Origin of the sequence: Mycobacterium pinniadriaticum, from assembly GCF_026242045.1 — a bacterium.
GTDB classification, from domain to species: Bacteria; Actinomycetota; Actinomycetes; order Mycobacteriales; family Mycobacteriaceae; genus Mycobacterium; species Mycobacterium pinniadriaticum.
Genome location: NZ_JAPJDO010000017.1, coordinates 57,506 through 113,784 on the forward strand (window position 1 = coordinate 57,506; position 56,279 = coordinate 113,784).

General features: G+C 65.8%; 57 protein-coding genes and 1 pseudogene (2 of these 58 running past the window's edge). 12 read left to right on the forward strand and 46 right to left on the reverse strand.

Annotated features, from left to right (window positions below):
- A protein-coding gene (locus ORI27_RS18915) for an NDMA-dependent alcohol dehydrogenase (RefSeq protein ID WP_265998543.1) crosses the window boundary here: on the forward strand, positions 1-434 show its end. The gene continues 673 nt to the left of window position 1, outside the view; only the last 434 of its 1,107 coding nucleotides appear in the window; its start codon lies off the left edge, out of view; it ends in the stop codon at positions 432-434.
- 22 nt (positions 435-456) lie between these two features.
- On the opposite strand, the gene ORI27_RS18920 is transcribed toward ORI27_RS18915, so the two are convergent.
- From ORI27_RS18920 to ORI27_RS19000, 17 genes are all read right to left on the reverse strand, one after another.
- Positions 457-1,605 (reverse strand): LuxR C-terminal-related transcriptional regulator, encoded by a 1,149-nt coding sequence (locus ORI27_RS18920; protein ID WP_265998542.1) that lies wholly within the window; start codon positions 1,603-1,605, stop codon positions 457-459.
- 11 nt (positions 1,606-1,616) lie between these two features.
- A complete protein-coding gene (locus ORI27_RS18925) occupies positions 1,617-3,068 on the reverse strand; it encodes an aldehyde dehydrogenase (RefSeq protein WP_265998541.1) in 1,452 nt (483 codons plus the stop codon).
- Positions 3,069-3,166: 98 nt separating this feature from the next.
- The gene (locus ORI27_RS18930; RefSeq protein ID WP_265998540.1) at positions 3,167-4,201 is read right to left on the reverse strand and encodes a Rieske 2Fe-2S domain-containing protein; all 1,035 of its coding nucleotides are present in this window, start codon (positions 4,199-4,201) and stop codon (positions 3,167-3,169) included.
- On the reverse strand, positions 4,198-5,172 hold the full coding sequence (locus ORI27_RS18935) for a PDR/VanB family oxidoreductase (RefSeq protein ID WP_265998539.1): 975 nt from the start codon (positions 5,170-5,172) through the stop codon (positions 4,198-4,200). The genes ORI27_RS18930 and ORI27_RS18935 overlap by 4 nt, the downstream gene beginning before the upstream one ends.
- Before the next feature lie 9 nt (positions 5,173-5,181).
- Positions 5,182-6,519, reverse strand: a complete 1,338-nt coding sequence (locus ORI27_RS18940; RefSeq protein ID WP_265998538.1) for a cytochrome P450 — start codon at positions 6,517-6,519, stop codon at positions 5,182-5,184.
- A 127-nt stretch (positions 6,520-6,646) separates the two neighbouring features.
- Positions 6,647-6,976, reverse strand: coding sequence for a hypothetical protein (locus ORI27_RS18945; protein WP_265998537.1), 330 nt, complete (start codon positions 6,974-6,976; stop codon positions 6,647-6,649).
- 26 nt (positions 6,977-7,002) lie between these two features.
- Positions 7,003-7,797, reverse strand: coding sequence for an SDR family NAD(P)-dependent oxidoreductase (locus ORI27_RS18950; RefSeq protein WP_265998536.1), 795 nt, complete (start codon positions 7,795-7,797; stop codon positions 7,003-7,005).
- An 11-nt stretch (positions 7,798-7,808) separates the two neighbouring features.
- Entirely contained in the window at positions 7,809-8,609 is an 801-nt protein-coding gene (locus tag ORI27_RS18955) for an enoyl-CoA hydratase/isomerase family protein (RefSeq protein WP_265998535.1), read from the reverse strand.
- 3 nt (positions 8,610-8,612) lie between these two features.
- Positions 8,613-9,419 (reverse strand): enoyl-CoA hydratase/isomerase family protein, encoded by an 807-nt coding sequence (locus tag ORI27_RS18960; RefSeq protein WP_265998534.1) that lies wholly within the window; start codon positions 9,417-9,419, stop codon positions 8,613-8,615.
- Between the two features lie 16 nt (positions 9,420-9,435).
- Positions 9,436-10,203, reverse strand: coding sequence for an enoyl-CoA hydratase/isomerase family protein (locus ORI27_RS18965; protein ID WP_265998533.1), 768 nt, complete (start codon positions 10,201-10,203; stop codon positions 9,436-9,438).
- Positions 10,204-10,317: 114 nt separating this feature from the next.
- Entirely contained in the window at positions 10,318-11,076 is a 759-nt protein-coding gene (locus tag ORI27_RS18970; protein ID WP_265998532.1) for an SDR family NAD(P)-dependent oxidoreductase, read from the reverse strand.
- 34 nt (positions 11,077-11,110) lie between these two features.
- Entirely contained in the window at positions 11,111-12,055 is a 945-nt protein-coding gene (locus tag ORI27_RS18975; protein WP_265998531.1) for a hydroxymethylglutaryl-CoA lyase, read from the reverse strand.
- On the reverse strand, positions 12,052-13,278 hold the full coding sequence (locus tag ORI27_RS18980; protein ID WP_265998530.1) for an acetyl-CoA hydrolase/transferase family protein: 1,227 nt from the start codon (positions 13,276-13,278) through the stop codon (positions 12,052-12,054). The genes ORI27_RS18975 and ORI27_RS18980 overlap by 4 nt, the downstream gene beginning before the upstream one ends.
- Positions 13,275-14,477, reverse strand: a complete 1,203-nt coding sequence (locus ORI27_RS18985) for a thiolase family protein (RefSeq protein WP_265998529.1) — start codon at positions 14,475-14,477, stop codon at positions 13,275-13,277. The genes ORI27_RS18980 and ORI27_RS18985 overlap by 4 nt, the downstream gene beginning before the upstream one ends.
- Before the next feature lies 1 nt (position 14,478).
- On the reverse strand, positions 14,479-15,252 hold the full coding sequence (locus tag ORI27_RS18990; RefSeq protein WP_265998528.1) for an SDR family NAD(P)-dependent oxidoreductase: 774 nt from the start codon (positions 15,250-15,252) through the stop codon (positions 14,479-14,481).
- On the reverse strand, positions 15,252-16,418 hold the full coding sequence (locus ORI27_RS18995; RefSeq protein WP_265998527.1) for an acyl-CoA dehydrogenase family protein: 1,167 nt from the start codon (positions 16,416-16,418) through the stop codon (positions 15,252-15,254). Before ORI27_RS18995 ends, ORI27_RS18990 begins: the two co-directional genes overlap by 1 nt.
- Before the next feature lie 73 nt (positions 16,419-16,491).
- Entirely contained in the window at positions 16,492-17,574 is a 1,083-nt protein-coding gene (locus ORI27_RS19000; protein ID WP_265998526.1) for an acyl-CoA dehydrogenase family protein, read from the reverse strand.
- Positions 17,575-17,644: 70 nt separating this feature from the next.
- Between ORI27_RS19000 and ORI27_RS19005 the strand changes: the two genes are divergently transcribed.
- Positions 17,645-18,403 carry a FadR/GntR family transcriptional regulator gene (locus ORI27_RS19005; RefSeq protein WP_265998525.1) on the forward strand — a complete coding sequence of 253 codons (759 nt, stop codon included), beginning with the start codon at positions 17,645-17,647 and terminating at the stop codon, positions 18,401-18,403.
- Here the strand turns inward: ORI27_RS19005 and ORI27_RS19010 are convergent.
- The 7 genes from ORI27_RS19010 to ORI27_RS19040 all read right to left on the reverse strand — a co-directional run bounded on the left by ORI27_RS19010 (position 18,373) and on the right by ORI27_RS19040 (position 26,397).
- A complete protein-coding gene (locus tag ORI27_RS19010) occupies positions 18,373-20,337 on the reverse strand; it encodes an AMP-binding protein (protein WP_265998524.1) in 1,965 nt (654 codons plus the stop codon). The two genes, ORI27_RS19005 and ORI27_RS19010, sit on opposite strands and share 31 nt — an antisense overlap.
- Before the next feature lie 5 nt (positions 20,338-20,342).
- Entirely contained in the window at positions 20,343-21,533 is a 1,191-nt protein-coding gene (locus ORI27_RS19015) for an acyl-CoA dehydrogenase family protein (RefSeq protein ID WP_265998523.1), read from the reverse strand.
- A 10-nt stretch (positions 21,534-21,543) separates the two neighbouring features.
- Positions 21,544-23,214, reverse strand: coding sequence for an AMP-binding protein (locus tag ORI27_RS19020; protein ID WP_265998522.1), 1,671 nt, complete (start codon positions 23,212-23,214; stop codon positions 21,544-21,546).
- A 69-nt stretch (positions 23,215-23,283) separates the two neighbouring features.
- A complete protein-coding gene (locus ORI27_RS19025) occupies positions 23,284-24,090 on the reverse strand; it encodes an enoyl-CoA hydratase/isomerase family protein (protein ID WP_265998521.1) in 807 nt (268 codons plus the stop codon).
- Entirely contained in the window at positions 24,087-25,067 is a 981-nt protein-coding gene (locus ORI27_RS19030; RefSeq protein ID WP_265998520.1) for a quinone oxidoreductase family protein, read from the reverse strand. Before ORI27_RS19030 ends, ORI27_RS19025 begins: the two co-directional genes overlap by 4 nt.
- Positions 25,068-25,076: 9 nt before the next feature.
- Positions 25,077-25,511 carry an ester cyclase gene (locus ORI27_RS19035; RefSeq protein WP_265998519.1) on the reverse strand — a complete coding sequence of 145 codons (435 nt, stop codon included), beginning with the start codon at positions 25,509-25,511 and terminating at the stop codon, positions 25,077-25,079.
- Positions 25,512-25,608: 97 nt separating this feature from the next.
- Entirely contained in the window at positions 25,609-26,397 is a 789-nt protein-coding gene (locus ORI27_RS19040) for an IclR family transcriptional regulator (protein ID WP_265998518.1), read from the reverse strand.
- A 64-nt stretch (positions 26,398-26,461) separates the two neighbouring features.
- Here ORI27_RS19040 and ORI27_RS19045 point away from each other — a divergent pair, with 64 nt between their 5' ends.
- The gene (locus ORI27_RS19045; RefSeq protein ID WP_265998517.1) at positions 26,462-27,385 is read left to right on the forward strand and encodes an acetaldehyde dehydrogenase (acetylating); all 924 of its coding nucleotides are present in this window, start codon (positions 26,462-26,464) and stop codon (positions 27,383-27,385) included.
- A gap of 12 nt (positions 27,386-27,397) precedes the next feature.
- A complete protein-coding gene (gene dmpG / locus ORI27_RS19050; RefSeq protein ID WP_265998516.1) occupies positions 27,398-28,456 on the forward strand; it encodes a 4-hydroxy-2-oxovalerate aldolase in 1,059 nt (352 codons plus the stop codon).
- A 17-nt stretch (positions 28,457-28,473) separates the two neighbouring features.
- On the opposite strand, the gene ORI27_RS19055 is transcribed toward dmpG, so the two are convergent.
- The 8 genes from ORI27_RS19055 to ORI27_RS19090 all read right to left on the reverse strand — a co-directional run bounded on the left by ORI27_RS19055 (position 28,474) and on the right by ORI27_RS19090 (position 35,637).
- Positions 28,474-29,277, reverse strand: a complete 804-nt coding sequence (locus ORI27_RS19055) for a 2-keto-4-pentenoate hydratase (protein WP_265998515.1) — start codon at positions 29,275-29,277, stop codon at positions 28,474-28,476.
- A gap of 5 nt (positions 29,278-29,282) precedes the next feature.
- Positions 29,283-30,047 (reverse strand): SDR family NAD(P)-dependent oxidoreductase, encoded by a 765-nt coding sequence (locus ORI27_RS19060; RefSeq protein WP_265998514.1) that lies wholly within the window; start codon positions 30,045-30,047, stop codon positions 29,283-29,285.
- Entirely contained in the window at positions 30,044-30,541 is a 498-nt protein-coding gene (locus ORI27_RS19065; RefSeq protein ID WP_265998513.1) for an aromatic-ring-hydroxylating dioxygenase subunit beta, read from the reverse strand. The genes ORI27_RS19060 and ORI27_RS19065 overlap by 4 nt, the downstream gene beginning before the upstream one ends.
- Positions 30,538-31,845, reverse strand: coding sequence for an aromatic ring-hydroxylating oxygenase subunit alpha (locus ORI27_RS19070; protein ID WP_265998511.1), 1,308 nt, complete (start codon positions 31,843-31,845; stop codon positions 30,538-30,540). The genes ORI27_RS19065 and ORI27_RS19070 overlap by 4 nt, the downstream gene beginning before the upstream one ends.
- On the reverse strand, positions 31,842-32,666 hold the full coding sequence (locus ORI27_RS19075; RefSeq protein WP_265998510.1) for an alpha/beta fold hydrolase: 825 nt from the start codon (positions 32,664-32,666) through the stop codon (positions 31,842-31,844). The genes ORI27_RS19070 and ORI27_RS19075 overlap by 4 nt, the downstream gene beginning before the upstream one ends.
- On the reverse strand, positions 32,663-33,739 hold the full coding sequence (locus tag ORI27_RS19080; protein ID WP_265998509.1) for a DODA-type extradiol aromatic ring-opening family dioxygenase: 1,077 nt from the start codon (positions 33,737-33,739) through the stop codon (positions 32,663-32,665). The genes ORI27_RS19075 and ORI27_RS19080 overlap by 4 nt, the downstream gene beginning before the upstream one ends.
- Complete coding sequence (locus ORI27_RS19085) at positions 33,681-34,751, reverse strand: amidohydrolase family protein (protein WP_323055630.1); 1,071 nt, start codon at positions 34,749-34,751, stop codon at positions 33,681-33,683. The genes ORI27_RS19080 and ORI27_RS19085 overlap by 59 nt, the downstream gene beginning before the upstream one ends.
- A gap of 154 nt (positions 34,752-34,905) precedes the next feature.
- A complete protein-coding gene (locus ORI27_RS19090; RefSeq protein WP_265998508.1) occupies positions 34,906-35,637 on the reverse strand; it encodes a FadR/GntR family transcriptional regulator in 732 nt (243 codons plus the stop codon).
- A 61-nt stretch (positions 35,638-35,698) separates the two neighbouring features.
- Between ORI27_RS19090 and ORI27_RS19095 the strand changes: the two genes are divergently transcribed.
- The 6 genes from ORI27_RS19095 (at position 35,699) to ORI27_RS19120 (ending at position 41,024) form a co-directional block, all read left to right on the forward strand.
- Positions 35,699-37,387, forward strand: a complete 1,689-nt coding sequence (locus tag ORI27_RS19095) for an AMP-binding protein (protein ID WP_265998507.1) — start codon at positions 35,699-35,701, stop codon at positions 37,385-37,387.
- Between the two features lie 129 nt (positions 37,388-37,516).
- Complete coding sequence (locus ORI27_RS19100) at positions 37,517-38,311, forward strand: enoyl-CoA hydratase-related protein (protein WP_265998506.1); 795 nt, start codon at positions 37,517-37,519, stop codon at positions 38,309-38,311.
- 5 nt (positions 38,312-38,316) lie between these two features.
- Positions 38,317-39,450 carry an acyl-CoA dehydrogenase family protein gene (locus ORI27_RS19105; RefSeq protein ID WP_265998505.1) on the forward strand — a complete coding sequence of 378 codons (1,134 nt, stop codon included), beginning with the start codon at positions 38,317-38,319 and terminating at the stop codon, positions 39,448-39,450.
- The gene (locus tag ORI27_RS19110; RefSeq protein ID WP_265998504.1) at positions 39,447-40,343 is read left to right on the forward strand and encodes an SDR family oxidoreductase; all 897 of its coding nucleotides are present in this window, start codon (positions 39,447-39,449) and stop codon (positions 40,341-40,343) included. Before ORI27_RS19105 ends, ORI27_RS19110 begins: the two co-directional genes overlap by 4 nt.
- 22 nt (positions 40,344-40,365) lie before the next feature.
- Positions 40,366-40,824, forward strand: a complete 459-nt coding sequence (locus ORI27_RS19115; RefSeq protein WP_265998503.1) for a MaoC family dehydratase — start codon at positions 40,366-40,368, stop codon at positions 40,822-40,824.
- On the forward strand, positions 40,824-41,024 hold the full coding sequence (locus tag ORI27_RS19120; RefSeq protein WP_265998502.1) for a hypothetical protein: 201 nt from the start codon (positions 40,824-40,826) through the stop codon (positions 41,022-41,024). The genes ORI27_RS19115 and ORI27_RS19120 overlap by 1 nt, the downstream gene beginning before the upstream one ends.
- A 1-nt stretch (position 41,025) precedes the next feature.
- Here the strand turns inward: ORI27_RS19120 and ORI27_RS19125 are convergent, their stop codons facing one another.
- The 14 genes and pseudogenes from ORI27_RS19125 to ORI27_RS19190 all read right to left on the reverse strand — a co-directional run bounded on the left by ORI27_RS19125 (position 41,026) and on the right by ORI27_RS19190 (position 55,529).
- On the reverse strand, positions 41,026-41,514 hold the full coding sequence (locus ORI27_RS19125) for a CAP domain-containing protein (RefSeq protein ID WP_265998501.1): 489 nt from the start codon (positions 41,512-41,514) through the stop codon (positions 41,026-41,028).
- Positions 41,515-41,525: 11 nt separating this feature from the next.
- A pseudogene (locus tag ORI27_RS19130) lies at positions 41,526-41,892 on the reverse strand (DUF732 domain-containing protein).
- Positions 41,859-43,328 (reverse strand): MCE family protein, encoded by a 1,470-nt coding sequence (locus tag ORI27_RS19135; protein ID WP_265998500.1) that lies wholly within the window; start codon positions 43,326-43,328, stop codon positions 41,859-41,861. The pseudogene ORI27_RS19130 and the gene ORI27_RS19135 overlap by 34 nt, the downstream one beginning before the upstream one ends.
- A gap of 1 nt (position 43,329) precedes the next feature.
- Entirely contained in the window at positions 43,330-44,481 is a 1,152-nt protein-coding gene (locus ORI27_RS19140; RefSeq protein ID WP_265998499.1) for a virulence factor Mce family protein, read from the reverse strand.
- The gene (locus tag ORI27_RS19145; RefSeq protein ID WP_265998498.1) at positions 44,478-45,797 is read right to left on the reverse strand and encodes an MCE family protein; all 1,320 of its coding nucleotides are present in this window, start codon (positions 45,795-45,797) and stop codon (positions 44,478-44,480) included. The genes ORI27_RS19140 and ORI27_RS19145 overlap by 4 nt, the downstream gene beginning before the upstream one ends.
- Entirely contained in the window at positions 45,794-47,152 is a 1,359-nt protein-coding gene (locus ORI27_RS19150) for an MCE family protein (protein ID WP_265998497.1), read from the reverse strand. The genes ORI27_RS19145 and ORI27_RS19150 overlap by 4 nt, the downstream gene beginning before the upstream one ends.
- Positions 47,149-48,177 (reverse strand): MCE family protein, encoded by a 1,029-nt coding sequence (locus ORI27_RS19155; RefSeq protein ID WP_265998496.1) that lies wholly within the window; start codon positions 48,175-48,177, stop codon positions 47,149-47,151. The genes ORI27_RS19150 and ORI27_RS19155 overlap by 4 nt, the downstream gene beginning before the upstream one ends.
- Before the next feature lie 28 nt (positions 48,178-48,205).
- The gene (locus tag ORI27_RS19160; protein ID WP_265998495.1) at positions 48,206-49,567 is read right to left on the reverse strand and encodes an MCE family protein; all 1,362 of its coding nucleotides are present in this window, start codon (positions 49,565-49,567) and stop codon (positions 48,206-48,208) included.
- A 2-nt stretch (positions 49,568-49,569) separates the two neighbouring features.
- Positions 49,570-50,424, reverse strand: coding sequence for an ABC transporter permease (locus tag ORI27_RS19165; protein ID WP_407666359.1), 855 nt, complete (start codon positions 50,422-50,424; stop codon positions 49,570-49,572).
- Positions 50,425-50,431: 7 nt separating this feature from the next.
- Positions 50,432-51,145, reverse strand: a complete 714-nt coding sequence (locus ORI27_RS19170; RefSeq protein ID WP_265998591.1) for an MlaE family ABC transporter permease — start codon at positions 51,143-51,145, stop codon at positions 50,432-50,434.
- 526 nt (positions 51,146-51,671) lie between these two features.
- Positions 51,672-52,124 (reverse strand): response regulator, encoded by a 453-nt coding sequence (locus tag ORI27_RS19175; protein ID WP_265998494.1) that lies wholly within the window; start codon positions 52,122-52,124, stop codon positions 51,672-51,674.
- Positions 52,121-53,710 carry a sensor histidine kinase gene (locus tag ORI27_RS19180; protein ID WP_265998493.1) on the reverse strand — a complete coding sequence of 530 codons (1,590 nt, stop codon included), beginning with the start codon at positions 53,708-53,710 and terminating at the stop codon, positions 52,121-52,123. The genes ORI27_RS19175 and ORI27_RS19180 overlap by 4 nt, the downstream gene beginning before the upstream one ends.
- Complete coding sequence (locus ORI27_RS19185; RefSeq protein ID WP_265998492.1) at positions 53,707-54,918, reverse strand: PP2C family protein-serine/threonine phosphatase; 1,212 nt, start codon at positions 54,916-54,918, stop codon at positions 53,707-53,709. The genes ORI27_RS19180 and ORI27_RS19185 overlap by 4 nt, the downstream gene beginning before the upstream one ends.
- Positions 54,919-55,034: 116 nt before the next feature.
- Complete coding sequence (locus ORI27_RS19190) at positions 55,035-55,529, reverse strand: hypothetical protein (protein WP_265998491.1); 495 nt, start codon at positions 55,527-55,529, stop codon at positions 55,035-55,037.
- Between the two features lie 60 nt (positions 55,530-55,589).
- Here ORI27_RS19190 and ORI27_RS19195 point away from each other — a divergent pair, with 60 nt between their 5' ends.
- A complete protein-coding gene (locus ORI27_RS19195) occupies positions 55,590-55,721 on the forward strand; it encodes a hypothetical protein (protein ID WP_265998490.1) in 132 nt (43 codons plus the stop codon).
- A 234-nt stretch (positions 55,722-55,955) separates the two neighbouring features.
- Positions 55,956-56,279 carry the 5' portion of a hypothetical protein gene (locus tag ORI27_RS19200; RefSeq protein WP_407666361.1) on the forward strand. 60 nt of this gene lie beyond the right edge of the window, so only the first 324 of its 384 coding nucleotides appear in the window; it begins with the start codon at positions 55,956-55,958; its stop codon lies off the right edge, out of view.

Here is a 56,279-nt window from a genome sequence, read left to right on the forward strand (position 1 = left end):
CCAAGATCTTCGGCGCCACCCATGCGGTGTCCGATGTTCCCGAGGCGTTGGCGCTCATCACTGATCTGACCCGCGGAACAATGGCAGACGCCTGTATCATCACCACAGACGTTGCCGAAAGCGCCTATGTGGCTGAGGGTTTGAGCCTCGTCGGTAAACGCGGAAGGGTGGTCGTCACCGCTATCGGCCATCCCACCGACCTGACCATGGGCGGGTCGTTGTTCGAGCTGACCCTGTACGAGAAGTCCGTCCACGGTTCGCTGTTCGGCTCGTCGAACCCGCGCCACGACATCCCACGTTACCTCGAGATGTATAACCTCGGGGAGCTCAAGCTCGACGAACTGGTCACCCGGGAGTACACGCTGGAGGACATCAACAAGGGGTATACCGACATGCTCGAGGGCCGAAACATCCGCGGTCTCATCCGGTACTAACCTGGAATGCGGGAGTGTGGGCTCAGCCCGCGTTCGCTCCGGAAGTCGAGATCATCCGGTGGTAGCGGGCTACCGCCTCGGTGCGGTTGGTGGCGCCGAGTTTGCGAAGGATGTGCTTGACGTGTGACTTGACCGTGCCTTCGGTGACGAACAGCCCGGTCGCGATCTGGGCATTTGTCTTGCCGGATGCCAAGTTTCGTAACACGTCCCACTCGCGCGCCGTCAGATGCTCGCCACGCTCGTCGATCAATGCCGCCAACCGCACTGGCTCACCGGCGGGCTCGAGACCCAACGCGGCGGTGTCCACTACGTCAACTGTGAAGTCGTCGGCGATCGCCCGCACGCCGGCCATATAGTCTGACGTGACCCGTCGAACCGCCTGCAACCGCTCCATCAACTGCGCACGCTCGATGGCCAGACCCAGGCCTTCGGCATAGGTACCCAGAATGCAGCGGTCGAACTCGTCGACCTCGCTGTCGACGTCGCGGTCGGCGTGGATCATCGCGACCGGCTCGCCCCAGGCGAGGACCGGGGCCGCGACATAGCTTGTGGTACCGGTGAATCTGATGAACTCGGCGTGCACACGCGGGTTCGTCTGCGCATCGGAGATCACCATCGGCGAACCCCGGCGAACCATCTCGCTTTCCAGTAGCGGCCCGTTGAGCCGCCGGGGATGGGCCCGTCCGACTTCGACCAGCGCTCCGCCGAACTCCGGATCGTCGATCGCGAAACCGGAACGGGCCAGCCAGGTCCCCTGCTCGATGCGGGAGAACAACGCCCGGTGGAAGCCGATGCGTCGCACCTCGATGGGCGCGCGTTCGGCCAGCGCGCTGGCCGAGGGTGCGTTTCGCAGGGCGGAGACGGCCTCCCTGGCGCCTGTCGCGACATCGGCCCGCCGCTGGAGCAGGGCGTCTTTGACATTCGCCTGTGCTGCCACCGAGTCGAGCATCAATGCGGCCCCGCGGGTCTCGGCGGGCTGACCCGGATGGTCTGCCAGCCATCCGGCCAAAGCTGCGCGTGCGAATGCCAGCGCGCTGTCGCCGGCGTCCAGATCCGCGTCGGCCGGTACCGCCAGGTTGTCGTCACTGAGCAGGGCCGCTGCGGCGCTGACAACCTCGCGGGTTCGTTCGAGACATTCCCGGTCATCCGTCTGCCGTTGCTTGACAGCCATCATGAGCTTCCTTACTGGGCCGGCGGCAGGTAGATCGTCTTGTAGACCTGGAAGGCGTCCAGGCCTTCGGGACCCAGCTCGCGTCCCATGCCGCTGTCCTTGATGCCGCCGAACGGAGCCACCGGTTCGTTGACGTAGTGGTTCACCCCGACCGTTCCCGACCGGACTCTGCGCGCGACGTTCGCGGCGCGATCGGTGTCCGATGACCAGACCGTGCCACCCAGTCCGTAGGCGCTGTCGTTGGCGATCGTGATGGCCTCGTTCTCGTCGGTATAGGGGATGACCGACAGTACCGGCCCGAAAATCTCCTCGCGGGAAATTACGGCGTTGTTGTCGACGTCGGCGAAGACCGTCGGTTCGACGAACCAGCCACGGCTTTGGTTCGCCGGCCGTGAGCCTCCGGTGGTCAGCCTGCCCTCCTGCTTGCCCTTGGCGATGTAGCCTTCGACCCGGTCACGCTGGCGGCTGGAAACCAGCGGCCCGATCTTGGTCTCCGGGTCGAGCGGGTCGCCGATGGTCAGCGCCCCGGCCAAACCGGTGATGGTGTCGACGATCTCGGCGTAGCGGCTGCGCGGCGCCAGAACACGGGTGTTCAGCCAGCAGATCTGGCCGTTGTTGAGCAGCGTCGCGCCGAAGAACGACTCGATCGATCCGGCGATGTCAGCATCGTCGAGCACGATCGCGGCCGACTTGCCGCCCAACTCCAGGGTCACCGGGCGCAGCAGGCGTCCGCACGTCTCGGCGATGGCGCGGCCGGCGGCGGTGGATCCCGTGAAGGACACCTTGTCGACGCCGGGGTGCTCCACCAGGTATGCGCCGAGATCGCGGCCGCCGGGAACAACGTTGAGCACCCCGGGTGGCAGGCCTGCGGCGGCAGCGGCCTCGGCCATCAGAAACGCGTCTAGCACGGTCTCCTCCGCCGGCTTGAGCACTACGGAGCATCCGGCTGCCAACGCTGGGGCGAGCTTGAGAAATGAGATGCCCTGCGGGACGTTCCACGGCACGATCGCCGCGACGACGCCCACCGGCTGCCGCGAGACCAGCGAGACGCCACCGAGCATGCCCTGCCGCTCCTCCTCGACCTGGATACCGTTCATCACGTCGCTGTAGTAGCGAAGCAGCAAGGGGGGGAACCCCGCCTCGAACTGTTGGGCAAGCCAGATCGGCATGCCGTTCTGCATGGACACCCGAGCCGCGGTCTCGGCGCCGCGGGCCTCGAGTTCAGCGGCGAACTGTTCCAGCACGTCGCCGCGCTCTTTGGGGTGCCAGCTCGACCAACCCGCAGGATCGTCGAAGGCTTGACGGGCGGCCGCGACCGCGGCGTCGACGTCACCCTGACTGCCGCGCGGCACCGAACCGATGATCTCCTCGGTGGTCGGGGACTGCACGTCGATCGTTGCCGACTGGGCGGGATCCCGCCACTGGCCCCCGATGTAGAGCTGCCGGTAGTCGATTGTGGGCATCCATGCCTCCCGAATCGCGTTGTGATCGCTGTCACCCACAGCGTCGCAGAAATGGACCGAAATTTCAATTGTTATTATGGTCAGGCCAAAATGCTGCGTTACCGCGCGGAGGCTATATGGGGCGATCGGGCTTCCTGTCCGAGGAGGTCGTCGACGATCCGCCGCAGTCGCAAGCTGGCCAAATCGGCCTGGAACTCCACGCCGTCGCGCCACCGGTCGTAACCGGAGTGGCGGGCGGCCATCTCGAGCACGGCGGTGTCGCGCGTTGCGACGCCGGCTAGAAAGGCCTTGAGTCGTTCGGTTGACGCCGGCCTACCCAGGGCGTAGTTCCGGGAACTCACCATCACGACTCGCGTCGACGTGTCGTCGATCGGCGTGATGGCGTGCACGCGGGTGGTGGTCAATGTTTCACCGGCGGGGGTCTCGACGTCCCAGCGCTGCAGGTGCAGAGCCGGCGAGGCGAAAGTCCCCTCTTCCGTGCGTCGATAGTCGACGTCCCGTGGCAGCCCACCGGCCTCGGCCTCCCAGTCGGTCGGACGGGCAGGCGGTAGCACGCGGGTATAGGTCACGGTGGTTTCGGTGACTTCGACCTCACTGAAGGCGGGCATGCTGCGGATCGATGCGGGGATGTCGGCGGCATGCAGGATCGGTGCATAGCTGAAGTCCAGATAGTGCTCATGGACCATCAGGTAGTTCGCCGCCACGTCCCAGGCGGTCCGGAAACTCTCCCAACCGGCCTCGCGGACCCAAGGAACGGCCGGCGGCCGGCTGATCGCCGCGGCCCTGGGCGAGCCGGACCAGATCCAGACGAAGGGCGGGTCTTCGAGCACCGGAAAAACCCGAACCCGCATTCCCGTCGGCACCCGGTCCTGGGAGGGAATATGTGTGCAGAGGCCGTCTTGGTCGTAGGTGCAACCGTGATATCCGCAGACGAGCTGCTCGCCGTCGACGAGGCTAGGGGTCAACGGGAAGGCCCTATGCGCGCAACGATTCTCGAAGGCTGTCACCCGTCCACTCTGACTGCGCCACAACACAACGTCTTCTGCGACCAGGCGCCGTCCGAGCGGTGTGCTTGTCACCTCGTCGACGGTCGCGGCGACATACCAGCAGTTCCTCGGATAGTTGGCGGTCACAGGTCCAGCACCAATTTCGAGGTACAGCTTCGTGACACGCAGATCAGCATGACCTCTCCGGCCTCGCGCTGCTGCGCATCGAGAACCGAATCGCGGTGTTCGGGAACACCTTCCAGGACCCGGGCCTCACAGCTGCCGCACACGCCCTCGTAGCAACTGGTGGTGATCGGGATGCCGGCCGCCTCGACCAACTCGAGGATTGAATCCTCTGCTGTCACGTTCAACGTGACACCCGACCGTTGACATACCACCTCGAACTGAGTGAGTGTGTCCGCCTGCTGCGCGGCTGTGGGCACCTTGGCGGCGAATCGCTCTATGTGCAGCGCCCCCTCCGGCCAACGTGCGCAACGCTCCTCAACCGCGTTGAGCAATGCCTCGGGTCCGCAACAGTAGACGAGCGTTCCCTTCTCGGGCTCGCCCAGCAGTGCGTCGAGATCCAGCAGGCCCTGTTCGTCCTGTGGCCACACGGTGACGCGGCCCGGATACCGATCCGCCAGGTCTTCCGCGAAAGCCATTGAGGCCCTAGTGCGCCCGCCATACAGCAGTGTCCATTCGCCTCCGGCGCGTTCGACGGTGTCGGCCATCGCCATGATCGGGGTGATTCCGATGCCGCCAGCGACAAATCGGTACCGACCCGCGTCGACGAGGGGGAAATGGTTCCGCGGCCCGCGAACCTGCACGGCGTCGCCCTCGTGGAGTTTCTCGTGCACATGCTGTGACCCGCCCCGGGTGTTCGGATCCAGCAGCACCGCGATACGCCATGTGGTGCAGTCGCGCGGATCGCCGCACAGTGAGTACTGACGGGTCAGACCATCGGCGAGGATGAGGTCGATGTGGGCGCCGGGTTGCCACCGCGGCAGATCCTCGCCGTCGGGGTGAACGAGATCCAGCACCACGACGCCCTCGGCAGCGGCGCCGCGATGCCGGACGATCAGATCCGCGGTGTATTCGTGGACGCTGGCCGTTGACATCGTTCCCGGTCAGGACACCCGCACGGTCGCGGGCAAGTGCTTGAGGCCGCCCACGAAGTTGGTGTGTGTGACACTGCCCGGTCCCAATACCTCGATGGCGTCCAGCCGCGGCAGCAGCTGCTCGAACATCACTCGCAACTCCAGCTTGGCCAGGTGTTGGCCGACGCAGGTATGCGGACCGAACCCGAAGGCCATGTGGTTGTTCGGATTACGGTCGATGTCGAAGGTATTGGGATCGGTGAACAGATCCTCGTCGCGGCAGGCCGATTGGAAGAGCGGCATCACCCGATCGCCCTTCTTGATGAGTTGACCGTTCAGCTCGTGGTCCTGCTCGGCCCTGCGCATGAAGTGCTTGACCGGTGCGACGTAACGGAGTCCCTCCTGGATGAGCTTGCCGATCAGCGCCGGATCCGCCTTCACCCTGGCCAGCACGTCGGGATGCAACGCCAACTGCTGCAGGGTCCCCGCCAGTGTCGCCGAGGTGGTGTCGTGGCCGGCCGTGCAGATGGCCATGAACCAGCCGTAGGAATACGGAGCGGGCCAGTACTCGCCGTCAGGCGTCTTGGCCAGGGAGATCAAGGTGGCCAGATCGTCGCGCGGGTTGGCGCGCCGGTCTTCCACCAGGACATCGAAGTACTTGTAGAAGGTCTGCACGGTCGCTGCGAACTGCTGGGCCATTGCCTCGGGGGTCACCTCGACGTCGACGCCCTCGGTCTGGTGCTCGGGGTCGGCCGTGCCGAAGAACTCCTGCGTAAGCGCCATCATCTGCGGTTCGTCGGAGGCCGGCACCCCGAGCAGCGTCATGATGACGTGCAGTGGGTAGCCCAGCGCCCAGTCGTCGACGAGGTCGATCTGCTTCCCGCCCGTCGACAGCGCCTTGAGTTTCTCGATCGCCTCGTTGGCCAGTTCCCGAGTCTGGCCCTCCAGGGCTTTGAGGCGGCCCGGCTTGAAGTAGTCGAACACGATGTTCTTGACCGTGGTGTGCTCGGGCGGATCGAGGAACGGGAGCGCGTCCATCAATCGCAGGCTGCCGCCAAGGAGGCTCTTGGTGAACACGTCGCCGGCCTGGTTGGCGAGGATGGGGTTGTGCGTCCCGGGTTGGGCGCCGCCTCCGGCGGAGAACACCTCGGGCTGGAGACTCTCCACCTCTTGGATGTCGGCGTACTTACTGACCAGCCACAGGGCGTCGTATCCCTCGACCACCGCCTTGCCTACCGGCATGTTGTCGCGCATCCATTTATAGGCCTCGAAGAGCGAGGGAAGGTCGGCGTGGCCCTCCGGGAGCACGATCCGGCGCGCCACCTCGTCCGGGAGGATGGCTTCCTTGGTGTCTTGGGCGGTTGTCACTACGGACCTCTTTCCGACGTTGCCTTGAAGTGCCTGAGGGCGTGATGTAAGTCTCTGTGGACGGCGCCCGCCACGCGTCACCACTAGGTGGAGTGATTGCTACCGCTTTGGGGGTATCCGCCCCGCGTCAGCCGTCCGGGCAGCCCGCGTCAATCCACGCCGCGACGCGATCGATGTCCTGGTCCGAAATGGGATCGAGGTAGGCGGGCATCCGCATGATGCTGGCTCCGTCCGGCGCCGGCTCGAGGTCGGACCCGAAGGGAGCAACGCCGCGGAGGGACTTGACTAGATTGGAATTGACCCCGTCGCCGAGGGTCACCAGCTTCCGGCCGCCGACCCTCATCTCGACGAAGCGATCCCGCGTGACGCCTCGCCAGAACGGACCGTGGGAGGACACGTCGGCGTCGGGTCCCCCGACCGAGCGGTCCAGGATGTCGATGACATCGGTGAAGTTCATGGTTATCGAACCTTCCTTCGGTGCGGTCACGCTGCCGAAATCCCGCCATTGACGCTGATAGCCTGGCCGGTCAGTCGGGCGGCGCCCGGGCTGCAGACGAACACCGCCAGGGCGGCGATGTCGTCGGCATCGGGGACGCCGAGGGCGGCTTGCTTGGCGGCACTGGCGAACAGCTTGGCGCTGAATCCGTCGGAGGTGATCCGCTCGGTGGATGCGGTGCCGTGCACCAGCGACGGGGTCAGCGCATTGGCGCGGATGCCGTGGCGTTTCTCCTCGATCGCGATCGTCCGGGTGAACATGACGATGGCGGCCTTGGCAGCGCCGATCATCGCTTCCCCCGGTGTCGCCGTCTTGGCGGCGTCGGAGGCGACGTTGACGATGATCCCGCTCCTGCGGGCGCGCATCCCGGGCAGCACCGCACTGGCCATGTGCATTGAGGGCGTGGCCAATTCGGTGAGAATGCGGCGCAGATCGGTGATCGGGATGTCTTTGAACAGCTCGGGTCTGACATCGGCGGCGGTGGTGCACATGAGGATATCGATGCCGCCGAGGACGCGGTCGGCCTCGGCGGCGACGGTGAGCGCGGCCGACGGATCGGTGGCGTCGCCGGGCAGGAACTGGCCGTCGGTGCCCAACTCGCGTAGCTGCGCGGCGGCGGCCTCGCCGCGCTCGGCGTTGCGGCCCACGATCACGACCCTGGGCACTCCGGCGTTGGCCAGGGCCCGTGCGGTGGCTAGCCCGATGCCGGCGGTTCCGCCGACGATCAGCGCGCCGCACCCGGTGAGGTCCTTGGGCGCGGGCAGTTCGTTCTCGGTCGTCACGCTGTCTCCGTTCACAGGGTGGTCCGGCAGACCACTTGGCTGCGGTTCTCGAGTTCGAGGGCGGCGATGAACGAGTCGATCTCCGCGCTGCGGATCAATGAGTTCTTGGTGGCCCGAATGCCCTCGGCGCCGTGTGCGACGATCTGCTCGGCGAGTTCGACGGCTGCCGCCACGATCTGTTCGCCGTCGACGGGCGCGATCCGGTTGGCCAGCCCTATTCGCACCGCCTCGTCTGCCTTGACGGTTCGCCCGGTGAAGGAGATTTCGGCGGCCCGGGCCGGTCCGATCACGCGGGAGAGGTGCCAGGATGCGCCCAGTTCACCGATCGACAGCCCGACTCGCACGAAGCCCGCGCTGAAACTCGCCGTGGGCGTCGTCAGCCGGATGTCGGCCGACAGCGCCAGCGACAACCCCCCGCCTGCGACGGGTCCGCTGATCGCGGCGATCACGGGGTAGGGCAGCGACCGCAAGCCCGCCGTTCCCGCCGAGGCGGTGTCGACGAGCTCGTTGAACTCGGGGATGGTCATCCGGGCGATCACCTCAACCTCTTGGAGGTCGAATCCCGTGCAGAAGGTGGCGCCGCCCGCCCCGGTGATGATGAGCGCGCGCAGCGGCGCCTTCCTCAGCACGTGGGCGTACCAGGCGATTTCGCCGAACATCTCGACGGTCTGCGAGTTCCCGCGGTCGGGCCGGTTGACCGTCATCAGTCCGACGCCTGGACGCGGCTCGGTGAAGAGCAGTGTCTTCGCTTGCCCGAGTTCGGCGACGACGTCGGCCATCGGTCGGGTGGCCACCCTGTTCCAGTCCGGCATCGCTCAGCGTCCGGTGAAGTTCGGTGCGCGCTTCTCCCGGAACGCGGCCAGCGCCTCCGGCATGTCCGCACACCGGGTAAGTAGTGCCTGGCCGCGACTCTCCAATTCCAAGGCTGCGGTGAACGAGCCGATTTCGAGGTTGGACTGCAGCGCCCGCTTGGACAGCTTGATGCCGCCGGGGGAGTTGGCGCAGATCTGGGCGGCCATCGTCAGAGACCGCTCGACCAGGTTGTCGGTGCCGGTGAGGAAGTTGAGCAGTCCGAGCCGTTCGGCCTCCTCGGCTTCCACGATTCGGCCGCTAAAACATATCTCGGCGGCCTGGGCCGGCCCGATCAGCCGCGGTAACAACCATGATGTTCCAAGGTCTCCGGCGGAGAGGCCGATCTTGACGAAGGCGGCATTGAACTTGGCCTTGGGCGAACCCAACCGGATGTCGGCCATCAGGCTGAGCGCGAAGCCGCCACCGGCGGCCGCTCCGTTGACCGCCGCGATAACCGGAACAGGTATCGCTCGGACCGCCGCGAGTGCGCGAGCGGCGCGGTTCTGCTGGTCGAACATTCCCAGCGGCGACAGGTCCGGCAGTCGTTCCGCGTCGTCGAGGTCGTATCCGGCGCAGAACCCCGCTCCCGCTCCGGTGAGGATGACGACGCGAACGTCGTTGTCATCAGCAAAAGCACGCGCGACGCTCTCGAGCTCGTCGAACATGGTGACCGTCATGGCGTTGAGCCGGTCCGGCCGGTTCAACGTGATCATGCCGACTCCCGGGGCCGGCTCGGCCACGGTGAGTGTCTGGTACTCGCCGCAATCCATGGTTTCTCCTCGGGGCTCAGGCGAAGTTCGGCCGGCGCTTCTCGACGAAGGCGCGCAGCCCTTCGGCGGCCTCGCCGTGCTCGAAGAGAGCCTGAATCTGCTCCACCTCGTAGCGAAGGCCCTCGGCCAACGGTAGATCGCTTGCGGCGCCAACTGTCCGGACCACGGCCCGCTGGGCGGGGGTCGACGCCGCGCATAACTCGGTGGCGAGCTCGCGGGCGACACCGACGGCCGAGCCCGCCGGTGTCAACCGGTCGATCAGCCCGATCCGCAGTGCCTCGGCGGCGTCAAGCTGGCGTCCGGTGAGCATGATGTCCAGCGCGGGGCCGCGACCCACCAACCGGGGCAACCGCTGAGTACCACCCGCACCTGGGATGAGACCGAGCTTCACTTCCGGTAGGCCGAGCTTGGCGTCGGCAGCAGCGACCCGCAGGGTGCAGGCCATCGCCAGCTCCAGGCCGCCGCCCAGGGCGAGTCCCTCGATCGCGGCGATCGACAACGCGGGATGTGCGGCCAACCGGTCGAGTCCCGAGCGCAGTCCGTCACCGTAGGCCTTGAACGAGGCGGCGTCCACGTTGGTCATGTGTTTGATGTCCGCGCCTGCGGCGAAGAATCCTGTCAGTTCCGAGGACACGATAAGAACTTTGGGCGCCGAAGCGTCGGCCTCGTCCAGCGCGGCGTGCAAACCGTCGGTGATCGCCGGGCCCAGGGCATTGGCCGGCGGCCGATTCAGCACGATACTGAGCACCGGCCCGTCGTCCGACCAGCTGACGGCTTCGGTCATTCGCTCGCTCCTTCTCGTTCCTCGTTCCTCGGAACGCATCGGTCGACTCGCGGGGTCATTCGCTCGCTCCTTCTCGTTCCTCGTTCCTCGGAACGGATCGGTCGACTCGCGGGGTCATGCCATCGTCAATCCGCCGCTGACCGACAGGGTCTGGCCGGTGATGTACTCGGCAGCGTCGGAGGCGAAGAAGGCCACCGCCGCAGCGACATCGGCCGGGGTGGCCAGCCGTCGCATGGGCACCGACCGGGTCATCCCGGCGAGCACCTTGTCAGCATCCTCACCGGAGTTGTCGGCGAACTTTCGCAGTGCCGGGGTGTCGGTGGGGCCGGGACACACGGTGTTGACGGTGACGCCCTTGGTCGCGACTTCGCGGGCCAGAGTCTTGGTGAAGGCGATGATTCCGCCCTTGGCCCCGGAGTACACCGCCTCCAGCGACGAGCCCACCCGGCCGGCGTCGGAGCCGATGTTGACCACCCGGCCGAAGCCTCGCTCCATCATCCCGGGAACCACCGTGTGGCATACCCGCAGTGCACCTTTGAAATTGATGTCGAGTATCCGGTTCCAGAAGTCCTCAGTGGTTTTCACGAAGGGCATGAAGTCATCCCATCCGGCGTTGTTGACAGCGACCTCGATGTCACCGAGCTCGCCGGTGACGCCTGCGACCGCGTTGCGGACCGACTCGGTGTTGGTGACGTCGACCAGCACGGGGATCGCCTCGCCACCGGCCGCGACGACGCGCGCGGCGGTCTCCTTGGCGGCGTCGAGGTTCAGGTCGGCGACCGCGACCCGGAAGCCGTGTGCGCCGAGGGTTTCGGAGATGCCGCCGCCGATGCCCTGGGCGCCACCGGTGACGAATGCAACTCGAGAGGTCATGTCTTCACTTGCCTTTCACTATCTTCCGCTGTTGTCAGTGGCAGGAGGGGCCGTCGGGATCGGGGTGCCAGTTCACCGGACCGGCCACGATGCAGTGGCTGGTGAGCTTGCGGCCCAGAATCGTCTGCGCGGCGCGGGCGGCGTCGATCACGGCCGGAAGGCTGACTCCGGTGGCCACGCCCATCTCGTGGAACATGTTGATCAGGTCCTCGGTGGCGATGTTGCCGGTGGAGCCGGCCGGAACCGGGCAGCCGCCGAGTTCACCGAAGCTCGACTCGAAGCTGGTGCAGCCGGCCTGCAACGCGGCGTACGCGTTGGCCAGTCCCTGGCCGCGGGTGTTGTGGAAATGCGCGGTGATCTCGATACCGGGCAGCCGTTCGATCGCCGCGGAGAAGATGTCGAAAACGTAGGCCGGGTGCGCCATTCCGGTGGTGTCGCCGAATCCGATCTCCCGGCAGCCCGCCGCGGCGAACTGTTCGGCGATTTCGAGGGTGCGTTCCATCGGGACCTTGCCCTCGAACGGGCAGCCGAAGGCGGTCGCGATCACGGCGGTGGGCTTCAGGTCCTCGGCGTCGATACGTTTGACCAGAATTTCGTTGTCGGTCATCGACTCGTCGATGTACCGGTTGACGTTGCGCTTGTTGTGGGTCTCCGACGCGCTGACGAACAGCGCGACCTCGTGGAAGCGCTCCCGGACCTTCAACGCGTTGTCGAGTCCGCGGCTGTTGGGAACGAGCACGGTGAGCGAGACGTGCTCGGGGACGTCGATGCCGTTGAGTACCTCCACGGCGTCGGACAACTGGGGTATGACGTCGGGGCGCACGAAGCTGGCGACCTCGATGCGGTTGAGGCCGGTCTGGCCTAGTCGGTTGATGAGCCTGATCTTGTCGGCCGTGCTGATGATCTCGGGTTCATTCTGGAATCCGTCGCGCGGACCGACCTCGCGAATATGGGCCGTAGCGGGAAGTTTCGGGCTCATAGCTGACTGATCTCCTTCTCCAATTCGTCCCGGAATTCCGGTGCTGCGATGGTGACGAGGCGCCGAGCCCGCTCACCGATGCTGCAGCCGCGGAGATGCGCGGCGCCGTGTTCGGTGACGACGACGTCGACGTCGGCGCGTGCGGTGGTGACTACTCCGCCGTCGAGGCGGGGTTTGATTGTCGAACGTCCGCGGAATGTGGAGCGCACCGCGATGATCGAGCGCTTGCCGGTGAGGGCGGCGGCGCGGGTGAAGTCAACCTGGCCGCCGATTGCACCGACGTACACGCCGCCGCTGACTTCGGCGCCCACCTGTCCGGACAGGTCGACCTCGACGGCGAAGTTGATCGAAATCAGCGATGCGAGCTGTGAGAGCACCTGAGGGGAATGGGTGTAACTCGTCGGCAGGAACCGGATCGGCAGTTCAGGGATGCGTTTGTAGAGCTGCGACGAACCGAGCGCGGTGCCGACCACGATCAGCCCGGCGTCGAGTTCCTTGTGCCGTCCAGTGGCCACCCCCCGCTCGGCCAGCCGCATCAGGCCGTCGGTGATCATTCCGGTGTGGAAGCCCAGATCCTGATGGCCGGCAAGAGAATCCAGCACCGCCGCGCCCAGCGATCCGACGCCCAGCTGGACCGTGTCGCCGTCGTCGACAAGCTCGGCGATGCACGCGGCGATGCGGCGATCGACCGCATCGGGATCACGCGAGGGGTCTTCGTGCAGCGGGCGGTCGGAGGTGATGGTGGCGGCGAACCGGTCCAGCGGGATCGGCTCGGATCCGACGGTGGCTGGCATCTGGGCGTTGATCTCGGCTATCAGCACCGGTGTGTGCGGCACCGCGTCGGCGACATAGTCCACCCCGATACCCAGCGAGCATCGTCCGTCCAGGTCGGGAGGTGACACCTGGACCAAGCCGACGTCGCAGGGAAGGTGGTGCTCGGCGAACATCCGGGGCAGCGCCGAGTAGTGGCACGGCACCACCTCGAGGCGTCCGGTGCGGCTGAGTTCGCGCAGCTCGCCGAGGCCGCCGTAGGACACCATCGACACCCGGTCCGGAATGGTGACCGCGAGCTGGTCGTTCCAGGACAGGCCGGTGAAGGTGCGGATCGGCCCGACGCGGGCGTTCTGCGTGATGAGCGCGTCCACCAGGGGGCGGGGCTCGGCGGCTGCCTGTCCCCACCACACCCCGTCGCCCTGCGACAAGAACTTGGTGAAGTCGATCAAGAGGGAACTCTCTGCAGGATCGTTCCCGTTCCGAGGCCGCCGCCGCAGCACATGCTGACCAGACCCAGATCCGCTTGCCGCCGTTCGAGTTCGGCGACCATGGTGGCGATCAACCGGGCGCCGGTGGCGCCGACCGCGTGGCCGAGTGCGATTGCGCCGCCGTTGACGTTGACCCGGTCGGGGTCGGCCTTCAACTCCTGCGACCAGGCCAGCACCACCGAGGAAAACGCTTCATTGATCTCGAACAGGTCGATGTCGTCGACGGTCAGGTTGTTGCGTTTCAAGAGTTTTCGGGTGGCCGGGATCGGTCCGGTCAACATGATGATCGGGTCGACACCGACCGTGGTCTGATCGATGATGCGGGCGCGGATGGTCAGGCCGTGCCGGTCGGCGGCGTCGGCCGAGCACAGCAGCACCGCGGCCGCGCCGTCGCAGATGGGGGAGGAACTGCCGGCGGTGATCCGCCCGTCCTGCCTGCGGAACGCCGGCTTCAGCCCGGCGAGCGTCTCGACGGTGGTGTCGGGCCGCACGCACTGGTCGCTGGTGCGGGGTTGGCCGTCGAGGGTCATCGGCACCATCTCGGCGTCGAAGCGGCCTTCGGTGATTGCCGTGGCGGCCAACTCGTGTGACCGCGCGGCGAATTCGTCCATCTCCCGGCGCCCGATGTCCCAGCGGTCGGCGATCAACTCGGCGCTCTCGCCCTGGTGGACGAAGCTGTAGAGTTCGCGCAGCTCCGGTGGCCACGGGTCGCCGTAGAGTTCGCTGATCTTGGTGGGGGAGTCGATGGGTACGTGACCCATGTGCTCGACGCCGCCGGCGATCACGATGTCGTGGGTACCGGATGCGATGAGCGCGGCGGCCACCTCGACGGCAGTCTGCGCCGAACCGCAGCGTCGGTCCAGTACGGTGGCGGGGACCTCGGGCGGGTATCCGGCCTGCAGCCAGGCGTTGCGGCCGATGTTGCGGGACTGTTCGCCGAACGGTGCGGTGCAGCCGATGATGAGATCCTCCACCGCGGCGGGATCGATCCCCGCGCGGCAGATCAGATCGGTGTAGCAGGCGGCCAGTATCGCGTTGGGATGCACGTCGCGGAACCACCCCCGCTCCTGGTGGGACTTCCCGATCGGAGTGCGCACCGCCTCGGCGATGAACACCGGCCGGCCGGCGCGGGTGAAGGGACCGTTGACGGGGGTCGCCACGCTAGATCACCGTCCCGCCGTCGACCGGCAGCACCTGGCCGGTGATGTAGGACCCGGCGTCGGAAGCCAGGAAGAGGAAACTGGGTGCGATCTCCTCCGGGGTTGCCCACCGCCCCAGCGGAATACGCGCCAGCGTCTTGGCTGCCAGCTTCTCGTTGGACCGGATCTTCTCGGTCATCGCGGTGGCTGCCAGCGGGGCGATCGCGTTGACCGTGACCGATTTGCGGGCCAGCTCCTTGGCCAGCGACTTGGTGAGCCCGACGATCCCGGCCTTCGCCGCGCCGTAGTTGACCTGACCGATCGTTCCGGTCAGCCCCGCGGCGGAGGTGACATTGATGATGCGCCCGGTCCCGTCATCCGGCAGCAGACCCTGCGCGGCGTGACTGCACAGGAAGCTACCGACGAGATGGATGTCGATGATGCGCCGGAAGGTCTCCTCCGTCTGGTCGGCCAGCATGGCCGGGGCGATGGCCCCGGCGTTGTTGACGAGGATGTGCAGAGTTCCGCCGGCTAGTGCGGCGGCGCGGTCGGCAGCCTCGACCGTGGCCGCGGCATCGCGAACGTCGAAGGCGAACGGCTCGGCTCGGCCGCCGCCGCCGGTGATCAGGTCCGCCACCGCGGCGGCGGCGTCCTTGTCGATGTCAGTGACCAGCACCGCGGCACCCGCGGCGGCGAACGCGCGCGCGACCGCGGCGCCGACACCACCACCGGCGCCGGTCACGAGGGCCGAACGCCGGTCCAGGCGAAACGCGGCCGCCAGCTCAGCATTGGTCATCAGTAACTCCTCGGCATGCCGAGGACGTGTGATCCCAGGAAATTGAGGATCATCTCCTGGCTGATCGGTGCGATCCGGGTCAGTCGGGCCTCGCGGAAGTAGCGGGCCACGTGGTATTCCTCGGAGTAACCCATCCCGCCGTGGGTCTGCAACGCGCGGTCGGCGGCGTCGAAACCGGCCTCAGCGCACAGGTACTTGGCGGTGTTGGCCTCTCTCCCACAGGGTTTGCCAAGGTCGTAGAGCCAGGTCGCCTTGCGCAACATCAACTCCGCGGCGTCGAGTTTGGCCAGCGAGTCGGCCAGCGGGAACTGAATGCCCTGGTTCATTCCGATCGGCCTACCGAACACCTCGCGCTCGTTGCCGTAGCGAACGGCCGCGCGGAGGGCGGCGCGGCCGATGCCGAGCGCTTCGGCGGCGATGAGGCAGCGCTCCGGATTGAGGCCGTCGAGGATGTACTTGAAACCTTCGCCTTCCTCGCCGACGCGGTCCTCGACCGGAATCTCCAAGCCGTCGATGAACAGCTCGTTTGAGCTCACCGCATTGCGGCCCATCTTGGGGATCGGCCGGACGTCGACCTTGTCGCGATCCAGATCGGTGAGGAACAGCGTCAGGCCATCGGTCTTGCGGGGCGAGTCCTCGAACTTCGTGGTGCGGGTCAGCAACAGGATCTTCTCGGACTCCATCGCCTTGGAGATCCACACCTTGCGGCCATTGACGATGTAGCGGTCGCCGTCGCGCTTGGCGAAGGTGGTGATCCGGGTGGTGTCCAGCCCGGCGCCCGGCTCGGTCACGCCGAAGCAGACGTGCAGGTCGCCGTTGACGATGCGGGGCAGGGTTCGCCCCTTGAGTTCCTCGGACCCGTGCACGATCACCGGGTGCATGCCGAAGATCGACATGTGGATCGAACTGGCTCCGTTCATCCCGGCGCCGGACGCGGCGACCGCCTCCAACAGCAAGCACGCCTCGGTGATGCCGTACCCGTGGCCGCCGTATTCCTCCGGGGTCGTGATACCCAGCCAGCCGCCGTCGGCGAAGGCGTCGTAGAACTCCTGCGGGAACTCGTGGTTATGGTCCCTGGTCATCCAGTAGTGGTCGTCGAACTTGCCGGCCAGCTCCGCCACTGCGGAGCGGATGGTCTGCTGGTCGTCGGTGAGTTCGAAGTCCACGGTGGCTCTCCAGGTCGAGGCGTCTTTGTGCGAATGATACTAATGGACAGACCAAAATGGAAGGCCTGCGGTCTCAGGCGAACGCCGGCACCAGTGGCAGCAGGCAAGCGATGCGTTCGTTCCAGGCATCCGGGCTGCCGAACAGGATGCGGTCGAGTTTGGCCCGCTTGTAAAACAACTGGAGGTCGTACTCCCAGGTGTATCCGATCGCGCCATGAACCGTGAGTGCGGAGTCGGCGAGTTCGGCGCAGTGCTGGGTGACCTGGGCCTTCGCCGCCGCGGCATGCAGTCGCGCGTCGGCGGCACCCTCTTGAGTCGAGGCGCCCGCCAAAAGCGTTATCGAATAGGAGGATTCGACGGTCACCAGCATCTGCGCGGCGGCGTGCTTCACGGCCTGGAACGCGGCGATGGGCCTGCCGAACTGCTTGCGTTGCTTGGCGTACTCCACCGTCATGTTCAGCATGCGTTCGGCGGCGCCCAGCGCGTCGGCCGCCACCAGGACGGCCGCGCGGTCGGCCAGCCGAGCCCATGTTTTCTCGGCGCTCTCGGTCTCGAGGAGACGCGCCGGCGCTTCGTTGAACATCACATCCGCTGCACTTCGGGAGCGGTCCAGCACCTCACGGGGACTGACGTCCACTCCGGGCGCATCTCGGTCAACGACCAGCAGGCGGTGGCCATCGCCGTTTCGTGCCGGCAGAACGAACCGGACGGCGTCGTCTGCGGCGAGCACGCACGGAACCTCGCCGCTAACCGTGCCGCGATGCCACCGCAGCGGCGAGACGGCCGACGGAATCCGGTCGCAGCGCACGGCCGCGACGGTCAATTCACCGCTCTCGAGGGCCGCGCGGCTCAGGTCCGGCTCGACACCCAGCGCCACGTCCGCCACCGCTCGGGCCAGCCAGCGCCCGGAAGGTGCCGCAGCGCGGCCCAGTTCGCGGGCGGAGAGGATCAGCTCCAATAGGCCGCCGCCCTGACCTCCGCGGGATTCCTCGAATCCCACCCCGGCCCAACCCTCTTCGACCATCGCGTTATCGAAGCTGCGGTGATCTCCGGCGTCGAACCAGGAGCGAAGCTGCTCCGAAGCCGTCTGCCCGCGGAGCCAGTTGCGCAACGAATCCGCGTACAGCTGCTGTTCGTCGGACAGTTCCCAGTGCATTCACTTCTCCGAAGGTCGTCGGTGTGGTCAGGTGCTAAGGTCAGACCAATAGGTCAATCGAGGAGGCGTGATGGAGGGTGCCGACCCGACTCGGCCGGCGATCACGCTCGGACCCGTCGACGTTCCGAAGGCGCCCGACGTCCTGGCCAGGGAATTGCGCGAACGCATCCTCAGTGGAGAACTCCCGGAGGGCGCCGCTCTTCCGGCCGAGCGCGAACTGGTCAAGCAGACGCAGATGAGCCGGGCGACGGTGCGCGAGGCGCTGCGAATTCTGGAAGTGCAGAATCTGGTGCGGGTCAAGGCGGGTCGCGCCGGCGGTGCCTTCGTGCAACGCCCGAGCACGGCATCGATGGCGAACACCGTGAGCATGCTCATCCGCGGCCGGCAGATCAAGCTGGCGGATCTCATGGAGACCCGTGAGGCGCTCGAGCCGTTCTGCGCCGAACTTGCCGCCGCGAAGCGAACCAACGAGGATCTCGCGACGTTGGATCGCGCCAACGACGCGATCGCAGACCCTAGCGCCGACCTGGCGCGCTTTCTGCAGGCCAACCTCGACTGGCACGTCGGTGTCGCGATCGCCAGCCACAACGAGCTGTTGATCGGTCTCATGACCGGGCTGTCGCAGGCCATTTACGCAGGAACCGAAAATGCATCCTTTGTCGACCAGTCGGTGCGGGAAGTGACTGCGCGAGCGCACAAGTCGATCACCCGCGCGATCCGCGAGCGCGACGCGGAAGCTGCAGGCCGCCGGATGCGCCGACATGTCCACAGCTACGCGGCGGCTGCTCTGGAAGTCGATCAACGGGACTCCATCACCGTCGACGACTGACCGACCGCAGCCCGTATCTCGTCGATGGCCTCTGGGTTCTCCGCCCCCGACAGATCGCCGGGATCGGTACCCAGCGCCGCCGCGCGGATCGCGCGCCGCAGGATCTTGGCCGACCGCGTCTTGGGCAGGGCCTCGACACACCAGACCTTCGATGGCGCGAACGGCTTGCCGAGTTCGTTGCCGACGATGTCTTTCAGCGCGCGGGATACCTGCTCGGTGTCCACGGAGGTGCTGTCCCGGGCGACCCAGAACGCCCACACTGCTTCACCCTTGACCGGGTCGGGCACCCCGACCGCCGCAGCCTCGCTCACCGCGGGATGCGTCGACAGGGCGGCTTCGACTTCGGCGGGAGCCAGGCGCTTGCCCGCGACGTTCATGACGTCGTCGGATCGCCCGAGGATGAACCACTGCCCGTCGTCATCGACCATCGCGAAATCACCATGGGTCCACATGCCGGGGAAGCGCGACCAGTAGGCGTCGAGATAGCGCTGGTCGTCTTTCCAGACTCCCCGCGTCATCGACGGCCACGGCTGGCGGCATACCAGCTCGCCCACCTGCCCGCGTACCGAGTGGCCGTCGTCGTCAACGACGTCGACGTCCATGCCCAGTGAGGGGCCACCGAGCGAGCAGCTGCCGATGGGCTCGACCGGATAGGGCGCGAGGAAGGAGCCACCGACCTCGGTACCGCCGGAGAAGTTGATTACCGGGACGCGGCTGCCGAAAACGTCACGGGCCAGCCAGTCGTAGGAGTCAGGATCCCACGGCTCGCCGGTCGATCCCAGCACATGGACCGAAGTGAGGTCGCGGGCGTGGATCTGGGCCAAGTCCGACCCCTTGAGCGTCCGGATCAACGTGGGCGACACTCCGAGCATGGAAACCTTATGTCGCGCAACGAGGTCCCACAGCCGACCGTTGTCGGGAACGTCGGGAGAGCCTTCGTAGAGCAGTAGGGCAGCGCCATTGGCATGGGTTCCGATGATCGAGAGCGGCCCCATGATCCAGCCCATATCGGTGATCCAGCAGAAGACGCCGTCGCTGGTCATGTCGAAGGAATAGGCGACCTCGCTGGCGGTCTTGACGAGGAAGCCGGCATGGGTGTGCACCGCGCCCTTGGGTCGGCCGGTGGTGCCGGACGTGTACCCCAACATCAGCGGATGCATGGCCGGCACCCGCTCGGTGGCCAGATCGGCCGGTGCGGCGACGAGCTCCGACCAGCGCGTAACAGCAATATCAGAGTCGACTTCCGTTGTCTCCCTGACATTGTCGATAACCACAAGGTGTTCGACGGCCGGGCATTCCGACAGTGCGGCGGTCAGCTGCGGGAGCATCGCCACCGTCCGGCGGCGCCGGACAGTCCCGTCGGCGGCGACCACCGCCTTGACGTCCGCATCGGTCAGACGGGATGCGATCGCCGCGGACGCGAAGCCGGAGAACAGCGGGACCAGGACCGCGCCCAGGGCGGCGACGGCGTACACGGCGACGACGGCCTCCGGGATCATCGGCAGGTAGAGACCGACTGCGTCGCCGCGGCCGATGCCGATCCGTTTGAGGCCGGCGGCCGCGCGGGCGACCTGCTCGGCAAGCTCACCGAAGGTCAGTGTGCGGGTCGAGGAGTCTTCGGTCTCGTGCCTGACAGCGACGCGGTCCGGACCGGCGTCCCGCCAACGCCGCAGGCAGGTATCGACGACGTTGAGCTCCGCGCCGACGAACCAGTCCGGATGCTCGATGCCGCGGCGCAGGTCCAGTACCGCGGTGTGCGGTGTGGCGAACTCGATTCCGAGATCCTCGAGCACCGCGTTCCAGTACCACGAGGGGTCGGCCACCGAACGCCGCCGCAACTCGTCGATGTCACGCAGGGCGTGTTTGCGGGCCAGCCTGCTGACGTTGGCGTTGTCGATGTATTGCGGTGTGGGGATCCACGTGTAACTGCTCATGGTCGTCACTCCCTAGGCATGCCGAGGATGCGCTCAGCGACGATATTGCGCTGAATGAAGGTCGAGCCGCCGGCGATAGCCGTTCCACGGCCCTGGTTGGCAAGTCGCAGCCAGCGTTCGGCGGCGGCGTCCTCGGTGGGGGAATCCTTGTCCGCCAGTGAAAATAGGCCGTCCAGCGGCGACAGGGACAGCCCGAAGTCGGCGATGTCCTCCACCAGCGGACAGAAGAAGAGCTTGCCGATCGAGGTCACCGGTCCTGGTGGTTCACCAGTGGCCGCACCGCTGATCACCCGCTGGCTGATCGAATAGTGCGTCAGCGCACGGCCGTACAGATCCGCAACACGTTGCCGAATCAACGGGTCGGCTCCCAGTGGGCGGCCGTCGTCGTCGGTCAGCGCGGCGATCTCAGTGATCAGGTCGTTGACCGCCCCAGTGGTGTTCACCCGGCCTGTCGCGATGGCAACCCGCTCGAAGGCGAGTGTCCCCATGGCGACCCGCCACCCGTCGTCGACGTCGCCAACGACGTCGGAGTCGGGGATGAAGACGTCGTCGAGGAATACCTCGTTGAACTCGGCCTCGCCGAGCATGTGCTCCAAGGGTCGGATGCGCACGCCAGGCGCCGACATGTCGAGCAGAAAATAGGTGATACCACGATGGCGCGGAGCGGCGCCGGTGCGGGCCAGCAGGATGGCGTGGGCGGCCAGTTGCGCGCGACTCGTCCAGATCTTCTGGCCGTTGATCTTCCAGCCACCGTCTACCTTGACCGCTGAGGTGCGCAGCGAGGCGAGGTCGGAGCCGGACTCCGGTTCGGAGAACAGCTGGCACCAGATGTGTTCGCCGGTCAGGATCGGCCGCAGATATCGCTGCTGTTGGTCGCTTGTGCCGAAGGCGACGATGGTCGGACCGCCGAAATCCTCCCCGATGATGTTCAGCCGCTCCGGCGCGCCGGCGCGGTCCATCTCCTCGGTGAAGACCGCCTTGAGCTTGGCGTCGGCCCCGCCGCCACCGAACTCGGCCGGCCATGACAGTCCGGCGTATCCGGCGTCGAACAGCATCCGCTGCCAGCGTTCCCAGTAGTCGCGCTTGTCCTCCAGTCGGTGCGGTTCGGGTCCGCCGAGCGTCGGCAGGGTGTCGGTCAGCCAGGCGCGGATTTTTTCGCGGAAGCCGGCTTCGGCTGGGCTGTCTTTGAGTTCCATTGCAGTAGTTCTACTTCCCAGCCTCGATGACCTTGGCTGCCTGTTCGCGCAGCAGATGCTTCTGCACCTTGCCGGTCGCCGTCATAGGAAGACTCTCCACACTGATGACCCGCTCAGGAGTCTTCTGGATTGCGACACCGTGTCCGGTGAGGAAGGTCCGCAACTCTTCCACGGACGGTTCGGGCTGGCCGTCCCGGGCGACGACGAAGACGGCGACCCGCTCTCCGAGTCGGTCGTCGGGATAACCCACCACGGCCGCATCACTGAGGGCAGGATGTACCACAAGGTGGTCCTCGAGTTCGCGGGCGCTGATGTTCATCCCGCCGCGAATGATGATGTCTTTGAGCCGCCCGGTGACTCTGACGAAGCCGTCGGCGTCCATCACGCCGAGGTCACCCGAACGGGAGAATCCCCCGGGGGTGAACAGGGCGTGGGTCTCCTCGAGATCGCCCAGATAGCCGATCATGTGCGACGGTCCGCGGTAGGCGATGTCCCCTTCGGAGCCCCGCGGGACCTCTCGGCCCTGACCGTCCACGATGGCGACCTGATGGCATTCCAATGCGGAGCCGTCGGAATTCAGGGCCCGGGCGGTGCCGTCGGCGACCGTGCAGGTCGTGCTCACCAGGTTCTCACTGCGCCCGTAGAGGCTCAGCACTCTCAGATTTGGAAGTGTGTCGTGGGCGCGCTGGACGACGGCCCGCGGAATCGGTGCACCCGCACACACCCACAGTCGAAGGCTGGACAGATCGTCGCGTTGTGGGTCGAAGGCCTCGAGCAACATCTGGAGGAAGGTGGTCGCGGTGACGGCTTGGGTGCAGCCGAACCTGGCGATCTCGACCGCACCCCGCACTGGCTCCCACTCGGCCATCAGGTGAGTGGCGGCGCCGTTGAGTAATGGCAACAGCACACTGGTCACCAAACCGGTGGTGTGAGTGATGGGCGAGGGGCCGAACTGCACGTCGGATTCGGTGTAGCCGAATGCCGTGGTGAGGCTACGCGCACCCGAGCAGTAGGTGTTGAAGGTGTGGACGCACCCTTTGGGTCGCGAGGTGGTGCCGGAGGTGTAAACGATGACGAAGGGGTCGTCGGCGCTCGGCTGGGGCGGCAGGTCGGCTCCGGCCGGCGCATCCTCGGCGCGCACTGCGTCCAATGTGCTGACACCGGAGGAATTTTCGCTGGCCGACTGGAGTGCGGTGGGGTCCGGCCGAACCACCAGGATTTCCAGTTCGGGGAAGTCGACACGCACATCGCGGTACATGCCGAGGTAGTCGAAGCCTTTGAACATCGACGGAGCGATCACCGCGCGAACCTCGGCATGCCCGACGACGTACGCCGCCTCGTCGCGGCGGTAGATCGGCATGATCGGCACGGTGATGATCCCGAGTCGGGACAGGGCGGCCACCACTTCGATGAACTCCACCCAGTTGGGCAGCTGCACGGCGATCGTGTCACCCGGTAGCCAGCCACGAGCATGGAATCCGGTCGCCAGTCGCAGTGCTGAGGCGTGCAGTTCCTGAAAGGTCAGCGAGCGCTGGCCGTCGGTGGCGAAGACTTTGTCCGGGTGGGCCTCGGCTTGTCGGGACAGCAAGTCGAACAGGGTCTGGTCGGTCCAAAGCCCTGCGTCACGGTAGGCGCGAATGTCCTCGGGGGTGTAGCGATCGGTGTGTTTACCGGGCTTCATCGCTGCTCATCCCTTCGCAAATTACTAAAACCTTATTATGGTCAGACCATAAAGACAACACCGTAACAGTCAGGCGTTGCGCCAGACCGGCGAGCGCTTCTCCTTGAAGGCGCGCACGCCCTCGGCCAGGTCTTCGGTGGTGAAGGCCAGGGCCAGCTGGGCCTGTAGATAGTCCAGCGCGGCGTCCAGTGGAAGGTCCCTGGTTGCTGCGAGTGCTTTCTTGCCCAACCCGAGCAGCAGCGGCGACTTGGATGCGATGGCGGCGACCCACTCCGACACCGCCTCGTCGAACTCCTCGTCGGGCACCACTCGGTTCAGCAGGCCGGCGTCGAGGGCCTCGGCCGCCGACAGCAGCCGCCCGGTCATCATCAATTCGTTCGCGGCCAGCCGTCCGGTGGCGCGAAAGATGAGGGCCGAGATCATGAACGGGAAAGCGCCGATGTTGATTTCGGGGCAGCCCAACCTAACTGACTGTTTGGCGATCACCAGGTCGCAGGCCAACGCGATGCCGAGCGCCCCGGCCAGGACGTCGCCATTGGCGGCGCACACCACGGGCTTGCCGATCGCGGTGAGGGTGCGGAACAGGTCCGGGAACTTGTTCAGCCCACCGTATTTGGTGATGGTCGGGCGGGTGTCGGCGAATGCGTCGAGGTTGCCGCCGGAGGAGAAGACCTTCTCATGCGACGACGTCAGCACGATCACCCGAACATTCGGGTCCGCGGCCGCGCGGTGGAGGCCGTCCATCAGCTGATCTAGCAGGGTGTCCGACAGCGCGTTGCGTCGCTGCGGGTCGTCGAGGATCAGGTAGGCAGCCAATGGCGCGTCCGGTTCGGTGCCGACGGGACGCGGGTCGTAGGCGACGAGGGTGTCAGTCATTCGTGCTCCAAAACGGTTTTCCCGAATCCTCGAGTGGTCTCGAGGTGTTCGTGTGCCTGTGCGGCCTGGTCAAGGGGGAAGGTCCGGTCGATGACCGGTGGTGGCACCCGGTGCTCGGTGAGCAGATCCACCAGTCCGGCGAAGTCGCGGACATTGCCCATCGTGGTGCCCAGTAGGTCGTACTGGCCGAAGTAGAAGCCGCGGACATCCATCGAGGCGGTCTCGGCGGCGTTGGCGCCCAGGACCACTAGCCGGCCGCCGGGCCGTAGCGCGCGGACCGATTCCGGCCAGCGACCGACCGGGTCGAGCACCAGGTCGAAGCCTCCACCGGACGGTGAGAGCCGGCGCGCCTGTTCCGGCCAGTCCGGGTCGGTGTGCAGCACGCCCCCGGTGGCACCGAGAGATGTCGCCTGCGTGATCTTGTCCGGCGACGAGGAGGTCACAAAGATCGACGCACCCGCACGCGGGGCCAATTGCGCTGCCATGGTGGCGATTCCGCCGCCCGCCCCCACCACCAGCATCGACTCCCCGGCCCGCAGCCGACCGCGGCTGAACAGGGCGCGGTAGGTGGTCAACCCGACCAGCGGCAGGGCGGCGGCCTGAACCCAGTTGAATGCGGCAGGTTTGGGGGCCAGGCATTCCGCCGGAACACTGACGAGTTCGGCGTAGGTGCCGGGGATGTGGTCGCCGAGGATCTCCCATCGTGGTCCCGGCGCCTTGTCGCGCGCACCCCAGTGCAGCGACGGGATGATCACCACCGGCTCGCCAGTGTCGCGACGCACCCCGGCGCCGTCGGCGCCGATGACATGGGGCAGGGGGGAGTGGTAGCGCCCCTCGCGGACGAGCACGTCATGCCAGTTGAGCGCCGAGGCCTTCAGTTCGATGGTCACCCATCCGTGTCTGTCCGACGGGTCGGGGAAGTCGCCGGGCCGTAGGACCGCAGGGCCACCGAATTCTTGAAGGATGACTGCGTGCACGTCGGGTGGTCAGACGAGGCCGAGCTGGGCCAACAGGGTCATGACATTCCAGTAGGCGTGCACCGACACCGCCCGGCCGGCGTCGTCGACCTGCCAGACGTCCATCCCGGTGACGTCGAACGCCCGGCCGGTGGGCGGCACGCCGGGCGGGAAACCCTCGCCGGTGTGGGTGCCCGTCATCCGCCACTCCTGGGTGACCCGGTTGTTGGCAGCGTCGACGAGTGGCTCGCCGATCGCGTGGAATGCCATGTCGGGGAAACCGCTCCAGGCGGAGGTGAAGAAGTCAGCTGCGCCGTCACGGTCGGTGAGGGGCGCCGGCAGCGACGGATCCCGCCAGTCGACACGCTCGGCGATCACGGCCAGTGCGGTGGACAGGTCGCGCTGACTCCAGGCGGCGAAATAACGGGCCGGGTACGCGGCGAGATCGGTCGAGGGGGCGGTCATCGCCGTGACGTTAGTGGCCGCTCAAGGTCGGCTGCGTCCCCCTTAGGAGGGTAATTCAGTCACCAGCGGGGGCGAACCGATCCCTCCCGCAGTCAGCTCAGCTCGGTTCGACCCGGGCGGCGAGGAGCCTCGCGATAGTCAGTGCCGTCGTGTGGACGGCCGGACCGACCCGCCGGATGTCGACCTTGCCGATCCATCCCGATGCCGAGACCGCCGCGACTGGTGGTCCGTTATCGACGCAAATGGCGCTGGCAACACACGCTACGCCCGGAGCGGACTCCTCGTGCTCGTAGGCGAGGCCGCTGGAGGCGATCCATTTCAACTGCCGCCGTAACTGACCGGGGGCCATGATGGTTCGGGGCCCGACGCGCGCGAGGCCCGCCGACATCACCACGTCAACCACATCGCTCGATGATCCGGCAAGCAGTGCCTTGCCGACGCCGGTCGCGTGCGCGGGCAGACGTCTGCCCACGGCTGAGGGAAACCGGGGGGCATCACGCCCCGGCAGTATCTCGACGTATACGACGTCGGTGCCATCGAGTACCGCCAGATGAATCGTCTGCCCCGTGGCTTCGCGCAGGTCTGCCATGAAGGGCAGCGCGACCTGCCGCACGGAACGCCGCCGGGATGCGCGCTCTCCCAGCTCGAACAGGCGTAGCCCGAGCGCTACCTTGCCGCCGTTACGTTCCAGCAGGCCAGCGCCTTCCAACTCGTTGACAAGCCGGGACACCGTCGCCTTGGGCAGGGCAGTACGGCGCGCCAACTCATTGATTCCGAGACGGTCCTCGTGCGGCTCGAAGGCATTCAGTAGCGCCGATATCCGGCGCACCACGGACGTCGAGGTCGCCTCGTCCGATGGCGGAGTGTTCCGTTCTTCGGAACGCATGCGTTGAGTATGCGCGCGTGGACAGCAACAGTCCAAGTGACCATTTTTACTGCGGGAGCGGCGTATGAGCACAAAGGTTGCCATCATCGGGTCGGGAAACATCGGCACCGATCTGTTGATCAAGATCAAGCGGCTTGCCGGCGACGAGCTCGAGACCGTCGCGCTGGTGGGTATCGACCCCGAATCCGACGGACTGGCCCGAGCCAACCGGTTGGGCATCGACGCCGTCGCCACCGGGGTGCGGGGCCTAGTCGAGCATCCGCGGTTCGACGAGATCGAGATCGTCTTCGACGCCACATCGGCGAGGGCCCACGAGTACAACGACTCCGTGCTCCGGCCGCTCGGCACGCGGCTGATCGACCTGACTCCGGCCGCAGTCGGGCCCTACGTGGTGCCGCCGGTGAATCTCGGCGAACACCTCGACGTCCCGAACGTGAACATGGTGACCTGCGGCGGCCAGGCGACCATTCCGATCGTTGCCGCGATTTCGCGAGTGACGCCGGTGTACTGGGCTGAGATCGTGGCCTCGATCGCGTCGAAGTCCGCGGGTCCGGGCACGCGGGCCAACATCGACGAGTTCACCGAGACGACGTCGCGCGCCATCGAGCAGGTCGGCGGGGCTGCGCGCGGCAAGGCGATCATCATCTTGAATCCGGCCGAACCACCGCTGATCATGCGTGACACAGTGCTCGCGCTGGTCGGCGAAGATCGGCAGGACCAGATCGTGGCCTCGATCGAGGCGATGGTGGCCGAGGTCGCGACCTACGTGCCGGGATATCGGCTCAAGCAGGCGGTGCAGTTCGCCAAGGTCGAGGAGTCGATGTCCACCCTGACCGATGCAGCGGGCCCGCTATGGAAGGTCTCGGTCTTCCTCGAGGTCGAGGGCGCAGCACACTACCTGCCCGCGTACGCCGGAAACCTGGACATCATGACGTCCGCGGCGCTGCGGGTGGCGCGCGCGATCGCGGCGCACAAAGTGAAGGCATGACCGATGAACACAATGACGACAACCGCCTCGGACGAGCGGCGCGCCACTGCCGACGACGGTGTGGCCCTGTACATCCAGGACGTCACCCTGCGCGACGGGATGCATGCCATCCGACACCGGATCACTCCGCCGGACGTGGCCGCCATCGCCGCGGCCGTGGATCGCGCCGGTGTCGATGCGATCGAGGTGTCCCACGGTGACGGGTTGGCGGGGCATTCACTGACCTACGGCGCGGGGAGCAACACTGATTGGGAATGGATTGAGGCCGCGGCGTCGAGCATCCACCGTGCGAAGTTGACAACCCTGCTGCTGCCGGGCATCGGCACCATCCACGAACTCGAGCGCGCCCGCGAACTCGGGGTGGCGTCGGTCCGGGTGGCCACGCACTGTACCGAGGCCGACGTGTCCGCCCAACACATCGCCAAGGCGAAGGAGCTTGGCATGGACGTCTCCGGCTTCCTGATGATGTCGCACCTGGCACCGGCCGAAGAGTTGGCCCGGCAGGCCAAGCTGATGGAGTCGTACGGGGCTGACTGTGTGTACGTGACGGATTCGGGCGGCCGTCTGACGATGGACGCGGTCCGCGACCGGGTGCGGGCGTACCGGAATGTCCTGGAGTCGGACACCCAGATCGGGATCCACGCCCACCAGAACCTGTCGTTGGCGGTGGCGAACTCGGTGGTCGCGGTCGAGGAGGGCGTCGTCCGCGTCGACGCCTCACTCGCCGGCCACGGGGCCGGCGCCGGGAACTGCCCGATCGAACCATTTGCCGCGGTAGCGGATCTGCTGGGCTGGAAGCATTCCTGCGACCTGTTCGGACTGCAGGATGCCGCCGACGACCTGGTTCGCCCGTTGCAGGACCGTCCGGTTCAGGTCGATCGCGAGACGCTGACCCTCGGGTATGCGGGGGTCTATTCGAGTTTCCTGCGGCACGCGGAAAATGCCGCCGCCACCTACGGTTTGGACACCCGAGACATCCTGATGGAGGTCGGTCGACGGGGCCTGGTCGGTGGACAGGAGGACATGATCACCGACGTGGCACTCGACCTGCGCAACCGCCGGGGGAATTAGTTCCGTTCGAGTCGTGGCTAAGCGAAGGAGACCCGCACCGACCCTATCCCGTCGATCGTCGCGACGTAGGTGCTACCCGAGCGCGCCGGCGCCATCGGTCCGAGAGCGCCAGAGAGCACGATGTGCCCGGCCCGCAAGGGTGATCCGTTGTCGCGCGCGGTGCGGGCGAGCCATTGTAGGGCGATGAGCGGACTGCCCAGGCAGTCCGCGCCGCAGCCCTGCGAGATGGTGGCGCCGTCCTCCGTCAACTGCATGGTGCGGGACACGAAATCGATGTCAGCGGCCGGGTTCTGCGGGTCGCCGAGGACGAACAGGGCCGACGAGCCATTGTCGGCGATGGTGTCGACGATGCTGATCTTCCAGTCCCGGATGCGGGAGTCGACGATCTCGATGGCCGGTACCGCGACTCCGGCGGCGGCGCGCACGGCGTCATCGCAGAGATCATCGATCAGGTCGTCGGAGAGGATGAACGCGATCTCGGCTTCGACCTTGGGTTGCAGCAACCGCCCGGCGGGGACGCAGGATCCGTTCTCGATCCGCATGTCGGCGAAGAGCACCCCGGAATCGGGTTGGTTGACGCCGAGTTGACGCTGCACGGCGGGGGACGTCAGCCCGATCTTGTGGCCCACGATGGTGCGCCCCCTCATCACCGCATCCTCGGTGATCAGGTTCTGCACGGCGTAGGCGGCCGCAATGTCGTTGTCGCCGAGAAGGTCTCGCACCGGCTCGCACTGGCGCGGCGCATCGGCGGCGGCGATCAGCCGGCTGGCGGCTTCCCGCAATCGCACATGGGTCAGGCTCATGATTCCTCTGGTGTCCATGGGTGTCAGCCCATGCTGGCGCCGCCGTTGACATAGATCGTCTGTCCGGTGATGAAGCGGCTGTCCTCGCCGGCGAGGAAGGCGACCGTGGCTGCCACCTCCGCCGGTTCCCCAGGTCGGCCGAGTGGGACGATCGCGGTGCCCTGCTCGACGACTTCCAGGAGTCGGGCGGGCGCGTCCCCGGAGGCGAACAAGGCGGACAGCTCCGGCGTCAGCACATAACAGGGCGCGACGGTGTTGGCGGTGACGCCGGCATCGGCGAACTCGCGTGCCAGTCCGGCCATCATCGCGTGCACGCCGCCCTTGGCCGCGTTGTACATCGCGTGGTCCATCAGACCGGTGCGCACCGAGTCGGCGCCGATGTTGATGATCCGGCCATGTAGCCGAGACACCATGTGGGGCAGCACCGCCCGGGTGCAGCGGATGGTGGTCCACAGGTTGTTGTCGATGGTCGCCCGCAGTGTTTCCTCGGTGTGCTCGAGGGTCGGCCGGATCACGCCACCGCCGGCATTGTTCACCAGAACGTCGACGTGGCCAAGGGTCTCCAGAGCCGCAGCGAACAGATCGTCGGCGACGCCCGGTCGCTGGAGCTCTCCGACGAAGCAGCCCGCCACCGCCGCATGGGCCGCCACCCGCTGAGTGTCCTCCGTCGAGCGGGTCGCGGCAAACACAGTGGCTCCGTCGGCGATCAGGCGCGCGACGATGCCGAGACCGATTCCCGAGGCGGCCCCGGTGACGATCGCCGTGCGTCCGGCGAGCGGGCTGCTCACAAGATGACGGCCACGTCGGCGACCTCGCGCAGGTCGGTCAAGTCGAGGTTGACCCGCTTGTAGGCGATCCGGAAGCCCGCACCAGTCAGCCGCAACCGGTAGTGGTACCGGCCGACATAGACGCTCGACTTGCCGGCGCGGAAACGCCACACGGTGAACAAGGCGGTCACCGCGATCTCTGTGCTGCCCTGGGCTGGTTCGAACTGAACGTTGAACACTTGATGATTGGTGCGAGAGTGCGGGTACTCCCGGTGCGCCCGACGGTTGTTGAGGCGCTCCACCCTGGCCTGCATCCGCCGGTGATCGTCGTCGATCAGCAAGAGGTCGCGGTCCGGATCGGCGTCGATCTTGTCGTTGCACGGTACCTCGTACTTGGCATCGGGCTCGTAGAGTTCCAGCCAGCCGTCGAGGTCCCACGAGTCCAGTAGCGCGGCTTCGTGATAGAGGAAATCCTCGATCTCCGAGCGCGTTACGGCGGCGAGTGTGGTGGTCATCGCGCACCACCGAGATCTGCCGCGTCGCCCATCTGCTGCTGCCAGCGTCTCCAGAACTCCCTCATTTGTTCCTCATCGTTGGCCATCGGTCCGCGGCCCATGCCACGGGAGATGTCGTTCCATTCGCAGCCGCCGCTGGTGAAGCCCTGCTGGCAGGATTCGAGTGCCTCGATGTCGTCAGGGGTGGCGAATCCGCCCGGCCCGAGGAAGGTCAGGAAGCTGTCGAGTCGACGATCGCGCAGACTGGGCACCTCGTCGGTGGGCGCCAACTCCCACGCCGTGACGTCCACGCGGTTGGGGGCAGGAGAGAACATCGTCCGCACCGTCACGGCCATGATGTCGTTGATGATCAAGTTGGGGTAGATGATCAGGTTGCGGTTCACCTCGCACATTTTGCGGGCCCGCTCCTCGCCGTATTTCTCAACGAGTTCGGTGCGGATGCGCTCGATCTCGACCTTCGCCTGCTCGCCGAACAACGGCTCCCACTTGGCCACGGGGCGGCCCCACGGTGAGGAGTACTCGATCACGGCGTGGCCGTTTCCGAGTGTGACGGCCTGGCCGCGGACGCCGCCCTGCAGGTCGGTCCCCAGCGATACCAGGTATTTGAAGTAGGTGTCGTGAGTGGAGTTCGCGTGGTATCCGTCGGCACTGTTCTCGACAAGAAGTTTGTAGTTCGCGTCGAAGCTGTACTCGTTGGTCCCCTTGATGATCTCGACGGATCCGCCGCATCCGTCGATCACCAGGTCGATGTACTCCTTCGCGCCGGCGAGCCAGGTCGCCAGGTCGACGATGTCAGGGTCGTAGCTGGCGAAGACGAATCCCCGATAGGACTCGACCCGCGCGACCCTGGCCAGCCCGAGCTCCTCGAACTTCAAACCGTTCGAGTAGCCCTCCCGGTCGGGCACACCCCTCAGAGTGCCCTCACTGTCGAACGACCAGGCGTGGTAGAAGCACTGGAAGACCTTCGAGTTTCCGGAGTCCTGCCGGCACACGAGTGCACCGCGATGTGTGCAGGAGTTGTGGAAGACGTTGACGTTTCCGCTCTTCGCGCCGCGGACCATGAAGATCGGCCGCCCGGCGACGTTGCGCCGGACGAAGTCGCCGGGCTCGGGAATTTCCGACTCGTGGCCCACGTAGAGCCACGAGTGGCCGAAGACCCGCTCCACCTCGGCGCGGTGAATCTTCTCCGACGTCATCGCAGTGCGGTGAACACGGAAGGTGTTGCGTTCCTGGTTGTCGACAACCAGCGGGTTGCGGGCCGTAGGGGTGGTGATCGCGGCTGTCCAACCCTCGACTGTGCTCATGAGCGCTCCAGATAATCGGCGACCAGCGCGGAGAACTCGTCCGCGCGTTCGATTTGGGTCCAGTGCCCGCATCGGCTGAATACGTGTAGGTCAGCATTCGGCAGCAGGTCGAGCATGGTCACCGACACCGTTAGCGGCACCACCTTGTCTTCTCGTCCGTGGATGAGCAGTGTCGGGGTGGTGATTTCGCGAACCTCCTCGCCGGTGATGGCCAACTCGGATCCTCTGTGCTTGGGATCGAAGAACATCGCGCGGTAGGCCTCGTAGGCGCCGTCGGCGACGCTGGCCTCATACCGGATCGTGACCAGTTCCTCGGTGATCAGGTCGGGGTTCACCGCGAAGAAGTTCTTGAGGAGACGACGCATGGCGTCATGCGAGGGTTCGTAACCGCGAAGCGCGGCCAGTCCCTCTGTCGGGGTCATGCCGACGCCGGGGGAGCCCATGAGCACCATTCGGCTGATCCGATCCGGATGATCGGTAGCCATCTGCAGCGCGATCCGCCCACCCAATGAGTTGCCGACGACCGCCGTGCGGCCGATGCCCATCGCGTCGAGGAACGACCAGACGTGATCGGTCCAGGTGCGCAGCGAGTAGATGATGTCCGCGGGCCGCTCGGTGGCGCCGAATCCGACGATATCGGGTGCGAATACGTGGAAGGTGCGGGAAAGCGGCCCGATGTTGAGCTGCCAGTTGGCGGTGCCCGAGACGCCGGGCCCGGATCCGTGCAGCATCAGCACCGGCTCACCGGAGCCGGCTTCCAGATAGCTCGTTCGGATACCCCGGGCGTCAATGCTTTTCGATTCGACGACGCTTACCGTCATCCCTGCCCTCCTTCTTCGAATATTGCGAAGCACTTGTTGGAGTTGAAGACGTCCGTCACGACCAGGTCGGACCACGTGAGTTGTAGGTTCAGTTCGGCCGCGGCTCCGGTCATGCAAAACCAGTTGAGTAGCTCCTGTTGACCGGACTCGAGGATCGCTGCCGACGTCGTGGCTTGCCAGGTCTGGTAATCACCTGCGGTCAGCACGTTGTAGAGCCGCAGATCGGCTTCGGTGTCCGGCGCCAGCCGCCACTTCTTGTCGACCAGAAACGCATGCGACCAACTCGATGAAGCAATAAGCGCCACCCGCAGGTCGGTTCCGGCGAAGGCTTGGGCGACAGCTCGTCCCAATGCGAAGCAGCGTGCCGGAGTCGGGCCGATCGGGTCGAGCTGCTCGGCGCGAGCCTGAGCGAAGGTCACCAGCCCGCCGCGGCGGGCTATTACATGGGGTCCGTAGCAGTTCACCGTGATCGGTAGCACCGGGTAGGGGAAGTTCGCTCCGGCGTCGGGATAGTCGAGGAACAGCTGCGTGTTGACGATGGCGTGCGGAAACGCGGATTCCTTGCGCTTCTGGTAGGAGTACGCCATGTCGAACCCTCGTTCGATGAGCTCGCCGGTGAGCCAGCGTGCCTTGTCGGCCGCGCCGTGCACGGTGATGGTGGTGTGCTCGGGCAGTCCCCAGGCGTTGGGGCTTCCGCGTTCGTTCATCAGCTCGAACGGTTCGACTTCGAGGTCGTCGTAGGCAAGTACGCAGAACGGCGGGACGATCTCTTCCCGGAAGTTTTCGTATTGGTCGTCGCCCCAGACCAGCACCACGTCCGGCTCGAACTCGTCCAGCATCCGGCGGCAGCGGGCAAGGTTGTCCACCAGTGTGTTCCGGTGCGCAGCGGCCGCACTGACTCCCTTGTCGGCACCCCATTCGCGCTGCATCAGCTCCGGCCAACTTCCGGGGTCCTTCGCGGATTCGGGAATGTCGGGATCGGTAAGCGTCCAGCGCAACAGGCTGGCCATGTGTTCATCCGTTCCGGCCAGCAGGGGATAGTGTGTCAGGCCGAGTCCGAGGAAGTGTGCCATAAGGCCTCTCCAGATTTCTTCTGCTGATTCGTTGGTTGAGCTCAAGGGGTAGATCGACCACGATGTCGCCGATGGGCTCGGGTGCCGCGGGGAAGGGATAGTCCGAACCGAAGACGACGCGGTCGGCGCCGAACACGTCCACTGCGGTCAACAGGGCGGCCCGGTTGTAGGTCAGCGAGTCGCACCACATCGTTTTCGCCAGCCGGCTGGGCAGTTCGGCGGAGTCAGCCGGCATCCCTGCTATCGTCGCGCCCTTGTCGAGCCGGCCGATGATGGCAGGCAGCGCGCCGCCGCCGTGCGCGAGGCAGAGTCGGACCGTCGGCCGTCGCACTAGCGCCCCCGTGCTGAGGAGTGAGGCTGCAGCCGTTGCGGTTTCGAGTGGCATGCCCGCGCCGAAACCCATCCGAAGTCCGGCCATCCGGGTAGGCAGGTCCTCGTCGCGAGGATGAATCAGGATGAACGCCTCGAGTTCGCTTGCAACAGCAAAGAACCGGTCGAATCGCTCGTCGGCGAGCTCGCAGCCGCGGACCTGCGTGGCGATCTCGACCCCGAGGAAGCCGCGGCGGCTCATACACCGGCGCAATTCGGCGACGGCCCGATCCGGGTCCTGCAGTGCCACGGCTCCCAGCGCGGCGAACCGATTGGGGTGGTCAGTGACAATACGGGCGAAGAACTCGTTCTGGGAGGCGGCCAGTTCCGCGGCGCCGGCCGGATCGCAGTCATAGCAGAACGTCACCGGAATGGGCGAAATCACCTGCATTGCAACGCCGTCGCGGTCCATATCCGCGATGCGGGCTTCTGCCGACCAGCAGCGGTAGTCGATCTTCCGGTAGTGCTGATCACCGTAATTGAGCCATGCGGTGGTGTCACCCGTGCGCTCCACGCTCGGCCATCGGTCCTCGCTGTGCCGCCGTCTCAGATCAGGCAGATCCGGATCGACAGCATGGGTATGTACGTCGATCAGGCCGGTGGGTGGGCGAGAAGCGATGGCAGTCTCCGGAGGCGCGGGCAGTGGACTGAGAGCGAGCGTAAACGATTATGCATGCATAATTCAAGATGTTGATGCAGAATGTTGTGGATCACATATTGTCGGTGGTAGGAGTGACTGCATGCAGGCAGCCTCACATCGCCCCCGGGCCGGGGGCGTTGGGCGGACTTCGCTGGTCTTACGGGTGTTGTGGCGTGTGCGGGGTGCGCTCCGGGTCGTCGGCCCGGATGAGGTCGAGGTCGTGGCGATTGATCGCGTCGACGAACGCCGCCTGATCATGAACCGCGATAGCGGCGACGATGTCGTCGTGAACGACCAGGCTGCCGGCTACCAGGGGCTCATGGTCCTTGACGAAGGTAACCCGGCTCAGCACAGCTTTGATGCTGGTGATGATGAGCTGGTGCATTCCCTCGAGGACGGGAATATGAGCTGCCGCCGCGACGACAGCGTGGAAGTTCAGCACAGCGTTGAAGAATTCCGGTGCTTCCTGGCTGGCCCGCATGCGCACCATCGCGGTGCGCATTGCGGCGATGTCTGCGCTGGTGGCGCGTTCGAAGGCGGCCTTGGTCAGTCCGAACTCCAGGTACAGGCGCGCTTCGAAGAGGTCGAGGGGATGGGGGTTCGACGGCTGGAACCACAGGTCCAACGCACCGGTTCGCACCTGCGGCGGCGTGTTGGCGACGGTGATCCCGCCGCCGGGACCCGGGCGCACCGACACGAGGTCGCGGTCCCGCAGAATCCGCAAGGTTTCGTTCATCACCGTAGGGCTGATGCCGAAGCGATCCATCAACTCCGCGCGCCGGCCGAGGTGGGCGCCGACCGGCAGGCGCTCAGACATGATCTCGTGCTCGAGGTCGGCGGCCACCACTTCGGCCCGCGACGAGCGCGCCGCCGGTTCACGGCGTGCCATCCATGGCCTCCTTTGGCAGGGGTTGCCGATTACCGAGATAGTAACTTCCAGGAGATGAAGAGTGACTGATGCCGCCGCGCCGACATTCGATGGCGCAACCGCCGCCTACCGCGTCGCCCGCAACTTTCTGATCGAACACCGCGAGGAGTACGACGCGGCATCTGGCTTCCAGTGGCCTGATGTCGGGAGCCGATTCAATTGGGCGATAGACTGGTTCGACTGCGTCGCGCACGACAACCGGCGAACCGCCTTGCGCATCGTCGGCGACGACGGCTCCGACGAATCCTATTCTTTTCAAGAAATGGCGCGCCGGTCCGACCGTGTCGGACGGTGGCTTGCCGAGGGTGGTGTCAAGGTCGGCGACCGGGTGATGCTGATGCTGGGCAACCAGGTCGAATTGTGGGAGTCGATGCTGGCGGTGATGAAGCTGGGCGCGGTCATCCTGCCGGCCACGACAGCGCTGGGCCCGAAGGATCTCGCCGACCGGCTGTCGCGCGGTGAGGTGGCCCACGTCATCACCAACGCCGAGGAGACGGAGAAGTTCGCCGCCATCACCGGTGATTACGGTCGGATCTCGGTCGGCGACGCGCCCACACCGTGGCGGCGTTACCGGGATTCCGACGAAGTCGAAGCGCCTGCGTCATTCCGTGCCACGACGTCGCCAGACGACCCGATGCTGGTCTATTTCACCTCGGGGACGACCAGTCACCCCAAGCTCGTCGAGCACACCCACCGTTCCTATCCCGTCGGGCATCTGTCGACCATGTACTTCATCGGCCTGCGCCCGGGCGATGTCCACCTCAACATCAGCTCCCCGGGCTGGGCCAAGCACGCCTGGAGCTCGTTCTTCGCACCGTGGATCGCCGAGTCCACCATCGTGGCCTACAACTACACTCGCTTCGACCCGACCAAGTTCCTGGAGATGATGCAGCATGTCGCGGTGACGTCGCTGTGTGCCCCTCCGACCGTGTGGCGCATGCTGATTCAGGCGCACCTGGGGGACAGGCCGCCGGCGCTGCGCGAGGTGATGGGCGCCGGCGAGCCGCTCAATCCGGAGGTGATCGCGCAGGTTCGCAACCGCTGGGGATTGACCATCAGGGACGGCTTCGGACAGACCGAGTGCACCGCGTTGGTCGGCAACACCCCGGGCGCGGTGGTCAAGCCGGGGTCGATGGGTCGACCGCTGCCCGGCATTCCCGTCGAGATCGTCGATCCGGTCACCGGCGAGGCGGCCGACGAGGGGGAGATCTGCCTGCGGCTGGCTGATCAGCCGGTGAATCTGATGACCGGCTATCTCGGTGATCCCGAGCGCAACGACGAGGTCATGGCGGGCGGCTACTACCACACCGGCGACGTCGCGAGTCGGGACACCGACGGCTACATCACCTACATCGGCCGCACCGACGACGTGTTCAAGGCCTCGGACTACAAGATCTCGCCTTTCGAGCTCGAGAGCGTCTTGATCGAGCATCCGGCGGTCGCCGAGGCGGCGGTGGTGCCCGCCCCCGACGAACTGCGCCTGGCGGTGCCCAAGGCGTATATCAGCCTGGCGTCGGGTTGGTCACCGGACCGCACCACCGCCGATGCCATCTTCGCCTACGCCCACGAGAACCTGGCGCCCTACCAACGGATCCGGCGCATCGAGTTCACCGAACTGCCCAAGACCATCTCCGGCAAGATCCGCAGGGTCGAACTGCGGAACCGGGAGAATGCCGCGGAGTCGCTGCCTGAAGAATTCCGGGAGCGCTGAGCGCCGTCGAAATCCGGCCCTTGATGGCCAGAGTTATTGGTATTATGGTATGACCAAAGTGTGGACTATCGGTCTTGGCGTCAGCTTGGGCCGCCACCGGCCGGCCGATCAAAGACGAAGGGCGACAGCATGACTGACTTCACCGATATCACCTACGAGGTCGACAACGGCCTGGCCTGGATCACGATAAACCGACCGGATCGTTACAACTCCTTCCGCGCCCGTACCATCGACGAACTCATCAAGGCCTTCAAGACGGCCTGGGGCAGTGCCGAGGTCGGCGTCATCTGTCTGACCGGCGCCGGCGAGAAGGCCTTCTGCACAGGGGGTGACCAGAAGCAGCGGGCCGAGACCGGCGACTACGGGCCTTCGGATAGTGGCCTGTTTGAAGTCGATTCGCTACATCGGGTGATCCGTGACGCACCCAAGCCGGTTATCGCGGCGGTGAACGGTTTCGCCATCGGTGGGGGGCATGTCCTGCATGTGCTGTGCGACCTGACCATCGCTTCGGAAACCGCGGTGTTCGGGCAGAACGGCCCGCGGGTCGGTTCGTTCGATGCTGGGTTCGGCACCGGCTACTTGGCCCGGGTGGTCGGTGAGAAACGCGCCCGCGAGATCTGGTTCCTGTGCCGACGGTATTCGGCCCAGCAAGCCTACGAGTGGGGACTGGTCAACAAGGTGGTGCCTGCCGATCAGCTCAAGACGGAGGTGCGGGCCTGGGCCGATGAGATCCTGCAGCTGTCTCCCACGTCACTGAAGGTTCTCAAACAATCCTTCAATACCGACACCGAACAGTTCGCCTCGATGGGGCAGATGGCGTACTCCAATCTGAAGCTGTTCGGCGAGACGGCTGAAGCGAAGGAAGGCGTTGCAGCGTTCAACGAGAAGCGCGCACCGGACTTCGCTCCGTACCGGGGTAATTGAGGCACGTGTTCACCGCCGAACAGCTCGATTTCGCGCACGCCATCGAACAGTTCTGTGCCGAGAACTGCGCGACCACCGAGCAGCGTGCGAACCTCACCGACGGTCACCGGTTGTCCAACAGCCCCGAATTGCTCTTGCGCCTCGCCAACCTCGGGTGGCTCGGGGTGTCGCTACCCGCCGAATACGGCGGTGGGGGAGCCGGGATGGTCGAAGAGTGCATCTTCCTTGAGGAGACGGCTCGCGGCCTGGCGCCCATCCACGCATACGGCACCGGGCTGACCGCCGCGCAGACCTACCTGAGGCACGGCACCGAGGCGCAGAAGAAAGAGGTGCTGGGCAACCTGTGCCTGGGGCGGTTCGAGGCGATCGCGCTCTCGGAGCCTGGTGCCGGGTCGGATCTGGGCTCGGTGCGCACCAAGGCGGTCCGCGACGGCGATCACTTCGTGGTCAACGGGCAGAAGACCTGGATCACCGCCGCCCACTTGGCCGACCATCTCCTGGTCCTCACCCGGACCTCCACCGAAGGCGGTAAGCACCAGGGACTCACCCTGCTCTATCTGACCACTGACACGCCGGGGCTGGAGATCAAGCCGATCATCACCATGGACGGCCATACCGTCAACGAGGTCTTCTTCACCGATGTCCTCATCCCCGCCGACAACGTCATCGGGGGGGTCGGGGACGCCTGGCACCGGTTGATGCGCGGCCTCAACGTGGAGCGATTGATCATCGCAGCGATGTCCATTGGAGCGGCACGACGCTCGCTCGAGGACACCATCAACTACGTGCGGCAACGTGAGCAGTTCGGTCGGTCGATCAGTAGTTTCCAGGCAGTTCGGCACCGTCTGGCCGATCTGGTGGCTGAAATCGATTGCTGCCGTGCCTACGTCTACCAGGTGGCGGCGCAGATCGACGCCGGTCTCGAGGATCAACTGGCCCGGGAGGGTTCGATCGCCAAGCTCAAGTGCACCGAGGTCGCCAAGCGGGCGGCGCTCGAGGGCGTCCAGCTGATGGGCGGCAACGGCTATACCGTCGAATACGGGATGGAACTCCAGGTGCGAAAGGCACTCGCACCGCCCATCTATGGCGGTGCCAACGAGGTTCAGCGCGACATCATCGGCAAGAGTCTCGGGTTATGAGCAGAAGTATATTCGCGCCGGACGCCCTGGCGGGCAAGCGGATCCTGATCACCGGTGGCGGCACCGGACTCGGGCGCGGGGTCGCCGCCCGACTGGTCGCCCATGGCGCCCACGTACACATCTGGGGACGACGAGAGAATGTCCTGGCCGACGCGGTTGCCGAAATCTCTGCTGACAAGCCGGACTGCGCGCACTACCAGGCGGTGAATGTTCGTGATTTCGATGCGGTTTCGGCCGCCGTTGACGAGATCTGGCACCAGCACGGCGCGTTGACCGGCGTGCTCAACAATGCGGCCGCGAACTTCATCGCGCCGACGGTGACGCTGAGCCCGCGGGCGTTTGATGCCGTCACCTCCACCGTCATGACGGGGTCGTTCAACACGACACTCGCCGCTGGGAAGCGCTGGATCGCTGAGGGACTGCCCGGCGTGGTGCTGTCGAATCTGACCACCTGGGTGTGGAGCGGCTCAGCGTTCGTGGTGCCCTCGGCCATGGCCAAAGCCGCGGTTCACGCAATGACCATGTCACTTGCCGTCGAATGGGGCCGTTACGGAATTCGGATCAATGCGCTTGCGCCCGGACCCATCCCGACGGAGTACGCCTGGGAAATGCTCAATCCCACCGACGAGAGTTCGGCCGGCGCCACCCAGGCAGACCAGATTCCGATGGGACGAACGGGAACCATCGACGAGCTGGCGAACCTGACCATCTTCGCCTTTTCGGACGCGTGTGAGTACTTGACGGGGGAGACCATCGCAATGGACGGCGGACAACGGCTGGCCGGCCCGAACACGTTCGCCGCGTTGACCGCGATGAACGATGAAGACTGGGCACGCGCCCGCGAGCGAAGCAAGGCAGCCTCGGACACAGCCAAGGCGGCTCGAACAGTCTGACGCCGACAAGAAAGGGTATGGGATGCGGGTGATCACATCCATTGATGACGCGGTTGCCGCTGTTGGCAGCCCGCTTGGGGTCAGCGATTGGCTACGGATAGATCAGTCGCGCATCGACGCCTTCGCCGCGGCGACCGGGGACCACCAGTGGATCCACGTCGATCCGCAGCGCGCCGCGGCCGAGAGCCCCTACGGCACGGCTATCGCGCACGGGTTACTGACGTTGTCGCTGATTCCCGACCTGAGCAAGCAATGCTTCGTCGTCGACAACGCCAAGATGGGCATCAACTACGGACTCAACAAGGTACGGTTCGTCGCTCCTGTGGCAGCGGGTGCACGCGTCCGGGTGCGCTCTGAACTGGCCCTCGTCGATCAGATCAGCTCCTCCACAGTGCATCTGACGGTTCAACACACCGTCGAGGTCGAGGGAAGTGAGAAGCCGGCCGCGGTTGCCCTGATGATCGGAAGGTATGTCTTCTGATGGACCGCAAGGCGGTCGCCACCGACCATCACAACACCCGCCCGCTGATCACCATGGTGCTATCCCTTCTGTGCGCACTTGCCGGACTAGCCCTGGCGGCCATCGCCGAAGCGCGGGACAACGCACTCTGGGTGCTGGCCGGGATGGCGCTGGGCGTGCTCGGTCCGGTATCGATCGCTCTGGTCGCCCGCGCCGATTGAACTAGGCCGGCTTGCCGTAGACCGCGACCACGACCGAGCGGTCCAGACTATTCTCCGACCACACCCCGATTGCGGTGTTGGCGCAGTCGGACATGATCGCGAAGTAGGCCGGGTTGTAATACCTCTGGTTGAGTATCTCGATGTTATTGATCGCCAGCGCGGGATTGATGGCGACGGTCTGTGCGACAGTACCTGTGAAACCCGCAGCGGCGGCGCGGGACTGCGGCGTGGAGCCGTCCGACCCGATATCGCCGTCGAGAGCGCGGTTGTTCATGACATCATCGGTGTGCCACTGCGCGGCGAGCGTGAGTGCGGGGTCTTTCTTGATACTGCTGGTACAGCCGGCTTGACGCTGGATGGTGTACACGTTGGCGACGACGCCATTGTTGAGCCGAGAGTTGTCGGCATGTGCGGCGGGCACGACGGCGGCAAGTATGCCCAGCACAGCGACGCATACCGCACCTGATCGTCCAATCCTTCTGCGTGACATCGGGTTGTCTCCTACTGGCCGGTGTAGCCCGCGGCGGATTGTCGCAACTGCCAGATCAGCGCCGGACACAATTCGTTGGCCGCCTGGTTGATCAGGTAGACGCCCTGGTAAGCGTCGCCGCTGTTGAAGTCATCCATCACCTCGGCGACCAGTTGCCGATACCCTTCGCCCCGGCCGATCTTGTCGCAGACACCGTACCCATAGGCCAGCGCAGTATCGGCGTTGGGGAAGTTATAGCCCGGGCGGACCGTGACGTTCACCAGATAAAGCCACGCTGTCCGCGCGAGCGGACTGGGCCGCGCTGACACTACCCAACATCGCCATGGCACCCAGGGTGCCGGCGATTACGACCCGGGCGGCAAGAGCATTGACTGCCATGAGTTGTCCTGCTTGGCGGGTTGGGCGAGTTGGGACTGGGTGTAGACGCGACCGTTCGGACCGACATAGGTACCGGTTGCTGGGTCGTACTCCGCGACCCCCACCATGGCCGGTGGTGGAGGCGCTGTTGGCATGTCCGGTTCCGCGGGCGGAGATCCCGGCGGAATATCGGGGATGCCTTGACCCGAAAGCGTCGCGTTGGGATCACCTTTCCAGTTCATGCCGTCGTTGAGCGGCACGTACTCCTCGTCGCTCTCACACAGCTTCACTGTCGGCGCCCGTTTCCACGGTTTGGTCTCGCACGGGATGTTACGTGCGCCACGGACATTGAACGGCGAGTCCTGCGGTGTGCGGCAGTACAGGTCGCCGGCCGCCCGATCCGGATAATCGACCAGGCTGGGGATGCGCGCTTGCTGAGCCGGCAGGAATCCAGTGGTGCACGCCGGCGGAAGGTTCAGGTTGAGGTTGAACGACAGATACTCGCCCTTATAGGCCTGTTTCGTATTGGCGTTGGCGACGAAGGTGCCCTGCCCGGCCGCCACAGCTTGCGGCAAGACGACCAGCAACTGCTCGATGTCGTTCTGGTAGGTGAGGGCAACCTGGCCGACGCTGGCCAGGTTGGCCGCCAGAACCGGCAGGGTCGGCTTGAGCCGCTCGGTCAGTTTGCGGGCTTCCTCGGAGGTCACGATGATGCCCTCCTGATCGATGAAACCAGCCACGGCGTCGTTCTTCTTCTCCAGGTCGCCGGTCACCGTGGCGAGGTGCGATGCCCAGGCCTGAATCGCTTGTGCGGAGTTGGTCTGGGAATCCAGAACCGGTTTGGCGTTGTCGATGAGATCGATCAGCGGGTCGAGATTCTTGCGCGCGTCGATCGCCAGCGTCGTCGAGCCCTTGACGATGTCGGACAGCTGCGGTCCGAGGCCGCCGACCGCCGTGTAAGCCTCGTCGATCGCGGTCTTGAGGTTCTCCCGTGGGATCGCCTTAAGGCCGGAATTGGCGGCGTCCAGAAGCGAATTGATGTCCGGCGGCACCGAGGTGTCGGACTCGGCGATGACGTCCCCGTCCCGCAGCGGCCTCGAGGTCCCGTTGCGGGGCACCAGATCGACGTACTGCTCGCCGATCGCGGACTGGCTGTGTACCTCGGCTTTCAGATCGGACGGAATGTCGATGCCCGACTTCAGCGACAGGACTGCCGCGACTCCCGAGTCGTTGAGTTTCACCGACTGCACGCGCCCGACCTCGACGCCGCGGTAGGTGACGTTGCCGGTGCCGTACAGGCCGCCGCTTTCCGGGAGTTGCATGGTGACGCTGTAGCGACCCACACCGAACAGTTTCGCCGGTAGTTTCAGGAACTGCAGACCCATCACCGTGATGGCAGTGAGCGCGATGACTGTGAAGATGGCCAACTGCAACAACATTCGTCGAGTGAGGTGCATGTTAGGGCCCCTGATCGAATCGGTAGGGGACCACCAGCGGGTTCTCCTTGGTATACGGACTGGGGAACTGGCCGATCGTGCGGCCCCACTGCATTTCGAGCTCGGTGAGGTTGCCTTCCCATCGGGTACCGGTGAAGATGCCTTGGTCGATGCGGCTCAACGTCAGGTCCACGATCGCCGTCATGTTGGCGTAGTCGCCGCGCTGCCACTTCTCGATCGTCTCGTTGGGAAACGGGAACGTCAGGATGAGGCTCAGCGCGCGGGTCATGGCGGGGCCGGCGTTGGCCAGCGATTCGAGCACCGGCCCAATGTCTTTCAGCTCTTTGACCAGATTAGCCTTGGTTTGCTCGACGGTACTGACAACTCGGTCGCCGAACCTGCCGAGCTGATCGGCGGCCTCGGCGAGATTGTCACGCTCGGCGTTGAGCACGGCCAAGGCCTCGGGGACGGTCTTGAGTGCCTTGTCCAGCACGGGCTGATTTGCGGCGAATGTGCCGGCGAGCTTGTTGAGACTGTCGGTAGCTGCGATGATGTCGTCGGTCTGGTCGTTGAAGTTCGCGGCGAACCTGTCCAGTTCGGCGATCATGCTCCGCAGGTCCTGCTCCCGGCCGCGAAATGCGGTGCTGAATGCCTCGGTGATGTCTTGGATTTGGGCCAGTCCGCCGCCGTTGAGCACGGTCGACACCGCGGCCAGCGTCTGTTCGACGGTGGGATAAGACGCCGAGTGGTCCAGCGGGATCAGCGAACCTTCGTGCAGGCGGCCTTGGGGTGGCTCACCCGCCGGTGGGCTCAGTTCGATGTGCTGCGAACCAAGGATGCTGGTCAACCCGATCTTGGCCGTCGAGTTGGCCGGCAGGTCGACAGTGCCGTCGACTCGCATGGTCACCAGCGCATGCCAGCCCTGCAATTCGATCCCGGTGATATGGCCGACCGTGGCGTCGCCGACGCGGACTCGCGAGTTGGGCTGAATGTTGTTGATATCGGGCATTTCGGCCTGGATGACGAACGATCCGGGCCCGTTGCCCGCGGTACCGGGCAGGGGCAGCGAATTGAGTCCCTGCCAGCCTTTGAGGTCGCAGCTCGATGACCCGGCGGCGACGGTCGCGATCAGCGCGATGCTGACCGCCCGGCCTCGCCAGCTTCGGCACGTCATGAGCCACCACCGGGGGGAGTCATCATTGCGGTCAAACCGCCTGTCGGGTCGGTAGTCCCAGTGGGTGCGGCGGCCTCGGCCGGCAGCGGCGCGTCGGGCGCCGATGCGGCAACGGGTGCGGAGACGGGCGCGACGGCCGGCGGAACAAAATCGGGGCGCAGCCGATCCTCGCTGTAAGTCACCTCGTTCGGTCGCGCCTGGGCCCCGACGAGCAGGTTCTCGCCGAGCGGCGGGAAGTTGTACTGGCGGTTCTTGATGATCGGCGCCAGGTATTGCACACACAGCTTCGAGGCCTGCTCGGCGCCGAGGCGCGAAGCCGCTTGGATCGCGCCGCACAAAAACGAGATCGGGTTGGCGAAGTTGTTGACCGCCAGCGCCCCGGTGAAGGCGCCGTTGCTCGCCTCGTAGATGTTGTTGAAGTTCTGCACCGTCGTCGGCGCGATGTGCAGCGTCTGCTTGATGTCCTCCCGGCTCTGGTCGAGCGCGGTGCTGATCGAGGCCAGCTTGTCGAAGGTGATACCGATGGTTTCACTGTTTTCGTCGGCGAACTGCTTGACGTCCCCGATGACCGAATTCATGTCCACGAAGGCGTCACCGACCTTGGTCGGATCATTGGCAAGCAGACCGGTCACGGTCGCCAGGTTCTCGTTGAGCTGACCGAGCAGATCGCTGCTGCCTTGAAGGGCGGTTACGAAGATGGAGAGATTCTTGAAGGTGGCGAAAATGTCTCCGCTGTGATCGCCCAACACCGACATGGCCTGGGACAGCTTGATGATCGTCTCGCGGATGTTGCCGCCCTGCCCGCGCAGATTATCCGCGGCCGTGTTGACGAACGCTCCCAACGTGCTCACTCCGCCCGGAGCGGTGGGCTTCAGCAATTCGGTGAGGCGTTTGAGCTGAATGCGCACCTCGTCCCACTCGACCGGTACTGCCGTCCGGTTTCGGGGAATGACCGCGCCGTCCTTCATCACCGGCCCACCGGTATAGGCCGGTGTCAACTGGATGGCCCGGCCGGTGACCAGCATCGGGGACAGTATCGCGGCTTTGGCATCAGCGGGGACTTTGTACTCGCGGTTGAACCAGAAGGTGATCTTGACTCCGTCCGGCTGCGGCTCGACCTTGGCGACCTGGCCCACCGGCACCCCGAGAATCCTGACGTCGTCACCCGGGAACAGCGCGTTGCTGTTGTCGAAGTACCCGATCACCTCCGTTCGGCCGATGTGGTCGACCGCTCGCACCGCCATTACCAGTCCGGCGAGCAGGGTCACCACCAACAGAGTGGCAAGTGCGGTGCGGGAGTTACGCAATCTGGTCATTGTTGGCCTCCGGGCTGGCCGTCCGCCGGTGGTTCACCGGGTGCGGGCACGAAGAAGGGGGCAGGTGTCGGCTCCGGCACCGATGCGATCTCCGGCGGCGATATTGCAGGCGGGCCTGGCGGCGGGCCACCCGGTGGCGGTGCAGGCAACGGCTCGCGATACGGGTAGCACCCGGTGGGTCCGGGCAACGGCAGGCCCGGCGGACCGCAGCCCTGATCGCCAGGGTTGCCGGTGATCGCATCGGGCAGGTTCAGGTTGGGTTCACCGCCCTGCCCGGTTCGGGGGTAGGGCACCGGCAGGGCCGGTGTCGCGGGCTGGCCGGTCTGCGGGTCGGTGCGCAGCGACGGCAGCAGCGTTGCGGGGTCCACTCCCAGATCGGAGAAGGCCGCGTCGATGAACGGCTGGACGAACTGACCAGGGAACAGGTTGACCACATAGGCCTTGAAGAACGGTCCGGACGAGACCGACTCGCCGAGTGACATCGCGTAGCTGTTGAGCCGTTTGATCGCGTCCTGAACGCGTTCCTTGCGGTCGTCCACGATCGTCAGCACCCCGTTGAGCTTCTCCAGCGCCGGCTTGAGTTGCTGCCGGTTCTCGGCGATGAACCCCTTCAGCTGCTGGGACACCGCCGAGATGTTGCGCCAGATGCGATCCAGCGATGAGCTCTGGGCCTCCAACGCGACCAACAGCGAGTTGGTCTCGCGCACCAGCTGGACGATCTGGTCGGTACGTTTGGCCAGCACGTCGGTGGTCTTGGCCGCATTCGCCAGAAGGTTGCGCAGTTGTGCGTCCTGTTTGTCGAGGGTGTCGGCGAACCTCGCCACACCGTTGACCGCGTTACGCAGATCCGGCGGGGTGTCGGCGAAAGTCTCGGCCATCGTGGCCAGCGACGCCGACAGCTGATCGGTGTTGAGGCCGCTGATGGTGGTGGTCAGGTCGCCCAGGGCATCGGGCAGTTGGTACGGCGAAGTAGTGCGGTCGATGGGGATCGGGCCGGACAGGCCACCGTCACCGCGCGGGATGACGTCGAGCATCTTGGTGCCGAGCAGACCCTTCGTCTTGATCGCCGCCGTCGTGCGCTCGCCGAGGTGAACGTCGCCGTTGATGCGGAACGTCACCAGCACCTGCGCGCCGTCCAGCGTGATACTGGACACCTTGCCGACCGGCAGGCCGGACACCTCGACCCCAGCGCCGGTGAACAGGCCGCCGGCGTCGGCGAAGTAGGCCGAGTAGTTGTGCCCGGGGTTGAGGAACGGCAGTTTCTGCCAATTCAGTGCGCCCATGACCACGCCGGCGACGACGACGGCGCCCACCAAGCCCAGGACGAACGGATTGCGTTCGGAGAAGGATTTCATTTCGGCGTGCACCGCCCGGTGTCCTGTCCGGCCACTTTGACGTAAACCGGTTGTCCGCCTTTGCCATTCATTTTCAGCACCAAATCGCACAGATAGAAACTGAAGAAGTCGCCGTACATGCCCTGCCGGCCCAATTGGCGGTACTTGTCCGGCAGGGTGTCGAGCAGCGTTTCCAGGTACTCGTGGTCGGCGACGGCGATGGAGGAGACCCGATCGGTTTCGTGGACCACCTTCTGAATCGGGCCCCGCGACTGGACCAGCAGGTCGGTCACCGAGGCGGCTGCGGCGCTGCTGCCGCTGAAGGCGTTGGCGACGCCGGCCTTCCGAGCGTTGAGAGCCTCCACCAGTCCGGACAGGTTCGTCACCGCCTTGTCCAGTTGGGCGCTCTGGGAGCCCAGGGTGCCCAGCACCGTGTTGAGGTTCGTGACGACCTCGCTGATCAACTGGTCCCGGTCGGCCAGGGTGTTGGTCAACACCGCGGCCTGGTCGAGGAAGGACTGGATGGTCGGGCCCTGGCCTTGGAGGGCCTGGTCGAGCTGCCCGCTCAACGCATTCACCTGTTCGGGGCTGAGCGCCCGGAACAGTGGTTTGAACCCGCCGATCACCGAGTCCAGATCCAGCGCGGGCGCCGTGCGGCTCACCGGGATCGTGTCGCCGGGATGCAGGCGTTTGACGCCACCGGCCCCCTCATCGAGGGCGAGAAAGCGGCCGCCGATGACGTTGTCGTAGCGGATCACCGCGCGGGTGCCTTCGGTGAGATTCACTTTGTCGCTGGCCGAGAATGCGACTCGGACGGTCGAGTTCCGGTTGATCGCGATGCTCTCCACCTTGCCGACCTCTACTCCGGCGACCCGCACGAAGTCGCCCTCCTTGAGGCCGGTGACGTTGGTGAACACCGCGTTGTACGTCTGCCCGTCAGCGAACCGGAACTGGGCGAAGACGGCGAGCAGGGCGAAGGCTCCGAGCAGGCAAACGGTGAGGAAGACGCCGAGGCGCCAGACGGTGCCTCTCAGGTTGTCCCTCACGACTGATTCTCCTGTCGGTTCTGAATGGTCACGGGTTCGGCGGCGGGCCCGGCTCGGGTGGCGCCGGGGGGACGCCGGGCCATAGCGGAACCCCGCCGGGCCCGTACCACGACGCCCCATAGGGCGGCATCCCCGGGCCCGGGTCCGGTCCGGGCGCCGGGCCGGGAATGCACTGGCGGATGCTTGGCGGTTGCGGCACCGCCCGGGTGACCGGGAAGTAGTTCGCCCAGCAGGGATGGCCGAGACCCGGGTTGGGCCGCAGATCCAGGCCGGTGCCCCAGCCGGTGTCGGTGACGAGCTGGCGGACGGGGAAGTTCTTGGTGGCGTCGGGAAGCGAGCCGCACCCGGGTTTGCCACCGGGGCCGCCTTTGGCGTTGACGACCGGCAGATTATCGGGGTACTGGTAGGGATCGTTGCCCAGCAGCAGAGCGACGTCGAAGTTGGCCGACTTGCCGTCCCGGCCGCCCCAGATGTTGTAGGCGTCCCCGGTGGTCAGTGTCCAGTACGCGCCCTGCAACCAGCAGGTGTAGACCGGGTTGTACTTCAGCAGCAGGTTGGTCGTCGGTTCCAGGACGTTGACCGCCCGCACGAGGGGTTCCTCGCTCTGTTCGAGCAGTTCGCGGGCGGACTGGGAAAACCCGACGGTGTTGAGCAGCAAGGCATCCAGCGACGATTGACGGGTGGCAATCGTGGTGCTCACGGTGCTGCCGGCGTTCAGGATGGCCACGATGTCGGGCGCGACCGCGGCATAGGTGTCGTTGAAATTCTTGAAGGAGCGCCAGTCGGCGCGGATGGTGTCGCTGCGCTCGTTGAGGGCCTTGAGCACCTGGTTGAGATCGGTGGTGGCCTCACCCATCCGGGGCCCCTGGCCGCGTACCCCGTCGGCCACCGCCGTCAGTACCGCGTTGAGTTTGGCCGGATCGACCATGTCCAGCAGGTTGACCACGTTCTCGAAGACCGTGTTCACCTCGGTGGTGACATTGCTCGACCGCAGGACTGCCCCCGCGGCCAGCCGTGTCGGGCTCGGATCGGACGGATAGACCAGATCGACGAATTTGGCGCCGAAGGCGGTGGTGGACTTGATCTGCGCGCCGACGTTCGCCGGGATGTACCTGACCTGGTCCGGCTCGATCTCCAGCCGAAGGCTGGTGGGACCTTGTCCGCCGGTGATGGCACCGACCCGCCCGACCTGAACCCCGCGCATCTTGACCTTGGCGCCGGTCTCCATCACCAGCCCGCTGCGATCCGAGGTCAGTGTCACCGGAACGTAGGAACGGAAGGTGCCCGCGAACAACGTCGAGGTCACGAAGAAGAACACCGCGATGATCGCCAGCAGGATGACCGTCCACCAGCCGTCCCGAAGACGGTCTTCACCAGGCCGCGCGTCCATGTCTACCCGGCCAGGTTGAAGTTGCCGGACTGACCGTAGACGGCCAGTGAGATCATCACGATTTCCACCGCCGCGACGACCATCGAGGTGCGTACGGCTCGGCCGACGGCCTCGCCCACCCCGGCGGGACCGCCCTTGGCGGTGAACCCGTAGTAGGTGTGCACCAGCATGATGACGATCGTCATCGCGACCGATTGCATGAACGACCAGATGACGTCGGTGGGATTGAGGAACGTGTTGAAGTAGTGGTCGTAGACGCCCGAGCCCTGGCCGTAGATGGCGACCGTACCGGTGCGGGCGGCGAGAAACGCCATCATCACCGCGATGCAGTACAGCGGGATGACCACGATGACGCCGGCCAGTACCCGGGTGGAGGCGAGGTAGGTCACGGAGCGGATTCCGATCACCTCGAGGGCGTCGATCTCCTCGTTGATGCGCATGGCACCGAGCTGGGCGGTGGCGCCCGCGCCGATGGTCGCCGACAGCGCCACCGAGACGGTTCCCGGAACGATAAGCCGAACGTTGAAAAATGCCGATGCGAAGCCGGTCAAGGCCTCGAAGCCGACCGATGCCAGCTGGTTGTACCCCTGCACGGCAACCAATGCACCGGTGGTCATCGTCAAGAAGCCCACGATCGCAACGGTCCCGCCGACGACCGCGAGCGCCCCGGCGCCCAGCCCCATCTGGGCAATCAGCCGCAACAGTTCCTTGTGGTATCGCGTCACCGCATCCGGGATGGCGGCCAGCGTCTTGACGTAGAACCGGGTCTGCGCGCCGATCCTGTTCCAGCCGGCGGTTGCATCCTGGAGGCTGCCGGTCAGCTTCGGACGCAATCGGCTTGGGAAACTGACTGTCACCGGCGCCTCATGACACCGTGAACTGGATGCCGACGGCGGTCACGATCACGTTGATCGCGAACAGGACCATGAAGGTGAACACGACGGTCTCGTTGACGGCGTTGCCGACGCCGGCCGGGCCGCCGCCGACCGAGATGCCTTTGTAACACGCGATCAGGCCCGCGGCCAATCCGAACAGCGTCGCTTTCGTCAGTGACACGATGACGTCACCCATGCCGGTCAGCAGCGTCATGCCGGCGGCAAATGCGCCGGGGGAGACGTGCTGGATGTAGACGCAGAAGATATAGGCGCCGGTGAGGCCGGCCAAGATCACTGTGGCAGATAGAGCCAATGCCACCGTGGTGGCGGCGAGTACCCGTGGCACCACCAGTGCCTGAATCGGATTGATACCCATCACCCGCAGCGCGTCGAGTTCCTCGCGGATCGTGCGGGCGCCCAAGTCCGCGCACATGGCGGTGGCCCCCGCACCGGAGACCACCAGCACGGTCACGATGGGGCCGATCTGGTTCACCGTCCCGATGGCGGCGCCGGTGCCGGAGAAGTCGGCCGCGCCGAACTCGCTGAGCAGGATGTTGAACGTGAAAACCAACAGCACCGAGTAGGGCAGCGTGAGCATCAGGGCCGGCAACACGGAAACCCGCGCGACGAACCAGGTTTGGAGCAGATATTCGCGCCACGCGAATGGCGGGCGGAACATCAGCACAAGGGTGTCCAGCGACATCCCGATGAAGCCACCAAAAGCGCGAACAGGCTTCGCTAACGTGACCGCCGCGGTCACCGTCTGCCCCTCGCATCCGCTTCGGCCACAGTCTGGTACCGATATCCGCCGGTTTTGCTGGATGCTCCTATTCGCGCGCCGAAATCTGGGCGTTGCGCCGCCGGAATAGACGGCAGCCCGTGTTCAGCGATGACAACCGGCGGCATGGCGGAACGGTATCGTGGCCGCGCTTGCGGTTGCTGCTCCTCAATGGGGGCTTTTTTCTACCCCGAAAGGGTAGGCCGAAAGATATTGCGATGAAGTCGGTCCCCGCCCCGCCGAATCGTGCCGTGTTTCTCCGATGAGCGTCGGCTCCGCAAAGCATCGCGGATGTGCGCCGTCCGCATCTGGCCCCGGGTGGCTCGATGCCGTCCGCTGGGACTGTGGGGCAATATCATCGAGTAACTGTGGGGCAATATCATCGAGTAAAGGCCACAGCCGGTCCGTGATCCCCTCTGCTTTCGGGGTACGCGACGGGCTAGTCGGTCAATTAGCCATTCTGGCTGCCGCCCGGCAGTCGCACCACCTGGACGAAGAACTCGTCGATCTGGCGGACGGCACACATGAACTGGTCGAGGTCGACCGGTTTGGTGACGTAGGCGTTGGCGTGCAGCTTGTAGCTGCGCAGGATGTCCTCCTCGGCCGAGGAGGTGGTCAGCACCACGACAGGAATGGTGCGCAGGTCATCGTCGGACTTGATCATCTCGAGGAGCTGGCGCCCGTCGTATTTGGGTAGGTTGAGGTCGAGCAGGATGAGATCGGGGCGGGGTGCGTCGGCGAACGGGCCGCGCCGGTAGAGATAGTCCAGACCCTCCTCGCCATCGTGCACGACGTGCAGATTGTTCTTGAGCTTGTTGTGCTCGAAGGCCTCCCGGGTGATCAGCTCGTCCCCGGGGTCGTCCTCGATGAGCAGGACGTCGATCGCGCGACCGTGGTCGGTCATGAAGCGGTTCCTTCCAGTTGCTGCTCGTGTTCGGATGCGGTCATGACGGGCAGCGTGAACTCGAAGCGGGTTCCGTCGTCATAGGTTGTATCGATCCGGATGGTGCCGCCGTGGTGCTCGATGATCTTCTTGACCAGCGCCAGTCCGATCCCGGTGCCGGCGTAGGCATCCCGGCCGTGTAGGCGCTGGAAGATGACGAACACCTTGTCGACGAACTCGTCAGCGATGCCGATTCCGTTGTCGGAGAAGGTGAAGATCCATTGCCCCTGCTCTTCTCCTGAACCGGGTTCGCAGGTGATGGCGATGCGCGGCGGCAGGTCGTCGCGGCGGAACTTGACGGCGTTGCTCACCAGGTTCTGCCACAACATGGTCAGCAGCGTCGGATCACCCATCACCGTTGGCAACTCTCCGGAACGGGTGATCTGGGCGCCGGCCTCCTCGATCGCGGTGGACACGTTCGCGACCGCGGCATCCAGCACGGTGTCCAGGTTCACCTCGACCTGCGTGGCACCCAACCGGCCGACTCGGGAGAACGTCAGCAGGTCGTTGATCAGGACCTGCATGCGCTTGGCGCCGTCGACGGCGAAATCGATGTACTGCTGGCCGCGTTCGTCGAGCTGATTTCCGTAACGCTTTTCCAGCAGCTGGCAGAACGAGGCCACCTTCCGTAACGGCTCCTGCAGGTCGTGGGAGGCGACGTAGGCGAACTGTTCGAGCTCGGCGTTGGACCGGCGCAATTCGGCGGCCTGTTCGTCGAGCAGGACGCGCGCCTCCCTCGTCGCATCGAGTTCGTCGACGATCCGTTGCCGCATGGCCTCCACATCAGCGGCGATGGACCGAATATCTTCGGGCCCCTGGGGGTCGATATGCTCGGCGAAGCTCCCGTTGGTGATCCGCCGGCAGGCCGCGGCGAGCGCCTCCAGCGGCCTGGTGACCGCGTTACGAACCAGGATCGCGATGGCCAACCCGGTGATGACGAAAGCGGCGATCACCACGCCCAAGGCCCGGTCGCGCCAGGCCTGCGCGGTCTGGAGCTGCTCGACCGCTTTCGACCTGGCCGTAGCAAGATCCTGATTCTGTTGGTCGAAAAGCACTCTGAGTGAGTCGAATTGCGCCTTTCCGGCTTCGGCGGACGCGCGCGTCACCACGCTGGGCACCCCTGGGATCACGGTGGCGATCAGGGGCCCGGCGTACTGGCTGCGCCACGCGGCCGATGCCTGTTCAATCGCGTCCAGATCGCCGATCAATTCGGGTCGTTTACCCAAAAGCTGGCGAATATCTTGTGCGGCAGCCTGTTCGGACCGTTGTCCGTCGTAGTACGGCGCCAGGAACTGCGAGTCGGCGGCCAGCACGTAGCCGCGCACCGCGGTCTCCTGATCGCGCAGCGCGGCCTGGAGCTGGTAGGCCGCGACCCGGGCGGGCTGGATGTGGTCGATCAGCTGCCGGCTCGTCTCGTCGGTTCGGTTGAGCAGCACCGCCGCGACCAGTGCGCCGCCGAGCACCACGACGCCGACCACCAGCAGGACGAGGTTGAGCCAGCCCCGCACCGTCATACCGGACAACCGGGTGCCCTCCACCTCCTTCATCGAGCAGTCCGCTCCACGCGCAGCACCGCGATGTCGTCACTGATTCCGCCGCGCGATTGGGCGCGGGACTCGGCCCCGTCGATCAAAGTTTTGACGAACTCGGGACCGGGCAGCGTCGCGATCGACCGGGCCAGCTCCAACAGGCCTTCTTCGCCCAACCGCTCATTGCCGATACCGGAATACCCCTCGAAGAGGCCATCGGTGAGCAGCACCAGGCCGTGGCCGTCGGGCAGCTCGAGTTCGTTCTGGGGCCATTTCTGCGCGCCCAGGCCCAGCGCCGGACCGGCGGGCGGCTCGAGCCATTCAACGGTGCCCGGCCCGTGCAGCAGCATCCCCGGGTGGCCGGCGCGGACGGCGGTGAAACCCCGCCCCCCGGGCCACAGCGCCACGCTCAGCACCGTGGCGAAGATACCGGTTCCGGCGCGCTCGGCCCGCAGGATCTGCTCGAGACGGCGCATCCGCTCGTTTCCGCGGAGCCCGGCGAAAGTCAAGGCGCGCCAGGCTATTCGCAATGCCGCGCCGAGTGCTGCCTCGTCGGGGCCGTGGCCGGCGACGTCGCCGACCATGACGTGCACGGTGCCGTCCGGCGTCTGCACCATGTCGTAGAAGTCGCCGCCCAGCAGGGCGTTCTCCCGGCTGGGCCGGTATTGGGTGACGATCTCGACCCCGGGGTTGTCGTCGAGCAACGGCAGGGGCAACAATGCGCGTTCAAGCCGGGCGTTCTCCTCGGCCCGCACCTGGCTGGTGTGCAGGTCGACGGCGGTCAGCTCGGCCCGTTTGCGTTCGATGGCGTACAGCAGCGAGCGGTGCAGCGTCTCGGGCTCGACATGACCCTTGACCAGGTAGTCCTGGGCGCCGGAGGCCATGGCCGACATGCCGAAGTGTTCGTCGTTGAGCCCGGTCAGGACGACGATCGGTAGCGTGGCATCGAGTTTGGCGACGCGGTGCACCGCCGAAATGCCATTGGCATCGGGCAGATTCAGATCCAGCAGCACGCAATCCGGCCGGCCGATCGACAGTTTCTCTTCCGCTACGGAGATCGACGGCGCCCACTCGACGGTGATGTCCGCGCCGGCATCGTCGATCAGTTCCTCGACCAGGATGGCGTCGCCCTGATCGTCTTCGATCAGCAGCAGTGAAATCGGTCGCTTGTTGGCACCGGCGAAGCCGGCAGGGTTGAGCACCTCTGGGTCATAGGGTGCGCGCATGGGCCATCAGATCCTCGTGTTGAGATCGGCCGCGCTTTGACCTGGGTGTTCGGTAGACAACGTTATGACTCTACCGGCTCGATCGGTGGCGCCCAACCCGGCAGGTCGGAGTCTCATCACCGGCGCGCCGAGCCGGTGAGTTGCTGGCCGTCGGCGCTCTGCAACAGGCAGATCACCGTGCTCGGGTAGGGGTTGTGGGAGGTCCGGTCCTGTTCGGAGTCGATGAGGTAGGTGCTGGTGAGCTTGCCGGTCCCGGGCGCGAACCCGGTGTACTGCTCGAAACCGGTCGCGCATTGGCTGGTGGCGACGTCGGCCAGGGCCGCGTTGACCGGGATCGGTGCGCGCAGGTAGGCCTCGGCCCCGTGCGGTTGGGCGCAGTCGACGACGGAGACCGTCACCATGGCCGGATCCGTGGGGGGCGGGTCGGCCAGGCAGTCGCCGGCCGTCAAGTCCACCCACTTGACCCCTCGAGCCGTTGCGGGTGCGGTCGCAGTGGTGGAGCTGGACGTGTTCGTAGTGGTCAGCGTGGGTGTGGTGAAGGGGCTGCCACCGCAGCCCGTCAGCGCTGCGGCGGCCACGCCGACCACCGCACCCCAAGCCGTCCTGCGCATCTCCATCTGTTTACCCGACAGCGTCGGGCGGGTACAGCGCTTCGCATCATGACACTCACGATGACTGCCAAGCTCGCGATGGGGGCAGTGGTTTCCGCTGCGATGCTGGGCGTCGGGGCGGGTATCGCCCAGGCCGACCCACACCCGCCGGCGTGGGGCGTCTGGTGGAACGGCGGCTTCGTCCAGCTCTGAGCCCCTTATGCGTCGAGCGTGCGGGCTGTCGTCGGCCGATTAGACGATTTTCACCGACAACCCCCACGTTCGACGGCCGGGTTAGCTGGGTACGAATCGCGACCGCCGCGGGCGGCGAGTCTGGCACAGTTGGGTGTCGACGAGCTCACGCGGGGTGGCTGAGCTCGCGGGTGAGGAGGCAGCGTGCAGCACTGGGCGGCCGTCGCGGCGGCCGCGGTGTTCATCTGGCTGGGGATGGTGCTGGCCATCTCCTTCCTGGAGGCGCCGCTGAAATTCCGTGCTCCGGGCATCACCATCCCGCTCGGGTTGGGGATCGGCCGGCTCGTGTTCCGTGCGCTCAACCTCTGCGAAGCGGTGTTGGCGGCTGTTGTCGTGATCGCGCTGGTGATCGGTGCGCCCAGCATCGGTGTCACGGCCGCCGTCTTGGTGGCCATCAGTGCGTTGCTGATCCAGGTGATCGGCGTGCGCCCGAGCCTGACGCGGCGCTCCGATGCGGTACTGGCCGACGCGAGCCAGGCGGAGTCCGGACGGTCGCGCGCGCACTACGTGTATGTCGTG

Bases quoted from the DNA above. Each gene is read 5' to 3' on its own strand.
- ORI27_RS18920 (WP_265998542.1), bottom strand. From the start codon at position 1,605: ATGGCTGTCAAGCAACGGCAGACGGATGACCGGGAATGTCTCGAACGA.
- ORI27_RS18925 (WP_265998541.1), bottom strand. From the start codon at position 3,068: ATGCCCACAATCGACTACCGGCAGCTCTACATCGGGGGCCAGTGGCGG.
- ORI27_RS18935 (WP_265998539.1), bottom strand. From the start codon at position 5,172: ATGTCAACGGCCAGCGTCCACGAATACACCGCGGATCTGATCGTCCGG.
- ORI27_RS18945 (WP_265998537.1), bottom strand. From the start codon at position 6,976: ATGAACTTCACCGATGTCATCGACATCCTGGACCGCTCGGTCGGGGGA.
- ORI27_RS18955 (WP_265998535.1), bottom strand. From the start codon at position 8,609: ATGCCGGACTGGAACAGGGTGGCCACCCGACCGATGGCCGACGTCGTC.
- ORI27_RS18960 (WP_265998534.1), bottom strand. From the start codon at position 9,419: ATGGATTGCGGCGAGTACCAGACACTCACCGTGGCCGAGCCGGCCCCG.
- ORI27_RS18965 (WP_265998533.1), bottom strand. From the start codon at position 10,203: ATGACCGAAGCCGTCAGCTGGTCGGACGACGGGCCGGTGCTCAGTATC.
- ORI27_RS18970 (WP_265998532.1), bottom strand. From the start codon at position 11,076: ATGACCTCTCGAGTTGCATTCGTCACCGGTGGCGCCCAGGGCATCGGC.
- ORI27_RS18975 (WP_265998531.1), bottom strand. From the start codon at position 12,055: ATGAGCCCGAAACTTCCCGCTACGGCCCATATTCGCGAGGTCGGTCCG.
- ORI27_RS18990 (WP_265998528.1), bottom strand. From the start codon at position 15,252: ATGACCAATGCTGAGCTGGCGGCCGCGTTTCGCCTGGACCGGCGTTCG.
- ORI27_RS19000 (WP_265998526.1), bottom strand. From the start codon at position 17,574: ATGCACTGGGAACTGTCCGACGAACAGCAGCTGTACGCGGATTCGTTG.
- ORI27_RS19005 (WP_265998525.1), top strand. From the start codon at position 17,645: ATGGAGGGTGCCGACCCGACTCGGCCGGCGATCACGCTCGGACCCGTC.
- ORI27_RS19010 (WP_265998524.1), bottom strand. From the start codon at position 20,337: ATGAGCAGTTACACGTGGATCCCCACACCGCAATACATCGACAACGCC.
- ORI27_RS19015 (WP_265998523.1), bottom strand. From the start codon at position 21,533: ATGGAACTCAAAGACAGCCCAGCCGAAGCCGGCTTCCGCGAAAAAATC.
- ORI27_RS19020 (WP_265998522.1), bottom strand. From the start codon at position 23,214: ATGAAGCCCGGTAAACACACCGATCGCTACACCCCCGAGGACATTCGC.
- ORI27_RS19025 (WP_265998521.1), bottom strand. From the start codon at position 24,090: ATGACTGACACCCTCGTCGCCTACGACCCGCGTCCCGTCGGCACCGAA.
- ORI27_RS19035 (WP_265998519.1), bottom strand. From the start codon at position 25,511: ATGACCGCCCCCTCGACCGATCTCGCCGCGTACCCGGCCCGTTATTTC.
- ORI27_RS19040 (WP_265998518.1), bottom strand. From the start codon at position 26,397: ATGCGTTCCGAAGAACGGAACACTCCGCCATCGGACGAGGCGACCTCG.
- ORI27_RS19045 (WP_265998517.1), top strand. From the start codon at position 26,462: ATGAGCACAAAGGTTGCCATCATCGGGTCGGGAAACATCGGCACCGAT.
- dmpG (WP_265998516.1), top strand. From the start codon at position 27,398: ATGACGACAACCGCCTCGGACGAGCGGCGCGCCACTGCCGACGACGGT.
- ORI27_RS19055 (WP_265998515.1), bottom strand. From the start codon at position 29,277: ATGGACACCAGAGGAATCATGAGCCTGACCCATGTGCGATTGCGGGAA.
- ORI27_RS19065 (WP_265998513.1), bottom strand. From the start codon at position 30,541: ATGACCACCACACTCGCCGCCGTAACGCGCTCGGAGATCGAGGATTTC.
- ORI27_RS19070 (WP_265998511.1), bottom strand. From the start codon at position 31,845: ATGAGCACAGTCGAGGGTTGGACAGCCGCGATCACCACCCCTACGGCC.
- ORI27_RS19075 (WP_265998510.1), bottom strand. From the start codon at position 32,666: ATGACGGTAAGCGTCGTCGAATCGAAAAGCATTGACGCCCGGGGTATC.
- ORI27_RS19080 (WP_265998509.1), bottom strand. From the start codon at position 33,739: ATGGCACACTTCCTCGGACTCGGCCTGACACACTATCCCCTGCTGGCC.
- ORI27_RS19090 (WP_265998508.1), bottom strand. From the start codon at position 35,637: ATGGCACGCCGTGAACCGGCGGCGCGCTCGTCGCGGGCCGAAGTGGTG.
- ORI27_RS19100 (WP_265998506.1), top strand. From the start codon at position 37,517: ATGACTGACTTCACCGATATCACCTACGAGGTCGACAACGGCCTGGCC.
- ORI27_RS19110 (WP_265998504.1), top strand. From the start codon at position 39,447: ATGAGCAGAAGTATATTCGCGCCGGACGCCCTGGCGGGCAAGCGGATC.
- ORI27_RS19115 (WP_265998503.1), top strand. From the start codon at position 40,366: ATGCGGGTGATCACATCCATTGATGACGCGGTTGCCGCTGTTGGCAGC.
- ORI27_RS19120 (WP_265998502.1), top strand. From the start codon at position 40,824: ATGGACCGCAAGGCGGTCGCCACCGACCATCACAACACCCGCCCGCTG.
- ORI27_RS19125 (WP_265998501.1), bottom strand. From the start codon at position 41,514: ATGTCACGCAGAAGGATTGGACGATCAGGTGCGGTATGCGTCGCTGTG.
- ORI27_RS19135 (WP_265998500.1), bottom strand. From the start codon at position 43,328: ATGCACCTCACTCGACGAATGTTGTTGCAGTTGGCCATCTTCACAGTC.
- ORI27_RS19140 (WP_265998499.1), bottom strand. From the start codon at position 44,481: ATGACGTGCCGAAGCTGGCGAGGCCGGGCGGTCAGCATCGCGCTGATC.
- ORI27_RS19145 (WP_265998498.1), bottom strand. From the start codon at position 45,797: ATGACCAGATTGCGTAACTCCCGCACCGCACTTGCCACTCTGTTGGTG.
- ORI27_RS19150 (WP_265998497.1), bottom strand. From the start codon at position 47,152: ATGAAATCCTTCTCCGAACGCAATCCGTTCGTCCTGGGCTTGGTGGGC.
- ORI27_RS19160 (WP_265998495.1), bottom strand. From the start codon at position 49,567: ATGGACGCGCGGCCTGGTGAAGACCGTCTTCGGGACGGCTGGTGGACG.
- ORI27_RS19170 (WP_265998591.1), bottom strand. From the start codon at position 51,145: ATGTCGCTGGACACCCTTGTGCTGATGTTCCGCCCGCCATTCGCGTGG.
- ORI27_RS19175 (WP_265998494.1), bottom strand. From the start codon at position 52,124: ATGACCGACCACGGTCGCGCGATCGACGTCCTGCTCATCGAGGACGAC.
- ORI27_RS19180 (WP_265998493.1), bottom strand. From the start codon at position 53,710: ATGAAGGAGGTGGAGGGCACCCGGTTGTCCGGTATGACGGTGCGGGGC.
- ORI27_RS19185 (WP_265998492.1), bottom strand. From the start codon at position 54,918: ATGCGCGCACCCTATGACCCAGAGGTGCTCAACCCTGCCGGCTTCGCC.
- ORI27_RS19190 (WP_265998491.1), bottom strand. From the start codon at position 55,529: ATGCGCAGGACGGCTTGGGGTGCGGTGGTCGGCGTGGCCGCCGCAGCG.
- ORI27_RS19195 (WP_265998490.1), top strand. From the start codon at position 55,590: ATGACTGCCAAGCTCGCGATGGGGGCAGTGGTTTCCGCTGCGATGCTG.